The organism is Massilia sp. HP4, from assembly GCF_005222695.1.
Taxonomy (GTDB): domain Bacteria; phylum Pseudomonadota; class Gammaproteobacteria; order Burkholderiales; family Burkholderiaceae_D; genus Telluria.
On the sequence record NZ_STGG01000053.1, the window covers coordinates 1 to 45,967 of the forward strand.

The 45,967-nt window shown below is 67.4% G+C and carries 51 protein-coding genes; 33 read left to right on the forward strand and 18 right to left on the reverse strand.

Going from position 1 to position 45,967, the window contains the following annotated elements; genetic code table 11:
• Nucleotides 1–260: 260 nt before the first annotated feature.
• Nucleotides 261–1,358, reverse strand: coding sequence for an NAD(P)/FAD-dependent oxidoreductase (locus E8M83_RS20315; protein WP_229491702.1), 1,098 nt, complete (start codon nt 1,356–1,358; stop codon nt 261–263).
• A 303-nt stretch (nt 1,359–1,661) separates the two neighbouring features.
• Between E8M83_RS20315 and E8M83_RS20320 the strand changes: the two genes are divergently transcribed.
• From E8M83_RS20320 to E8M83_RS20330, 3 genes are all read left to right on the forward strand, one after another.
• The gene (locus tag E8M83_RS20320; RefSeq protein ID WP_170976874.1) at nt 1,662–3,857 is read left to right on the forward strand and encodes a tetratricopeptide repeat protein; all 2,196 of its coding nucleotides are present in this window, start codon (nt 1,662–1,664) and stop codon (nt 3,855–3,857) included.
• Nucleotides 3,858–4,000: 143 nt separating this feature from the next.
• Nucleotides 4,001–4,864 (forward strand): flagellin, encoded by an 864-nt coding sequence (locus E8M83_RS20325; RefSeq protein WP_137175172.1) that lies wholly within the window; start codon nt 4,001–4,003, stop codon nt 4,862–4,864.
• A 98-nt stretch (nt 4,865–4,962) separates the two neighbouring features.
• Nucleotides 4,963–5,814, forward strand: coding sequence for a hypothetical protein (locus E8M83_RS20330; protein ID WP_137175173.1), 852 nt, complete (start codon nt 4,963–4,965; stop codon nt 5,812–5,814).
• Here the strand turns inward: E8M83_RS20330 and E8M83_RS20335 are convergent.
• The 14 genes from E8M83_RS20335 to E8M83_RS20400 are packed head-to-tail and all read right to left on the reverse strand — an operon-like array spanning nt 5,759 to nt 18,100.
• Entirely contained in the window at nt 5,759–6,841 is a 1,083-nt protein-coding gene (locus tag E8M83_RS20335; RefSeq protein WP_137175174.1) for an aromatic ring-hydroxylating dioxygenase subunit alpha, read from the reverse strand. The genes E8M83_RS20330 and E8M83_RS20335 overlap by 56 nt on opposite strands.
• 1 nt (nt 6,842) lies before the next feature.
• The gene (locus E8M83_RS20340) at nt 6,843–7,481 is read right to left on the reverse strand and encodes a NeuD/PglB/VioB family sugar acetyltransferase (protein WP_137175175.1); all 639 of its coding nucleotides are present in this window, start codon (nt 7,479–7,481) and stop codon (nt 6,843–6,845) included.
• Nucleotides 7,472–8,230 carry an SDR family NAD(P)-dependent oxidoreductase gene (locus E8M83_RS20345; protein ID WP_373995064.1) on the reverse strand — a complete coding sequence of 253 codons (759 nt, stop codon included), beginning with the start codon at nt 8,228–8,230 and terminating at the stop codon, nt 7,472–7,474. Before E8M83_RS20345 ends, E8M83_RS20340 begins: the two co-directional genes overlap by 10 nt.
• 14 nt (nt 8,231–8,244) lie before the next feature.
• Nucleotides 8,245–9,291: a ketoacyl-ACP synthase III gene (locus E8M83_RS20350; protein ID WP_137175177.1), complete on the reverse strand. Its 1,047-nt coding sequence runs from the start codon at nt 9,289–9,291 to the stop codon at nt 8,245–8,247.
• A 2-nt stretch (nt 9,292–9,293) separates the two neighbouring features.
• On the reverse strand, nt 9,294–9,524 hold the full coding sequence (locus E8M83_RS20355; protein WP_137175178.1) for an acyl carrier protein: 231 nt from the start codon (nt 9,522–9,524) through the stop codon (nt 9,294–9,296).
• A 2-nt stretch (nt 9,525–9,526) separates the two neighbouring features.
• Nucleotides 9,527–10,576, reverse strand: a complete 1,050-nt coding sequence (locus tag E8M83_RS20360; RefSeq protein WP_137175179.1) for a ketoacyl-ACP synthase III — start codon at nt 10,574–10,576, stop codon at nt 9,527–9,529.
• On the reverse strand, nt 10,573–11,709 hold the full coding sequence (locus E8M83_RS20365) for a DegT/DnrJ/EryC1/StrS aminotransferase family protein (RefSeq protein WP_137175180.1): 1,137 nt from the start codon (nt 11,707–11,709) through the stop codon (nt 10,573–10,575). The genes E8M83_RS20360 and E8M83_RS20365 overlap by 4 nt, the downstream gene beginning before the upstream one ends.
• Nucleotides 11,710–11,723: 14 nt before the next feature.
• Complete coding sequence (locus E8M83_RS20370) at nt 11,724–13,817, reverse strand: flagellar biosynthesis protein FlhA (protein WP_170976875.1); 2,094 nt, start codon at nt 13,815–13,817, stop codon at nt 11,724–11,726.
• 5 nt (nt 13,818–13,822) lie between these two features.
• On the reverse strand, nt 13,823–14,962 hold the full coding sequence (locus E8M83_RS20375; RefSeq protein ID WP_137175182.1) for a flagellar biosynthesis protein FlhB: 1,140 nt from the start codon (nt 14,960–14,962) through the stop codon (nt 13,823–13,825).
• Nucleotides 14,952–15,737, reverse strand: a complete 786-nt coding sequence (gene fliR / locus E8M83_RS20380; protein WP_137175183.1) for a flagellar biosynthetic protein FliR — start codon at nt 15,735–15,737, stop codon at nt 14,952–14,954. Before fliR ends, E8M83_RS20375 begins: the two co-directional genes overlap by 11 nt.
• A gap of 7 nt (nt 15,738–15,744) precedes the next feature.
• The gene (fliQ, locus tag E8M83_RS20385; protein ID WP_137175184.1) at nt 15,745–16,017 is read right to left on the reverse strand and encodes a flagellar biosynthesis protein FliQ; all 273 of its coding nucleotides are present in this window, start codon (nt 16,015–16,017) and stop codon (nt 15,745–15,747) included.
• A gap of 24 nt (nt 16,018–16,041) precedes the next feature.
• Nucleotides 16,042–16,806 carry a flagellar type III secretion system pore protein FliP gene (gene fliP / locus E8M83_RS20390; RefSeq protein WP_137175185.1) on the reverse strand — a complete coding sequence of 255 codons (765 nt, stop codon included), beginning with the start codon at nt 16,804–16,806 and terminating at the stop codon, nt 16,042–16,044.
• Nucleotides 16,803–17,153, reverse strand: coding sequence for a FliM/FliN family flagellar motor switch protein (locus E8M83_RS20395; RefSeq protein ID WP_206077503.1), 351 nt, complete (start codon nt 17,151–17,153; stop codon nt 16,803–16,805). Before E8M83_RS20395 ends, fliP begins: the two co-directional genes overlap by 4 nt.
• Before the next feature lie 5 nt (nt 17,154–17,158).
• On the reverse strand, nt 17,159–18,100 hold the full coding sequence (locus tag E8M83_RS20400; protein WP_137175187.1) for a FliM/FliN family flagellar motor switch protein: 942 nt from the start codon (nt 18,098–18,100) through the stop codon (nt 17,159–17,161).
• A 330-nt stretch (nt 18,101–18,430) separates the two neighbouring features.
• Here E8M83_RS20400 and E8M83_RS20405 point away from each other — a divergent pair, with 330 nt between their 5' ends.
• From E8M83_RS20405 to flgJ, 17 genes are read left to right on the forward strand one after another with little or no spacing between them, the layout of a single operon-like run.
• Entirely contained in the window at nt 18,431–18,784 is a 354-nt protein-coding gene (locus E8M83_RS20405; RefSeq protein WP_137175188.1) for a flagellar hook-basal body complex protein FliE, read from the forward strand.
• 24 nt (nt 18,785–18,808) lie between these two features.
• On the forward strand, nt 18,809–20,515 hold the full coding sequence (gene fliF / locus E8M83_RS20410; RefSeq protein ID WP_206077504.1) for a flagellar basal-body MS-ring/collar protein FliF: 1,707 nt from the start codon (nt 18,809–18,811) through the stop codon (nt 20,513–20,515).
• On the forward strand, nt 20,499–21,524 hold the full coding sequence (locus E8M83_RS20415; RefSeq protein WP_137175189.1) for a FliG C-terminal domain-containing protein: 1,026 nt from the start codon (nt 20,499–20,501) through the stop codon (nt 21,522–21,524). Before fliF ends, E8M83_RS20415 begins: the two co-directional genes overlap by 17 nt.
• On the forward strand, nt 21,521–22,195 hold the full coding sequence (gene fliH, locus E8M83_RS20420; protein ID WP_137175190.1) for a flagellar assembly protein FliH: 675 nt from the start codon (nt 21,521–21,523) through the stop codon (nt 22,193–22,195). The genes E8M83_RS20415 and fliH overlap by 4 nt, the downstream gene beginning before the upstream one ends.
• Nucleotides 22,192–23,508 carry a flagellar protein export ATPase FliI gene (gene fliI, locus E8M83_RS20425; protein WP_137175191.1) on the forward strand — a complete coding sequence of 439 codons (1,317 nt, stop codon included), beginning with the start codon at nt 22,192–22,194 and terminating at the stop codon, nt 23,506–23,508. The genes fliH and fliI overlap by 4 nt, the downstream gene beginning before the upstream one ends.
• A complete protein-coding gene (locus E8M83_RS20430; RefSeq protein WP_137175192.1) occupies nt 23,505–23,966 on the forward strand; it encodes a flagellar export protein FliJ in 462 nt (153 codons plus the stop codon). The genes fliI and E8M83_RS20430 overlap by 4 nt, the downstream gene beginning before the upstream one ends.
• A 31-nt stretch (nt 23,967–23,997) precedes the next feature.
• Nucleotides 23,998–25,389, forward strand: coding sequence for a flagellar filament capping protein FliD (gene fliD / locus E8M83_RS20435; RefSeq protein WP_137175193.1), 1,392 nt, complete (start codon nt 23,998–24,000; stop codon nt 25,387–25,389).
• Between the two features lie 15 nt (nt 25,390–25,404).
• Nucleotides 25,405–25,794 (forward strand): flagellar export chaperone FliS, encoded by a 390-nt coding sequence (fliS, locus tag E8M83_RS20440; protein ID WP_137175194.1) that lies wholly within the window; start codon nt 25,405–25,407, stop codon nt 25,792–25,794.
• A complete protein-coding gene (locus E8M83_RS20445) occupies nt 25,787–26,104 on the forward strand; it encodes a hypothetical protein (RefSeq protein WP_137175195.1) in 318 nt (105 codons plus the stop codon). The genes fliS and E8M83_RS20445 overlap by 8 nt, the downstream gene beginning before the upstream one ends.
• An 8-nt stretch (nt 26,105–26,112) precedes the next feature.
• Nucleotides 26,113–27,348 carry a flagellar hook-length control protein FliK gene (locus E8M83_RS20450; RefSeq protein WP_137175196.1) on the forward strand — a complete coding sequence of 412 codons (1,236 nt, stop codon included), beginning with the start codon at nt 26,113–26,115 and terminating at the stop codon, nt 27,346–27,348.
• Nucleotides 27,349–27,351: 3 nt separating this feature from the next.
• Complete coding sequence (gene fliL / locus E8M83_RS20455) at nt 27,352–27,801, forward strand: flagellar basal body-associated protein FliL (protein WP_137175197.1); 450 nt, start codon at nt 27,352–27,354, stop codon at nt 27,799–27,801.
• A 31-nt stretch (nt 27,802–27,832) separates the two neighbouring features.
• On the forward strand, nt 27,833–28,564 hold the full coding sequence (locus E8M83_RS20460; RefSeq protein ID WP_137175198.1) for a FliA/WhiG family RNA polymerase sigma factor: 732 nt from the start codon (nt 27,833–27,835) through the stop codon (nt 28,562–28,564).
• Between the two features lie 31 nt (nt 28,565–28,595).
• Entirely contained in the window at nt 28,596–29,507 is a 912-nt protein-coding gene (gene motA / locus E8M83_RS20465) for a flagellar motor stator protein MotA (protein ID WP_137175199.1), read from the forward strand.
• Between the two features lie 3 nt (nt 29,508–29,510).
• Nucleotides 29,511–30,458 (forward strand): flagellar motor protein MotB, encoded by a 948-nt coding sequence (locus E8M83_RS20470; protein WP_137175200.1) that lies wholly within the window; start codon nt 29,511–29,513, stop codon nt 30,456–30,458.
• 29 nt (nt 30,459–30,487) lie between these two features.
• Nucleotides 30,488–30,751 carry a flagellar biosynthesis anti-sigma factor FlgM gene (gene flgM / locus E8M83_RS20475; RefSeq protein WP_137175201.1) on the forward strand — a complete coding sequence of 88 codons (264 nt, stop codon included), beginning with the start codon at nt 30,488–30,490 and terminating at the stop codon, nt 30,749–30,751.
• On the forward strand, nt 30,751–31,179 hold the full coding sequence (gene flgN, locus E8M83_RS20480; RefSeq protein ID WP_137175202.1) for a flagellar export chaperone FlgN: 429 nt from the start codon (nt 30,751–30,753) through the stop codon (nt 31,177–31,179). The genes flgM and flgN overlap by 1 nt, the downstream gene beginning before the upstream one ends.
• A complete protein-coding gene (gene flgJ, locus E8M83_RS20485; RefSeq protein WP_137175203.1) occupies nt 31,166–31,927 on the forward strand; it encodes a flagellar assembly peptidoglycan hydrolase FlgJ in 762 nt (253 codons plus the stop codon). The genes flgN and flgJ overlap by 14 nt, the downstream gene beginning before the upstream one ends.
• A 4-nt stretch (nt 31,928–31,931) precedes the next feature.
• On the opposite strand, the gene flgA is transcribed toward flgJ, so the two are convergent.
• Nucleotides 31,932–32,594, reverse strand: coding sequence for a flagellar basal body P-ring formation chaperone FlgA (flgA, locus tag E8M83_RS20490; protein WP_229491714.1), 663 nt, complete (start codon nt 32,592–32,594; stop codon nt 31,932–31,934).
• A 113-nt stretch (nt 32,595–32,707) separates the two neighbouring features.
• Between flgA and E8M83_RS20495 the strand changes: the two genes are divergently transcribed.
• The 13 genes from E8M83_RS20495 (at nt 32,708) to fliD (E8M83_RS20555) (ending at nt 43,966) form a co-directional block, all read left to right on the forward strand.
• A complete protein-coding gene (locus E8M83_RS20495) occupies nt 32,708–33,067 on the forward strand; it encodes a flagellar basal body protein (protein WP_137175205.1) in 360 nt (119 codons plus the stop codon).
• Nucleotides 33,068–33,077: 10 nt separating this feature from the next.
• Complete coding sequence (gene flgC / locus E8M83_RS20500; RefSeq protein ID WP_137175206.1) at nt 33,078–33,482, forward strand: flagellar basal body rod protein FlgC; 405 nt, start codon at nt 33,078–33,080, stop codon at nt 33,480–33,482.
• Nucleotides 33,483–33,484: 2 nt separating this feature from the next.
• A complete protein-coding gene (locus E8M83_RS20505; RefSeq protein WP_137175207.1) occupies nt 33,485–34,168 on the forward strand; it encodes a flagellar hook capping FlgD N-terminal domain-containing protein in 684 nt (227 codons plus the stop codon).
• A gap of 14 nt (nt 34,169–34,182) precedes the next feature.
• Nucleotides 34,183–35,367, forward strand: a complete 1,185-nt coding sequence (locus E8M83_RS20510) for a flagellar hook protein FlgE (protein WP_137175208.1) — start codon at nt 34,183–34,185, stop codon at nt 35,365–35,367.
• 7 nt (nt 35,368–35,374) lie between these two features.
• A complete protein-coding gene (locus E8M83_RS20515) occupies nt 35,375–36,100 on the forward strand; it encodes a flagellar basal body rod protein FlgF (RefSeq protein WP_137175209.1) in 726 nt (241 codons plus the stop codon).
• A 36-nt stretch (nt 36,101–36,136) separates the two neighbouring features.
• Nucleotides 36,137–36,922 (forward strand): flagellar basal-body rod protein FlgG, encoded by a 786-nt coding sequence (flgG, locus tag E8M83_RS20520; protein ID WP_170976876.1) that lies wholly within the window; start codon nt 36,137–36,139, stop codon nt 36,920–36,922.
• The gene (gene flgH / locus E8M83_RS20525; RefSeq protein ID WP_137175210.1) at nt 36,922–37,587 is read left to right on the forward strand and encodes a flagellar basal body L-ring protein FlgH; all 666 of its coding nucleotides are present in this window, start codon (nt 36,922–36,924) and stop codon (nt 37,585–37,587) included. Before flgG ends, flgH begins: the two co-directional genes overlap by 1 nt.
• Before the next feature lie 8 nt (nt 37,588–37,595).
• On the forward strand, nt 37,596–38,714 hold the full coding sequence (locus E8M83_RS20530; protein ID WP_137175211.1) for a flagellar basal body P-ring protein FlgI: 1,119 nt from the start codon (nt 37,596–37,598) through the stop codon (nt 38,712–38,714).
• The gene (locus tag E8M83_RS20535) at nt 38,714–39,058 is read left to right on the forward strand and encodes a rod-binding protein (protein ID WP_137175212.1); all 345 of its coding nucleotides are present in this window, start codon (nt 38,714–38,716) and stop codon (nt 39,056–39,058) included. Before E8M83_RS20530 ends, E8M83_RS20535 begins: the two co-directional genes overlap by 1 nt.
• A gap of 100 nt (nt 39,059–39,158) precedes the next feature.
• Nucleotides 39,159–40,538, forward strand: coding sequence for a flagellar hook-associated protein FlgK (gene flgK, locus E8M83_RS20540; RefSeq protein WP_137175213.1), 1,380 nt, complete (start codon nt 39,159–39,161; stop codon nt 40,536–40,538).
• Between the two features lie 10 nt (nt 40,539–40,548).
• On the forward strand, nt 40,549–41,448 hold the full coding sequence (gene flgL / locus E8M83_RS20545; RefSeq protein WP_137175214.1) for a flagellar hook-associated protein FlgL: 900 nt from the start codon (nt 40,549–40,551) through the stop codon (nt 41,446–41,448).
• A gap of 5 nt (nt 41,449–41,453) precedes the next feature.
• Nucleotides 41,454–42,500: a hypothetical protein gene (locus E8M83_RS20550; RefSeq protein WP_137175215.1), complete on the forward strand. Its 1,047-nt coding sequence runs from the start codon at nt 41,454–41,456 to the stop codon at nt 42,498–42,500.
• A 137-nt stretch (nt 42,501–42,637) separates the two neighbouring features.
• Nucleotides 42,638–43,966: a flagellar filament capping protein FliD gene (gene fliD, locus E8M83_RS20555; protein WP_137175216.1), complete on the forward strand. Its 1,329-nt coding sequence runs from the start codon at nt 42,638–42,640 to the stop codon at nt 43,964–43,966.
• 28 nt (nt 43,967–43,994) lie between these two features.
• On the opposite strand, the gene E8M83_RS20560 is transcribed toward fliD (E8M83_RS20555), so the two are convergent.
• The gene (locus E8M83_RS20560) at nt 43,995–44,699 is read right to left on the reverse strand and encodes a TrkA family potassium uptake protein (protein WP_137175217.1); all 705 of its coding nucleotides are present in this window, start codon (nt 44,697–44,699) and stop codon (nt 43,995–43,997) included.
• Nucleotides 44,692–45,966: a TrkH family potassium uptake protein gene (locus E8M83_RS20565; RefSeq protein ID WP_229491716.1), complete on the reverse strand. Its 1,275-nt coding sequence runs from the start codon at nt 45,964–45,966 to the stop codon at nt 44,692–44,694. The genes E8M83_RS20560 and E8M83_RS20565 overlap by 8 nt, the downstream gene beginning before the upstream one ends.
• Nucleotide 45,967 lies beyond the last annotated feature (1 nt).

Genomic DNA, 45,967 nt, shown 5'->3' on the forward strand with positions numbered 1-45,967 from the left:
GCGCTCGCAGGAGCAATCCGGGCAGCGGCGACCTGGCGCGCGAATCTCGGCGATGAGGGCGATTACGCGGTCGAGCCCGGCTGCCGGATGCAGGGCGGCGAGCACCTGCAACCGCTGTGGCTGGTTCAAGGACGGCAGTTGCGCGAACAGCTTCATGAACTTGGGCGCTTTCACGATCCCCTCCCATGATGGATACCAGGACTGGGACCGCTGGGCAGCTCAACAGTTCAATACTCATCCATATTTAACGGTGACAGCGCCTAATCGAATACCGGCGTCTCGACCCCGAGCAGCTTGTGGATCTTGGGCGAGGTGGTCGTATACAGCATGTGGGTCTTGCGGTCGGGGAAGACGTAGGCCGCGGCGCCGAAGGCCGCCAGCGCCGCCTCGTGAAAGCCCGACAGGATCAGCTTCTTCTTGCCGGGATAGGTGTTGATGTCGCCCACGGCGAAGATGCCGGGCTCGCTGGTCTCGAATCTCTCGGTATCGCGCACCCGCAACTGGCGCATTTCCATGTCCAGGCCCCAGTCCACGATCGGTCCCAGCATGGGCAGCAGGCCGAAGAACGCCATCACGATATCGGCCGGCACGCGCCGCGTCACGCCGTCGGGCCCCGTCACCTTGACCTCGGACAGCCGGCCGCCGCGCACGTCGAAACCCGTGACCTGGCCCGCAATGAACTGCATCTGCTGCGCCTCGCACAATGCCCTCATCTTCGCGATCGAGGCCGGGGCGGCGCGGAAGCTGTCGCTGCGATGCACCAGCACCACCGATTCGGCCTTGCCCGCGAAGTCCAGCGCCCAGTCGAGCGCCGAATCGCCGCCCCCGCAGATCACCAGTTGCCGGCCATGGAAGCGCTCGGGATGCTTGACCCGGTAGAACAGCTGGCTACCCTCGAAGCGCTCGATGCCGGCGACCTTCAGCTTGCGCGGCTGGAAGGCACCCACGCCGGCCGCAATGATCACGGTTTTGGCGATGAAGCGCGTGCCGAGCGAGGTCTCGACGTCGAAGCGGCGATCGGCCCGCCGCTGCAGGGTCGTCACCTCCTGGCCCAGGTGGAACACCGGTTCGAAGGGCGCGATCTGGCGCAGCAGGTTGTCGGTCAGTTCGCGGCCGGTGAGCACCGGCGCCGCCGGGATGTCGTAGATCGGCTTGTCGGGGTACAGCTCCATGCACTGCCCGCCGACCGCGGCCAGCGAATCGATCACGTGTGCCCGGATGTCGAGGAGGCCCAGTTCGAACACCTGGAACAGGCCGACCGGGCCGGCGCCGACGATCACGGCGTCGGCCTCGATGGCGCCGCCTGCTGCCTGGAATGCGGGTAGAAAGACGCCTGGCGCGTCGTATGGTTTGTTCATGATGCTCTCTCCGAAAATGATCGTGGATCGCCGCGCGGGGCGGAGCATTGCAGGTGCTCCCGGCCGACGGCGCGTCCATGCTGGACAGCTCAACTTATAAATCCTCAAGCTAACTTGATGTCAAGCGCTGCCTGTCTCGTTTCACGGCCTGGACATGGCTTTGGATGCAGGTCGGGACCATCACTCTCCAAATAATCTATGCTCTTCAGCAACAAACAAGGCACATGCCCGACAAGCCGATTTACAATTGATCCTATTTCTCATCGGCAATTCATCGACCGGGTTGCCATTCTGTACTCACTTATGAACAATATGATTCCGCCCGATGCACACGCCGCGATCGCGGAGCGCCGCAAGGCCATCCGCCGCAATCCGCGCGATGCGAACGCCCATGCCCTGCTCGGACTGGCCCTGCTCAAGCAAGTGCAGATCGAGGAAGGCGCCAGTTCGCTGCAGCGCGCGCTGGAACTCAATCCCAAGCTGCGCGGTGTCCATGCGGTACTGGCCAATGCGCTGTTCGACCTGCGCCGCTATGAAGAAGCGGTCCCTTGCTACCGCACCGCCCTGCGCTTCCAGGAAGCGGCGGACCTGCACCAGCACCTGGCCGATTCCTTGCTGCGCCTCGGGCGCCCGGACCAGGCCGAACCCAGCGCACGGCGCGCGGCCGAACTCGCGCCGCAGGATGCCGATGTCCAGCTGACACTGGCCGCCGTGCTCAATGTGCAAGGCCGCGCCGCCGAGGTCGATCTCGTCATGGCAAAAGTCCTGGCGGCCGCGCCCGAGGATACCGAAGAGCGCTTCAAGCTGGGCTGCCTGCTGTACAAGGGCAGCCGCTGGAAGGAAGCCCTGCGGTGCCTTGAAGAGGTGCTGGCGAAGGCTCCCGAGCATATCGGCGCGCTGCACCACGTCGCCCTGTGCCATAGCGAACTGCAGCATGGCGAACAGGCGGTATGGGCATTGAAGCAGGCACTGGCGCTGGCGCCCGCCGATGCAGGGCTGCGCGACGAGCTGCGCTCGATCCTGCAGAAGTTCAAGTACTACGAAGAGGCCATCGCCCTGGCCGACGACATGCTGGCGCGCGACCCCGTGCACGCCGGCGCCCTGTCCACGCTGCTGCATTGCCGCTTCACCCTGGGGCATTTCGAGCAGGCCTTGAGCGCGGCCCGGCGCTTCCTCGAGGTCGAGCCCAGCCCCCAGAACCACAGCATGCTGCTGTTCATCCTGAGCCACTGCTGCAACGACGCGCACGAGCTGACGCGCGAGCATTTTGCCTTCGGCGAACGCTGGGAACCGGCCCTGCGCGAGAGGCGCCGCCCGCACCCGAACGATCGTGATCCTGGACGGGTACTACGTGTCGGCCTTGTGTCCGGCGACCTGTACAACCACGCGGTGGCAAACTTCCTGGCGCCGACCCTGACGGCGCTCAAGACCAGCACCCAGGTCGAGATCTACGCCTACTACAATAACGCCGCCGAAGACAACACGACGCGCGCCCTCAAGAACGATTTCAAGGCCTGGCGCGTGATCTGGGGCGTCGACGACGACGCTGCCGAGCAGATGATCCGCGACGATGCGATCGACATCCTGATCGATCTGTCGGGCCATTCGGCGCTCAATCGCCTGGCCCTGTTCGCGCGCAAGCCCGCGCCGGTGCAGGCGACCTGGATGGGTTATGCCGGGACCACCGGCCTGGAAGCCATGGATTACATCCTGCAGGACCGGTTCATGGTGCCGGGGACGCGCTATGTCGACCAGTTCAGCGAAAAAATCGTCAAGCTGCCGCTCGGCGCGCCCTTCCTTCCTTCGCCCCACAGCCCACCGGTGAATCCCCTGCCGGCGCTCAGCAATGGCTACCTGACCTTCGGCAGCTTCCACCGCGCGAGCAAGCTCGGACGCGAGGTCATCACGCTCTGGTCCTCGCTCCTGCACGCCATCCCGAATTCCAGGATGCTGCTCGGCGCACAAGAGTCCGCCGAAGACAGCGTGATGGTCGACTGGTTTGCCGAAGAAGGCATCGCGCGCGAACGGCTGCTGCTGCGCCGGCGCAGCGGCATCCAGCGCTACCTGGCCCAGCACCACGAAGTCGATATCTGCCTCAGCCCATTCCCGTATAGCGGCTCGACCACCATCGGCCATGCAATGTGGATGGGCGTGCCCACGCTGGGCACGATCGGACCCACCAATCCCAGCCAGGCGGTCGCGCCCTTCATGACCCACATCGGACTGCATACCTTCATCACCCCCAACCCCGAGACCTATGTCAAGCTGGGCGTGCTGCTGTCGCAGGACCTGGCGGCGCTGTCGACCATCCGCAGCACCATGCGCGAGCGCTTCCTGAACTCGGCACTCGGCTATCCTGGCATCGTCGGCGCCGGCGTGGAACTGGCGCTGCGCCGCATGTGGCAAGGGTGGACCCGGGACCAGGCCCCGGCGCCGTTCGAGATCACGATGCAGGCGCTGGCCGAGGCTGGAGCGATGTCGGAAAAGCAATCATCGTAGGCGGATAAAAAAAACTAAAAAAATTTCCATGTGGAATTTAATGGATGAGAAGAAATGGTCGCCTTGTACAGAAGAGAGCGAGTGACGCACTCGAAACGACAACGAACGATCCACCGATTCCACCAGCTTACTAGGAGCTACCCATGCTGAGCCTTCACACCAACAACGCAGCGCTGTCCGCACAGAATTCGATCTCGCGCACCCAGAGCTCGCTGTCGACCTCGATGACCCGCCTGTCGACCGGTTACCGCATCAACTCGGCCATGGACGACGCCGCCGGCCTGCAGATCGCATCGCGCCTGAAAGCCCAGACCTCGGGCATGACTGTTGCAATGCGCAACACCCTGAACTCGACCTCGATGCTCAAGACCGCCGAAGGCGCGCTGGACGAAGTGTCGAACATGCTGGTGCGCATGAAGGATCTGGCGACCCAGGCCGCCGATGCCTCGTCGACCGAGGATGACCAGGACGCCATGCAGCTGGAATACGATGCACTGGGCCTCGAGCTGGCCAACGTGCTGAAAAACACCACCTTCGGCGGCGCCAAGCTGCTCGTGGGCGGCACCGTCGCCGAAGAAATGACCTTCCAGATCGGCGCGTCGGAAGACGAGACCATGGAGATCAACCTGAGCGCCGCGATGAGCACCCTGAACACCAACGTCTCGGCAGTCAGCGTGCAATACTCGACCACCGGCACCACCACCGGTACCGAGCTGACCGCCACCGGCGGCGCCAACGGCAAGATCGGCGACCTGGAAGACGCACTGGAAGCGGTCAACACCGTCCGTTCGAGCCTGGGCGCCGCCGCCAACCGCCTGGAACACGTGTACAACAACCTGGCCAACATCAGCACCAACACCAAGGCTGCAACCGGCCAGATCATGGACGTCGACTTCGCCAGCGAAAGCGCCAACATGACCTCGAACCAGATGCTGCTGCAAGCCTCGACCGCCATGCTGAAGCAGTCGAACAGCATGTCGTCGATGGTCATGTCGCTGCTGCAGTAATCGCCGCATAGCCGGACCGCGCCCGGGCCTCACCCCGGGCAGGATTCCAGGAGGCCAGCCGCGCGGCTGGCCTTTTTCTTTTTCGGACCACCACCGCCATGGCCATTCCGCCCCTGCTGCCTGCCTTGCCTCTCCCCACCGCGCCCGCGCTGCAGGTCGGCGCCGTGGCCGCCGTCGCGCCCGCCGCCCTGCTGGGCGGCCGCGAAGGTCCCTCGCTGCCGTTCTCGCAGCCGCTGCCGGGCGCTGCCGCGGCCGGCGGCCAGGCGGCGCCCGAGGGTGGCGCCGAAGGCGCGGCCATGCGCCCCGACCAGGCGGTGCTGGCGCGCCAGCTCGCCTATCTGCCGCAGGACGCCGCGGCCCTGGCGCGCAGCTGGCGCGCCCAGGTACGCAGCCACGGCAGCCAGCTCACCAGCCGCGCGCTGGCCGCCAGCGCCGGCCAGTTGTCGCCGGCCCTGCTCGCCGCGGCCCAGCAGGGCCAGGTGGCGCGCGCGCCCGAGCAGCAATTGGCCCATCCGGACGCCTGGCGCTTCACCGTGCATGCCGGCGGCCAGGCCGCCCAGCACCTGATGGTGCTGGCCGAGGAGGCCGACAAGCCGCCCGGCCGCCGCCGCCGTCCGCGCGCGGCCCTGCGCCTGGAGCTGGAACTGGCCGACGGCAGCGCGGTCGTGATCCAGGTCGAGCCGCTGCCCCAGGGCGTGGCGATCGAACTCTGCGCGCCGGACGCGCGCGCGCTGACGCGGCTGCGCTGGTTGCAGCCGGAGCTCGAGGAAGTATTGGCGCGCGCCGGCGTGAAGGTCGTGCGCTGGCAGTTGCGCGACCACTTGCCGCCCGGGCGCACCCACGCCATGATCGCGAACGCCGAAGCCGCGGCCCAGGCCTTGACACCCGCCGTGTTCAGGACCGTGGCCGAGCTGGCGCTGCTGCTGCCGGCGGTGCCGGCGCCGGACTAGTGTCCTCGCCGCCCTCGGCCAGCCAGTCGCGGCAAGACTGGCGGAAATGCACGATCTTCTCTTCGGTCGCCGCGGCAAAGGCCAGCGGGGCCGGACTCCAGCTCGACTTCGGCACCAGGCGGCAGACCTGGTGGTCTTCGTCGAACACCTTGCGGTTGATCTCGGCGGTCGAGGCGAACAGCGGCGCCAGCAACTGGGTCGCACGCGGGCTCGCCGCGTGCGCGCCCAGCAGGCGGCTGCTGAAATGGGTGGTCTCGGCGCCGTTCGCGGCCGGCAGGAAGTGCTGCAGCGAATACGAATAGCCGTAGGTCGACGAGATCATGGTGAACGGATACAGGTAGATGCTCATATAGCCGTCGTAGGCGAAGTCGATCGCGAACTGGCGCTTGAGCGACTGCAGCTGCTTGTCCACCCTTGTGTTGCCCAGCGGCGCGCGCCACACCGAATTGCGGCCGTGGTAGAGGTTCTCGCCGGCTTGCAGGTCGAGCGCGCCCAGGGTATCCGGATGGACCATCCCGATATGGTAGGGCTCGAGCGCGTTCTCGACCGCGACCGCCCAGTAGCAGCCGAAGTCGTAGGCGTTCAGGTCGAGCCGGCCGGCGATATTGAATCCGATGTTCTCGAGCAGGCCGGCGGTCTCGCCGAGCTGCTGGTACAGCCCCTGGCGCGGGGCGATCGCCACGAACAGGAAATCGCCGCACCACTCCAGCAGCAGGGTGTTCAGGCGCGCCGTCGACAGGTCGCAGCCGGCGAAGGCGCCGGTATCCGGCACCGTCACCCGCCCGCCGTGGAAGCTCCAGCCGTGGTAGCGGCAGGTCGGCGGCTGGTTGCCGGCCGCGCCGGTATAGATGCGCGCGCCGCGGTGCGGACACAGGTTGTCGAAGGCTACCAGCTCGCCGCCGTCGTTGAAGACGACCAGCTCGCCCAGCGGCGTGGACAGGCGCAGGTAGTCGCCCGCCAGCGGCAGCTCGTTGCGGTGACAGGCCAGGTGCCAGTGTTCGCGGAACAGTCTTGTGTCGAAATCCATGTCAGAGCTTCTTGGCCGGCAGCGCGTACATCACCGCGTTCTCGGGCACGTTGCGCATCACCACCGCGCCGGCGCCGATGCGGGCCCCGGCGCCCACCGTTACCTTGGGCAGCACCCGCGCGCCGCTGCCGAAGAAGCAGCCCTCGCCCACCTTCACCCAGCCGGTCAGGTCGACCTGGCAGCTGAGGGTCGAGCAGGCGCCCAGCACCACGTCGTGGCCGACGCCGCTCAAAGCATTGATGGCGACGAAGTCGCCGATCCTGGCATGGCTCGAGACCAGCGCCTGCGGGCAGATCACCACGCCCTCGCCCAGCACGGCGCTGCGCGCCACGGTAGCGCGCGGGTGGACCAGGCGCGCGAAGCGCGCGCCGCGCGACTTGAGCAGCGCCGCCAGGCGCGCCTTGGCGGCCGGATCGCCGATCGCCATCACCAGGCGGTCGCCTTCGCGCGGAACGAAGTCGTCGATCGCGCCGAGATAGTCGAGCCGGTGGCCGAAGCCGTCCAGCGCGGCGGCGCTGCTGTCGAGGAAGGCGTCGAACGCGCGGCCGTCTTCCAGCGCCCCGTCCAGCGACCAGTCGATGAGTTCACGGGCGAAGGCGCCCGCCCCCACCAGGATCGTGCGTCCATGGTTCAGCGGCATAGATAGCCTCCGTCGACCACCATGGTGGTGCCGGTGACCCAGCGGCTGCCGGGGCCGAGCAGGAAGGCCGCGGCCTGCGCCACGTCGCCTGGCTCCCCGAAGCCCAGCAAGTGCTGGCCTTCGTAGGCCTGCATCGAGGCCTCGGTGCCGGCGCGCGCCAGGCGCTCGTGCATCGGCGTCTGCACCGCGCCGGCGGCGATGGCGTTGACCCGGATCCTGCGCGGCGCGAACTCGCAGGCCAGCGCGCGCACCATGCCATCGATCCCGGCCTTGGCCGCCGAATAGGCGGCCATCCCGGCCTGGCCGGATGAACCGGCGACCGAGGACATGAACACCAGCGAGGCGCCGTCCGGCATGGCGCCACGTGCGGCCAGGGCGCGCGCGATGCCGAGCGCCGCGAACAGCGAGCCGCCCATCACCTCGTTCACCTGCTGCTGGCGCAGCAGGCGCACCGGACGGATGGCTTCGATGCCGGCGCCATGGAACACGCCCTGCAGCGGGCCGTGGGCCTCGACCAGCGACTTGACCCAGTCGGCGGCGCCGTCGGCGTCCTGCAGCGCGGCGCTGGCGGCCAGGTGGCCGCTGCCGGCCAGGCCGGCGACGGTGGCCTCGAGCCGCGCCTGGTCGCGGCCGGCCGCGATCACGCGCGCGCCGCAACGCGACAGCAGTTCGGCGGTGGCGCGGCCGATGCCGGATGAAGCGCCGGTGACGAGATAGGTACCGCCGGCCAGGCTGGTGTCGGAGAAGATCGTCATGGTTCGACTCATGCCTCGATGGTTTCGCAGATCTGGAGCGGGCCCACGTCGAGCGACGCGGAAGCCCAGGAGTAGCCGACCCCGAAGCCGAACATGGCCAGCCGGCGTGCGCCCGAGCGCAGGGAGTCTGCCAGGTCGGTCGTCATCAGGAGCGGGATCGAGGCCGAACTGGTGTTGCCGTAGCGGTCGATATTCAACGGCACCTTCTCTGGCGCCAGCTTCGCCTTCCTGGCCAGGTGCTTCAGCATGAACAGGTTGGCCTGGTGGAACAGGAAGGCGTCGTGCCCGTCGGCCCCGACTCCGGCGTGCTCGAAGGTGCGCGCCACCAGCGGCGGCACCGAACGCAGGGTGAAATTGAAGATCTCGCCGCCATCCATGTACAGGCTGGCCGGGTCGCGCCCGTCCAGGCGCGGATCGGCGCCCGCCACGTGCTCGCGGAATCCGCCCTCGGGCACGATCAGGTTGGCCGCGCCGCGGCCGTCGCTGCCGAGGATGAAATACGCCTCGCCCGCCGGATCGGCCTCGATCGCGGTGACCGTGCCGGCGTCCCCGAACAGCATGGCGGTGGCGCGGTCTTGCGGATCGACGATGCGGCTCACGGTGTCGCCCACTGCCAGCAGCACGCGGCGGGCGGCGCCGCCGGCGACCATGCCCTGGGCCAGCCACAGGCCGTAGGGATAGCCGGAGCAGCCGAGGTTGACGTCGAAGGCGATGCAGCCGGGCGGCAGGCCGAGGTCGGCCTGCAGCGCGCAGGCGGTGGCCGGCAGCCGGTAGTCGGGGGTCTGCGATACGAAGATCACGGCGTCGACCGAGTCCAGCGACCAATCCAGGCCCGCGAGCAGGCGCGCCCCGGCGGCGCGGCACAGGTCGCGCGTGGTGGCGCCCGGCGCCACGCGGCGGCGCGACTGCACGCCGATCATCTTGACCACTTCGTCGACCGCGGACTGGCCGAAGCGCTCGGCGAAGCCGGCGTTGTCCACCTGCTCGCGCGGCAGGCAGGACACCAGGCCCGCGATGCGCGCGCCGGTGACCTTCGCTTCACGTCCCCCGTGCATGGTCAGCCTTTCGCGGCCTGGGCGATGAGCGCTTCGATATCGGCGATCGTCGCGCACGCGGCCAGCGCGCTGCCGTCGAGCATGAGGTTGTAGCAATCGTCGACCAGGGCGATGGTCGACACCAGCGCCAGCGAGTCCCACTGCGCCTCGGCACTGTTCAATTCAAATCCAGGAGTGATGCGGGATGGGTCGACCTCGAAGATCTCGGCCATGCCTTCGTAAAATTTGCTCATTTTTATTCCAGTTCTAGGGTTAACAGGCAGCCGGCCCAGGAGAATCCTACGCCAAAACCAAGCAGCATCAAAGTCTTCGGGGTCGCGAAACACCCCTGCTCGCGCATCGCTTCGAGCGCCAGCGGAATCGTCGACGATACCGTATTGCCGCACTCCTCGAGATGGATCGGGAAGCGCTCCGGGTCGATGCCCATCTTCTTGCGCAGCGATTCGAGCATGAAGCGGTTGGCCTGGTGCAGCACGAAGTAGTCGATCGCCTCGCGCGCGACCTGCGCCTTGTCCAGCAGCGCAGTCGCCGCGCGCGGCACTTCGCGCAGCGAGAACGCCATGATATCGGCGCCGGCCATGTACAGGTGCTCCTGCGAGCGCACATTGCCCGACTCGTCGCCCGTTTCGCGCGCCGTGTCCGCGCTGCGCGGGGTGCGAAAGCCCCCTGCTTCGACAATCAGCTTGCCCGCTCCACGGCCGTCGCTGCCGAACACGAACGGGCCGATCGCGGGATGTGCGCCAGGATGTGCACCCGGATCGGCGTTGTCCGCCACCACCGCGGTGGCGGCCGCGCCGTCGCCGAACAGGGTGCGCACGCTCTTGTCGAGCGGGTGGATGTATTTCGAATAAGTGTCGGCGGTCAGCACCAGCACGCAGCGCGCGGCGCCGCTGTCGACCAGGCCCCTGGCCAGCGACAGGCAGTAGACGAAGCCCGAGCAGCCCAGGTTGACGTCGAGCGCGCCGATGCCGGTGGCCAGGCCAAGCCGATGCTGCAGGATGCAGGCGGTGGTCGGCAGCACGTGGTCGGGCGCCTGGGTGCACAGGATCACGAAGTCGACCTGTTCGCGCTCGATCCTGCCGCGCGCGAACAGCGCTTCGGCGGCGTGGAAGGCCAGGTCGCCCGCCGTCTCGTGCGGCGCGGCGATGCGGCGCTGGCGGATGCCGGTCTTCTCGAAGATCTTGTCCGCGCCCCAGCCTGGATACAGGCGGCCCAGCTCCTCGTTGTCGAGCACCGTGGCAGGCAGGTATCCCGCCAGGTCGGCGATGGTGGCGCGCGGCATCATGCACTCCCCTCGACCAGGTCGATGATGCGGTGCTGGTCGCTGTCGTCCAGGGCCGGATAGATCGGCAGGCACAGCACCTGCTCGGCGGCGCGGGCCGCGACCGGCAGCCGGTCGGGGGACGCGGACGGCAGGTCGCGGTACATCGGGAAGCTCGAGATCAGCGGATAGAAGTAGCGGCGCGCGACGATGTCGTGTTCCTTCAGGCGCGCGAACAGGGCGTCGCGGCCGAGCGGATAGTCGGGCCCTACCAGGATCGGGAAGTACGAATAGTTCGACTCGCGCAGCAAAGGGTCGGACGCGCCTTCTTGCCAGGGCCGCACGCAGCGGATGCCGGGCACGTCGGCCAGCGCCTCGGTATAGGTGCGCGCCAGCCGGGCCCGGGCCGCGATCGCCGCGTCGACACCCTTGAGCTGCAGCAGGCCGAAGGCGGCGTTGATCTCGCTCATCTTGCCATTGATGCCCGGCGCGACCACGGTGGTCTCGTCGACGATGCCGAAGTTCTTGAGGCGGTCGATGCGCTGCTTGGTACGCGCATCGCCGCACACGATGGCGCCGCCCTCGAAGGTGTTGAACACCTTGGTCGCATGGAAGCTCAGCACCGACAGGTCGCCGCTGTTCAATACGCTGGCGCCTTCGTGACGCACGCCGAAGGCGTGGGCGGCGTCATAGATCACCTTCAGGTTGTAGTTGTCGGCGATCGCCGCGATCGCCCGCGTGTCGCACGGCTTGCCGTAGCAGTGCACCGGCATGATCGCGGTCGTCTGCGGCGTGATCGCCGCCTCGATCCGGGCCGGGTCTAGGTTGAGCGTGTCGGGGTCGACGTCGACGAACACCGGCTTGATGCCGTTCCACAGCAGCGAGTGCGAGGTCGCGACGAAGGAATACGGCGTGGTGATCACCTCGCCCGTGACGCGCAGCGCCTGCAGCGCCGTGAGCAGCGCCAGGGTGCCGTTGGCGAACAGGCAGATATGCTCCACCCCGAGGTAGCGGCACAGTTCTTCCTCGAGCTGCTGGTGGAACGGGCCGCCGTTGGTCAGCATCCGGTTTTCCCAGATCTGCTCGAGATAGGGATAGAACTGGTCCAGCGGCGGCATGTCCGGCTGGGTCACATAGATCGGCTTGCGCTGGCTCATGTCCTTCCCCTCTCTCAACCCACCGTCCCGACGATCGACACGTCGCGGTTCTCGGGAATCTCGTTATACGACAACACGTGCAGGCCCGGCGCGAACAGGCGCGCATAGCGGGCCAGCAGCGGGCGCACCTGCGGCAGCACCAGCAGCAGCGGCGGCGTGTGCTGCTGCTTCATCTGCTCGCGCGCCACCGGCATATTAATCTGAAGTTGCGACAGCAGTTGCGGATCGATCGGATAATTGTCCAGCACCACCTTGCCGCCGCCGTTCTGGCGCGCCTGGTTCAGGGAGCCGAGCAGCATGTTCTCGAGTTCGGCCGACAGGTTAAAGGCCGGCATGTCCTTCTTCTTGCCGAACAGGCCCGAGACGATCTGGCGCCGCAGCGCGCAGCGCACCTCGGCCGCCAGCAGGATCGGATCCTTGGTGGTCTCGCTGCTGTCGAGCAGCGTGGTGGCGATCACCACGATGTCCTTGAGCGACACGCCCTCGAGCAGCAGCACGCGGAACACGCGCAGCAGCTGGGTATGGGTCAGCGCCTTGTCCAGCGCCGCCGCCAGCTTGGGCGACAGGGCCGTCAGGCGCTCCATGATGGCCGGCACGTCCTCGTGGCGGAACAGCTCGTGCAGGTATTCGCGCACCACCTTCGAGACGTGGGTCGCGATCGCGCTCGGCACCTCGATCACCTGGTAGCCCAGGCCCAGCGCATGCGCCTTCTGGTCGGGGGCGATCCAGGTGATCGCCATGCCATACGCCGGCTCGATGCCGGGCACGCCATCGAGTTCGCCGTACACGTTCGGCGACGGGATCGCCATCAGGTGCTCGGGCATCACCTCGGCCTCGGCCACCACCGTGCCCGACAGGCTGATCGCATACTGCGTGGGCCGCAGCGCCAGGTCGTCGCGCACGGCGATCGGCGGCAGCAGCATGCCCATCTGCTCCGACAGGCTCTGGCGCACACCCTTGATGCGTTTCTGCAGCGGCTCGCCCTGGGCGCGGTCGAGCATGCCGACCAGCTTGTAGCCGACCGCCAGGGTCACCGGCTGCACCACCGGCAAGGCCTGCCAGTCGAGATCCGGCGCCCGCTCGTCGCGCAGCGCGGCCTCGATCTTGGCTACCCCGGCGATGTCGGGCGCCAGCACCCGCTGGCCGACCTTGTAGCCGGCGAAGGCCAGTACCGCGGCCGCCACCGTGAAGAACAGCCACGGCATGCCTGGCACCACCGCCAGCAGCAGCATGATGCCGGCCGCCGAATACAGCACCCCCGGCTGGGCCAGCACCTGGCTGCCGACCTGCTGTTCCAGGTCGCCCGATTCGCCGATGCGGGTCACCAGGATCGCGGCCGCGGCCGACAGCATCAGCGCCGGGATCTGGGCTACCAGGCCATCACCGATGGTGAGCAGCGCGTACACGTGGAAGGCATCGCCCAGCGCCAGGTCGTACATCAGGGCGCCGATCGCGACGCCGCCCACCAGGTTGATGATCAGGATCAGGATCGACGCGACCGCGTCGCCGCGCACGAATTTCGAGGCGCCATCCATCGCGCCATAGAAGTCGGCTTCGGCGGCGACGTCCTTGCGCCGGATGGTGGCCTGCTCCTGGTTGATCAGGCCCGCATTCAGGTCGGCGTCGATCGCCATCTGCTTGCCGGGCAGCGCGTCGAGCGTGAAGCGCGCCGAGACCTCGGAGATGCGCTCGGCGCCCTTGGTCACGACGATGAAGTTGACGATCATCAGAATGATGAAGATCACCAGGCCGACCACGAAGTTGCCGCCGATGACCACGTTGCCGAAGGCTTCGATCACCTGGCCGGCCGCATGCGTGCCTTCGTGGCCGTGCAGCAGCACCACACGCGTGGAAGCGACATTCAGCGCCAGGCGCATCAGCGTGGCGCCCAGGATCACGGTCGGGAACACCGCGAAGTCGAGCGGCCGCTTGGCCGTCACCGCGACCAGGATCACGATCAGCGACAGCACGATATTGAAGGTGAACAGCACGTCCAGCAGCACTGGCGGCAGCGGCAACATGATCATGCCCAAGAGCGCGATCAGGAATACCGGGGCGGCGAACTTGTGCCGTCGCAGCTCGCCGACAAACGCGTTAAAGGAATTCATGAAGTTCATGCTTTGGCCTCGGAGAGATGAGATGGCACGTCCATCTCGTGGGGGAACCGCGGAGGCGCCTGGCGCCTGCCAGAACGAAACGCGTTCAGTTGCAAGACATAGTTCAGCACCTGCGACACGGCCTGGTAGAGCTGGGCCGGAATCTGCTGCTGCACCTGGCTGGTGTTGTAGATGGCGCGCGCCAGCGGCGGCAGGGTCAACGTCTCGACATTGTTCTCCCTCGCCACCTGGCGGATGTACAGCGCCATCTCATCGACGCCCTTGGCCAGCACGAAGGGCGCTTCGGCGCGGTCGGTATCGTACTTGAGCGCCACCGCGTAGTGCTCGGGATTGACGATCACGACGTCGGCGGTCGGCACCGTACTGCGCACGCTGCGCCGCGCCAGTTGCTGCTGCAGTTGGCGGATGCGCTGCTTGACCTCGGGCCGGCCCTCGCTGGTCTTGTGTTCTTCCTTGATTTCCTGCTTGCTCATGCGCTGGTTGCGCATGAACAGGTAGTGCTGCACCGGCACGTCGATCATGGCGAACACCACGAACACCGCCACCATCGCCATCAGGGCGTCGAAGGCCATGCCGCTGCCGGCCGCCACGGCGTCCAGCAGCGGCATGCGCTGCAATTCGACGTAAGCCTTCATGCCGGCGCGCGAGACCATCCACAGCACCACGCCCAGCATGACGGCCTTGGCAAACGAGGTGATGAAGCCGACCCAGTGCTTCTGGCTGAACAGGTTACCCAGGTTGGTGATGGGGCTGAAGCGGCTGAACTTGGGCATCAGGTTCTTGCTGCTGGCGATGAAGCCGCCCGGCACGGCGCCGGCCGCGATGATCGCGATCGGCACCGCCGCCAGCGGCAGCACCATCTTCACCAGCAGCATGAGGGCGGCGCCGAACACGGTCGACAGCGCGTTTTCCAGGTCGCCGGCCGCACCCATCGGCACGAACACCAGCCGGAACAGGTGGCGCATGTCTTCCAGGTAGGTCGGCGCCATCAGCGCGAACAGCTTCAGGCTGACCAGGATGCCGACCGCCGTCGCCAGGTCGCGCGAGCGCACCACCTGCCCTTCCTGGCGCGCCTTGCGCAGTTTCTGGGCTGTGGGCTTTTCGCTCTTGTCGCCGCCGCTGCCGCTATCCGCCATGGGCCATCCTCATCTGCTCGGTCAGCATCTCCAGCACCTGGTTGGTCATGGAGACATAGTGGTCGGGGATGAAGCGCACCAGCTGGATCAGCATCAGGAGGCCAAAGATCGTCACCAGCGCGAAGCCCAGCGAGAACAGGTTCAGGCTGGGCGCGACCCGGCTCAGGAAGCCGAAGCCCATCTGCACCACCATGGTCGAGAACACGATCGGCAGCGCCAGCAGCACCGCCGCCGCGAACACCCAGCCGAGGTTGAGCGCTACCGCCTCGAGCAGCATGGGCTGGAAGCCGGAACCGACCGGCCAGGCGTGAAAGCTCTGGCCCAGCACGGCGACCAGCACCAGGTGGCCGTCGATGGCGAAGAACACCAGCATCGCCACCAGCGACATCAGGCCCGAGATCACGTCCGACACCTGGCCGTTGATCGGATCGTTCATCTGGGCCATCGAAAAGCCGATCTGGCTCGAGGTCAAGAAGCCCAGCATGGTGACGGCCGCCATCGCGAACTGCAGCGCCAGGCCCAGCACGCCGCCAATCACGGCCTGCTCGAGCATCGCCACCACGCCGCCCAGCGAGAACGGATCCGGCATCGCCATCCCGGCGCGGGTGGTCAGGGGCAGCATCAGGAACGACAGCACCAGCGCCAGCAAGGCGCGCACCGGCATCGGGATCGAATTATCCCCCAGTACCGGGGCGGTAACCATCATCGCCATGATGCGGCAGAACGGCCACCACAGGGCCCCGATCAGCGGCAGCAGGAAGCCGAACAGCTCCATTTCGCGCCTAGCCCCCGACGAGGGTGGCGGCGCGCTGGAACACCGAGACGCAGTAGTCCATCAGCGTGGACGTCATCCAGTGACCGGCCAGGATCACCGCCAGCAGGGTCACCAGGAGGCGCGGCAGGAAGCTCAGGGTCTGCTCGTTGATCTGGGTGGCGGCCTGGAACAGCGCCACCACCAGGCCCATCACCAGGCCCGGGATGACCAGCACCATCACCAGCAGCATCACGATCTGCAGGGCCTCGACCACCAGGTCGACCGCGATATCGGGACTCATGTTCGTCGCTCTCTCACAGGTTCGCTAATAGCCGTGGATGCTGCCCACCAGGGTGCTCACCGTGAGCGTCCAGCCATCGACCAGCACGAACAGCAGCAGCTTGAACGGCAGCGAGATCACCAGCGGCGACAGCATCATCATGCCCATCGCCATCAGCACCGAGGCCACCACCAGGTCGATGATCAGGAACGGAATGAACAGCATGGCCCCGATCTGGAACGCGGTCTTCAGCTCGGACAGCACGAAGGCGGCCAGCTTGACCGGGAAGCTGTGCTGCTGCGGCTGCGCATAGGCCGGTTCGCCCGCCAGGCGCGCGACCTGGGCCAGCGAGGCCTTGTTGGTCTGGGCCAGCATGAAGCGCGACACCGGGCCTTCGGCGATGCGCAGCGCCTGTTCCAGGCCGATCTGGTCCTGGTCGTAGGGCAGGAAGGCTTCTTTCCAGACCTGCTCGCCGATCGGGCGCATCACCAGGATGGTCAGGATCAAGGCGATGCCGGTGATGATCCGGGTCGGCAGGCCCTGCTGCAGGCCGAGGGCCTGGCGCAATAGCGACAGCACGATCACGAAACGGGTGAAGCAGGTCATCATCATGATCATCACGGGCAGCAGCCCGAGCAGGGTCATGATGACCAGGATCTGCGACTTGACGCTCATGCCGGAGCTGGTGGCGTCGGCGCCCGGGATGACGCCGGCCAGCAGGTCCTGGTTCTGGGCCAGCGCCGGCGCCGACAGCAGCAGGCCGCCCAGCAGCAGCGCGGCCGTGGCCGCGCCGCGGGTACCGCGCATCATGGCGCGAGCATGTCCAGGTTCAGGCCGTCCAGGTCGATCACCTTCAGGCCGTACTGCTCGCCCGCGACCACCACTTCGGCACGCCCGATCGGGGTGCCGTTGACCTTGATCACCAGCGGCTCGCCGGCCAGCGAATCGAGCGGCAGCACCGACGACGGCTGGATTTCCATCAGTTCCTGCAGCGAGACGCGGGCCGACCCGACCTCGAGGGTCAGGGTCACCGGGATGCGCCGCATCATCTGCGGCAGCTGGCGGGAGGCGTTGCGGCCGGCCGTGGCGGTCGCCTGTTCGACGCCGTCGAGATCATCGATGATCACGTCGCCGGCCAGTTGCTCGTTGAGGTTCATGTCCATTATTCGGCATCTTCAAATGAGGTTAAACACAGCTTGCCCTTGTGCTCGGCCACCGCGGCCGTGAACAGGCGGGAATCGTCCAGCAGCACGTCGGCGCGGCCGACCGAGACCGGGATCACGTCGCCGACCTTCAGGCCGAACAGCGCGGCCAGGGTCACTTCCTTGCTGACCAGGCGGCCTTCGAGCCTGACCTGCAGATGCGAGGCCAGCGGCTCGCGCGCCATGCGCGGGCCGGCGCCGCGCGCGCCGTTGCGTTCGGCCATCAGGCCCTGCAGCACATGGGCCATCAAACCATGGTCCAGGCCGATCCACAAGCGGCCTTCGGGCGCCGCAAGGCCGGGTTCGTCGGTTTCGCGCCGGCCGTACTGGGCGCGCAGCACGGCGCGGATCACCCAGCCGGACTTGCCCGGCGCGCTGGCCGGCACGATCGACGCGCCTGCCTTTGCAAGCCGCGGCGCGGCCGCTGCGGGAGCCGCCGTCATTGCAGCGGCACCGGCCGCCGCCAGGCCTTCGGCGATCCGTTCGTCGACCAGGGTCGCCACCTGCTGGGCCAGGGTCGCGGCCAGCCGCTCCTCGGTCGCGGTCACGCGTTCGATATGGGGGTCGCGCTGCGGCGCCGCACTCGGGCCCTGGGTGCGGCGCGCATAGCGTCCTTCCAGCAGGCCCAGCAACATGCTGCGCTCGATGGCGACCGCGGCCTGGCCGTAAGAACCGCCAACGCCCAGCCAGCGCAGGCTGCGGTCATCGGGGGCGCGCTCGAATGCCAGGCTTTCCAGGCGGTAGGCGCCCCAGTAGCGGCGGCCGCCGGGCGAAGCCATGGCGGCGCCCAGCGCCTCGGCCAGGCGGGTCGCGAAGGCCGGCAGCAGGTGCACCGGGCGGCCCAGCAGGCAGGGATCGAGCACCTGGAAGTCACGCGAGCGGTCTGGTTGATTAATCGACATGTTTGTTGACTGAAAATTACGTTTCGATGACAGCTTTTCATTCCCCACGGCAACAATTATACAGGGAAGTCACTCGCGGGAACTTTGACATTCTTCTTTGATTTCCAACTTGCCCTACGGTAATATCGTGCTGTCGCACCGCAACAACTCGGCCCTTCTCCTCGATGCTCAGAGGGAGAAACAGTAGCCTGACGGAAGTCAGACGACAAAAACAAACGTTCGTTCGTTGATCGGTTTTCAAGATTTTCTTACTAAAACGCGATGAGCTTGGAAGAATACCGGTAACTTTTTGTCGCTCTCAAACAACAACGTTTTTAAATGGGAACCACGATGGCAACTGAACTTGCCGGCCTGATCCGGGCCGACCTGGCGCAACTGACCAACGACGCTAACCGCCTGGCGATCGCCCCCGCTGCCAATTCCTTCGCCGAGCTCGGCGCCCGCGGCGCCCAACCCGACAGCGCCTTTTCGTTTACCCAGGTGATGAAGACCGCCCTGGACAACGTCAACGCCCAGGACCAGGCCGCCGGCGCCAAGGTGGCCGCAGTCGAAGCGGGCAAGAGCGACGACCTGGTCGGCGCCATGCTGGCCAGCCAGCAAGCGAGCCTGTCGTTCTCGATGCTGATGCAAGTTCGCAACAAAGTCATGACGGCGGTCGACGAGCTGATCAAGCTCCCGGTCTGATTTCCCTAGATAAGCGATTCATCCGTGATCTCCTCCCTCAAATCCGCCGTCGGCGGCAAGCTGGCCCTGCCCTCGCTGCCGCCGCTGCTGCGCAATAACCTGCCGCTGATGCTCGGCCTGGCCGTGGCGCTCACTGCCGCCATCATGATGTACCTGTGGCAGGACCAGTCCAGCTACAAGCCGGTGTTCGGTGCGCGCGAGAAAGTCGCCGCCAGCGACATGATGACGGTGCTCGAAGCCGAACAGATTCCCTACCGCGTCCACCCCGAGAGCGGTCAGGTGATGGTGCCGGCGGCGAGCCTGGGCAAGGTGCGCATGCTGCTGGCCGCCAAGGGCGTGACCGCCCAGTTGCCGGCCGGGCTGGAACTGATGGACCGCAACGATCCGCTGGGCGTGTCGCAGTTCGTGCAGGACGTGCGCTTCCGGCGCGGCCTGGAAGGCGAGCTGGCGCAGAGCATCCTGACCATGGACGCGATCGCTTCTGCCCGGGTCCACCTGGCGATCGCCAAGACCAGTTCCTTCGTGACCGCCAATACCGACGGCAATTCGGCCTCGGTGGTGGTCTCCGTCAAGCCGGGCCGTGCACTGTCCAACGAGCAGGTGGCAGCCATCGTCAACCTGGTCTCGGGCAGCGTGGCCGGCCTCAAGCCGCAGCGCGTGTCGCTGGTCGACCAGGCCGGCAATCTGCTGTCGGCGCGGGTCGACCTCGAGGGGGGATTCGATGGCGCGACCCAGGGCGACGCCGCTTCCAGGCGTTTCACCGACGAGGTACGTGCCAACGTCAACGACCTGCTGGCGCCGATCCTGGGCGTGGACAACTACAAGGTCAGCGTCACTGCCGCGGTCGACAACGACCGCATCGAAGAGACCCAGGAAAAATACGGCGAAGCGCCGAAGGTCACCAGCGAGGCGATGCGCGAAGAGATGGAGAAGAACCGCATGGCGCTGGGCGTGCCCGGCACCCTGTCGAACCGCCCGCCGGCGCAGGCCGATCCCGACGCCGCCGACGGCGAGGCGCCGCCGCCCAATGCCGACGACGGCAGCGCACGCAAGAACGCCACCACCCGCCAGTACGCCTATGACCGCGCGATCACCCAGATCAAGCGCGAGCGCGGCCGCCTCAAGAAGCTGTCGGTGGCGGTGGTGCTGAACAATACCAGCGCCGCCAACGGCCAGGCCTGGACCCCGGCCGAGCTGGCCAATATCAGGACCATCCTGGCCGGCGGCCTGGGCATCGACGCCGCGCGCGGCGACGTGCTGGCCGTCTCGAGCCTGAAATTCCCGGCCGCCCCGGTGGCCCAGGAATGGTGGCAGGAACGCGACAACGTGGTCGACATGACCAGCTACGCCCTGTGGGCGCTGGGCGCGATCCTCGCCTACTTCTTGCTGGCCCGCCCGCTGCTGCGCGCGGTCACCACCCGCCTGGCGCCGCAACCGCCGCTGGTGCCGGCTGCCCCGGCCCTGCCGGGCAGCCCGGGCGTGGCCGCGGGCGCGGGCGCCGGCGAGGCGCTGCCGGCCGGCGTGGCCGCCCTCGGCGCACCGGATGGCGCGGCGACTGCCGCCCGTCCCGGCGCCGTGGTCCCGCTGCTCGAGAACTACGACCTGCCCCCGAGCGGTTCGGCGGTGGACGTCATGGTCGACCACCTGAAAGTCCTGGCCGGCAAGGAGCCCGAGCGCGTTGCCGAAGTCGTCAAACAATGGGTACAGAAAAAACATGGCCGACCAGAATAACTACGAGGACGACGACAGCGTCGCCCTGACCCCGGTCGAACAGGCCGCCATCGTGCTGCTGTCGATCGGCGAAGAACAGGCGGCCGCGGTGCTACGCTGCCTCGAGCGCGATGAGTTGATGGAGCTGACCCAGGTGATGTCGCGCATGAGCGGCATCAAGGTCGACGCCGTGAAATCGGCGCTGCAGTCCTTCTTCGACGACTACCGCCAGCAGAGTGGCCTGCACGGCGCCTCGCGCAGCTACCTCAAGCGCTCGCTCGACCTGGCGCTGGGCAGCGACATCGCCAACAGCGTGCTCAACACGATCTACGGCGATGCGATCCGCCCGATGATGGCGCGCCTGCAGTATGCCTCGCCGCGCTGGCTGGCCGAATTCGTCTCCAGCGAGCACGTGCAGATGCAGGCCGTGTTCCTGGCCTTCCTGCCGCCGGCGCTGGCGTCCCAGATCCTCGAGGCGCTGCCGGTCGAGGGCCGTGAGCTGGTTCTGCTCAACATGGCGCGCCTCGACGAGATCGACCGCGACGTGCTGCACGAACTCGAGGAACTGGTCAACCGCTGCCTGGCCGCGCTCGATACGCAAAGCGCCAGCGTGGAAGGCGTGCGGCAGGTGGCCGACATCCTCAACCGCCTGCAGGATAACCGCGCCGGCATGGTCGAGCTGCTGCGCGCCCACGATCCCGAGGTGGTCTCGCAGATCGAGATGTCGATGTACGACTTCTTCATCCTGTCGCGCCAGACCGAGCAAGTCATTACCCGCCTGCTCGACGACGTGCCGCTCGAGCAGTGGGCGATCGCGCTCAAGGGCGCCGAGGCGCCGCTGCGCGACGCCATCCTGGCCGCCATGCCGCGTCGCCAGGCCCAGAGCTTCGAGGACTTGATGCGCCGTTCGGGCCCGGTCCCGATGTCGCGCATCGAGCAGACCCGGCGCGAGATCATGGCCACCGTCAAGGAACTGGCCGACGCCGGCGAGATCGACATCCAGCTGTTTGCCGAGGCGACCGCGGAATGAAGCAGTTCAGGTCCTTCCACTTCCCGCCCCTGCACCAGGTCAGCAAGGCGCGTCCGAGCGGTTCGGACAGCGTCGGCTCGACCGAGGAATGGCAGAGCGCGCTGGCCGACGGCTACCGCCAGGGACAACGCGAAGGCTATGAGGCCGGCCTCGACCAGGGCCGCGCCGAAGGCTATCCGCGCGGCGAGGCCGAGGGCCGCGAACAGGGACGGGAAGAAGGCCGCGCCGCAGCGCTGGCCCGCTTCGACGAACTGGCGCGCCCGGTCGACGCCATGCTCGAAGGCCTGGCGCAACTCAAATCCGACCTGCGCGCGGCCCAGCGCAACGAAGTCGTGGAACTGGTCGGCAAGATCGCGCGCCAGGTGATCCGCGCCGAACTGGCGCTGCAGCCGGTGCAGTTGCTGGCCCTGGTCGAAGAAGCGCTATCGGTGATGCCGCCCTCGCGCGAGGAAGTCGAAGTCTTCCTCAATCCCGAAGAACTGCGCCGCGTGCAGGAACTCGATCCCAAGCGCGCGCGCGCCTGGACTCTGCTGCCGGATCCGGCGTTGGCGCCGGGCGAGTGCCGCGTGCGCTCGGGCGACAATGAAGTCGACGCAGGCTGCCAGGGCCGCCTGGCGGCGGTGATGGAGCAGGTCCACGAGCAGCTCATGGCCGAGGAACCGGCGGTATGATGGCCCTGGCCGACTCCTTGCGCGCGGTCGACATCGGCGCGGTGCCGGTGGCCACGCCAACCGGACGCCTGGTGGGCGCCCAGGGGCTGCTGCTCGAATCGGTCGGCTGCCGCCTGCATACGGGCCAGCGCTGCCGCATCGAGACCGTCGACGGCCAGTGGCTCGACGCCCAGGTGGTAGGCTTTCGCGAAAAAGTGTCGTACCTGATGCCGTTCAAGAAGGCGGTGGGTCTGTCCACCGGCGCGCGCGTGCTGCCCGCGCCCGAGAAGAGCGACCTGATGATCGGCCCGACCTGGCTGGGCCGCATGGTCAATGGCCTGGGCGAGCCGATCGACGGCCTGGGCCGCCTCGGCGGCGACCAGCCCCTGTCGACCACGCCGCCGCGCGTCAATCCCCTGAAAAAGACCCCGGTCGAGGAACCGCTCGACGTCGGCGTGCGCGCGATCAATGCGATGCTCACCATCGGCAAGGGCCAGCGGGTCGGCCTGATGGCCGGTTCCGGGGTCGGCAAGTCGGTACTGCTGGGCCTGATCACGCGCCAGACCGTGGCCGACGTGATCGTGGTCGGCCTGATCGGCGAACGTAACCGCGAGGTGCGCGAATTCGTCGAGCGCTCGCTCGGCCCGGAAGGCCTGAAGCGCTCTGTGCTAGTCGTGGCGCCGGCCGACGAGAGCCCGCTGATGCGGGTGATGGCGACCGAGATGTGCCATGCGATCGCCGCCCACTTCCGCGACCGCGGCCTGAACGTGCTGCTGCTGTGCGATTCGCTGACCCGCTACGCGATGGCGCTGCGCGAGGTGGCATTGTCGCTGGGCGAGCCGCCGGCCACGCGCGGCTATCCGCCGTCGGTGTTTTCGAATATGCCGCAATTGGTCGAATCTGCCGGCAATGGCGAACACCCGCAAGGCAGCATGAGCGCCATCTATACGGTGCTGGCCGAAGGCGACGACCAGCAGGATCCGGTGGTCGATTCGGCGCGCGCGATCCTCGACGGCCACATCGTGCTGACCCGGGAACTGGCCGAGCGCGGCCACTATCCGGCGATCGACGTCGCCCAGTCGATCTCGCGCTGCATGGCGCAGGTGGTGCCGCAAGAACATGCGCTGGCCGCGCGCAAGCTGAAGGCCGCGATGGCGCGCCATGCGCGCGTGCGCGACCTGATCCCGCTCGGCGCCTATGTGCCGGGCGCCGATCCCGAGACCGACCGCGCGGTGCAGCTGCAGCCGCAGATCGAAGCCTTCCTGTGCCAGGGCACGCGCGAGGAAGCGCCGATGGACGGCTGTGTCGCGGCCCTGACGGAGATGATGGCGTGAAGCGTCAAAACACCATTCGCAGCCTGGACACCCTGGTGCAGTTGCGCTCCACGCAAGTGGACCGCCTGCAGGCCGACCTGGCCAGCCAGGAAGCGACCCGGGCGCGCTACCAGGTCAATCTCGAACGCCTGGCGCTGCTGGCCGAAGGCAGCGGCGCGTCGGGCGCCAAGCTGGCGCTGAACCCGGCGCTGGCCTTGAATTGCGGCGCCTACAAGCAGGGCGTGCTGGCGCTGGCCGACAGCCACCGGGTCGACCTGTCGCTGCACGAAGCGAATATGGCGGTGGCGCAGGGCCGCCTGAAGGATGCCTGGGTGCGGCGCGAGCTGCTGGGCAAGGTGCTGGTGCGCGAGCAGGATGCGCTGGCAGTCGAACAAGAGCGCGCCACCAGAAAGCGCGAAGACGATATCGCCACCCAATCGTGGATGGCCGGAAAAACGGGCGGCCTGGCCGCTGCATGAACGACACACACAACATCACCTAGGAGCATTCATGGCAAACGTTATCACGGCACCAACCTACGATCCAATCCTGACCGCAAACGACCTGGCCGACAAGTACATGCTCGCGCGCCAGGAAATCCTGAAGAGCCAGAAGACGGCCGCGAATGCGATCGACAAGGGCCTGACCGACCTGAGTTCGGCGCTCACGGCATTCCAGACCAGCCTGGCCGCGCTCACCGGCCTGAACAAGACCCTGTACGCGCAATCGGCGGTTTTCGGCGACACGTCGATGGGCAGCGCCACCGCCAGCGCCACCGCGGCCGCCGGCACCTATTCTTTCTACGTCAAGCAGCTGGCCAGCGCCAGCCAGGTCGCGTATGCGGGCCTGGGCAACGCCACCGGCGTGAGCGGGAAGCTGGCGATCCAGATGGGTGGCGCCACCGCCTTCGAAGTCGATCTGGGCAATACCCCGCGCGACCTGACCCCGCGCGAGCTGGCGGCCGCCATCAACAGCGCCGAGGACAATGACGGCAAGGTCGTGGCCTCGGTGGTCAACACCGGCAACGGCACCTCGGAACTGGTGCTGACCGCCAAGGACACCGGCCTGGCCTCGAAGATCACGATCGGCACGGGCGGCCTGAGCGGCTCGATGGGCGCCGATCCGCTCGCCACCAAGCTCGGCAATGCCAACCTGCGCACCCTGGCCGCGGCGTCCGACGCCGAGATCCACGTCGGGGGCGAAGGCGGCACCGCGATCACCCAGGCCAGCAATACCTTTACCGCCATCGACGGCGTCAAGATGACATTCACCAAGGCCCACGCTCCCGGCGCGGCGCCGGTGACCCTGACCGTGAGCGCCGACGACTCGGCCACCGTCGCCAACGTGCAGGCCTTCGTGGACGCGTTCAACAAGCTCAAGGCCTCCCTGAACAAGCTCACCGCCGGCAACGACCCGGCCACCAAGGCCGACGACGGCGCCTTCACCAACGATAGCGGCGTGCGCGCGCTGAAGGACCGCCTGAACGCCCTGCTGCGTCCGGGAAGCGGCGAGTCGCTGGCCGCCTACGGCATCATCGCCACCCGCAGCGGCACCCTCGAGCTGAACACGGATCGCCTGCGCTCCCAGCTGGCGCTCAACCCGAACGGCCTGGATGCGGTGATTGGCTCGGCCTCGGCCTCGAGTCCGACCGGCATTGCCGGCGGCCTCGACAAGTACCTGAAAACGTGGAGCAACGGCGTCGACGGCCAGATCAAGCAGCGCCGCGACGAGAACGTCACCCTGCAAGACCGGCTGGCCGACCGCGAGGCCACGCTCGCGACGCAGCACAGGTCGGCCTATGACCGCTACCTGCGCCAGTTCACGCAACTGCAGACCATGCAGGGCGTGATGAACCATAACGTGACCTTGTTCGACGCCCTGTTCGGCAACGACAAGAACTAGAAAGAGCCCGACACCATGTCCTATCAGGAAGCCTACGGCGGCTACCATGCCGTCAACCTGGACGCGCAGACCTCGCGCGCCTCGCCGGTCGAGCTGGTCCTGCTGCTCACCGACGGCCTGCTCGACGAGCTGGCGCGCGCGCGCGCCCACATCGTCGCGCGCCGCTACGAAGCCAAGGCGGCCAGCCTGGACAAGTGCGTCGAGATCATCAATGGCCTGTCGAGCTCGCTCGACTTCGACAGCGGCGGCGAAACCGTCGCCAACCTGGCGCGCATCTACGACTTTTGCGCCACCCGCCTGTACGGCGCCGGCATCAAGCTCGACCCCACGATGGTGGACGAGGTGATCCAGGTCCTCACCACCATCCGCCAGGGCTGGAAAGGCGTGCAGGAACGCAATGGCTAGGACGCCGACCATCGAGCGCCTGGCGGCAGGCCTGCGTGACGCCAGCGCGCGCGCCGACTGGGACCTGCTCGAGCGCGCCGTGCGCGAGCTCGGGCCCCAGGTCGAGGCGCTGGCCGCGCGCGGCCCCTGGAACGCGGCCGAACGCGCGGCCCTGGCCGGCCTGCGCGCCGCCCACGATGGGGCGGCCCAGGCCTGCGCCGAGGCTGCCGCCAGCGTGCGCGAACAGCTGGGCGACCTGCACGACAACCAGGAAGGCCGCATGGCCTATGCCCTCGCGGGCGAACTCGAACCGGGTAGCACCACACAATGAATTTCTCCATGAATAGCGCGATGAATGCCATGAATGCCGTCGGCAACGCAGTTGGCAACGCAGTTGGCAACCCAGTGTCCAGGATCGCCGCCAACGGCGCGCCGGCCGACCAGGCCCAGGCGCCCGACGGCGTGCTCCTGCCGGGCGCCGGCCAGGCCCTGCCGCAGCCGGCGCTCCAGGTGCTGCCGTTCCAGCACTGGATTGGCGCCGATGGCGCGCTGCCGCCGGTCGATGCCGCCGTGCCGGTCGAGGGCGCCGCGCCCGAGGCCGCCCCGGAAGAGCTGGCGGACGAACAGCCGGACCAGACCCTGGCCGCCGAACAGGCAGTGGCGATCGACGCCGTGCTGGCCGCGATGACGCCGCAAGTCGCGCCGGCCGCGCTGCCGGCCATGATGCTGGCGATGTCGGGCGCCAAGCCGGGCGCCGCCAACGATGGCGTCGGGCCTGCCGCCGCCGCGCTGGCCGCGCTGGCCGCCGTGACCGAGGTGGCCGGCATGGCCGCTGCGCCCGACGGCCAGCCGGCAGTCGCGCCCCGCGCCGCGCCTGACGTTCCTGTCGCGCCGCTGCCGGTGGCTGCGCCGGCCACCCCGCGCACCGACGCCGCCGCCCAGCCGCTGCCGGCCACGCCGGCCGCGGCCCCGACCCCGGCCGCCCCTGCCGCGGCGGCCGGCGCCGCAGTCGATGGCGCAGCGCCCGACGGCGCCGACGGCGCGCCCACCACCGGCGCCACCGGCATCGCCGCCGGCCAGCCGGCCGCCGCGCGCGGCAACGCCAGCGTGGTGCTGGCCGGTCCGCCGACCGCCTGGCGCCAGACCCTGCACGAAGCGCTGGGCGAACGGCTCCAGCTGCAGGTCGGCCGCGGCGTCGAGCAGGCCACGATCCGCCTCGAGCCGCCGATGCTGGGCCGGATCGACATCTCGGTCCGCCATAGCGGCGGCAACCTGGAAGTGCATATCGCCGCCAGCAATACCGACGTGCTGCGCCAGCTGAACACGGTCAGCGACAGCCTGCGCAACGACCTGGCCGGCCGCCAGTACAGCAATGTCTCGGTCAATGTGAGCGAGACCCCGCGCGCACAGGCGAGCGCCCAGGCCGGCAACCAGCCGTCCGGCCAGCCGGGCGCCGACGCCCAGGGCCGCGGCCGCCAGCAAGAACAAGACGACCAGCGCCAGCGCACGCCCGGCCTGGCCCTGAACGATGCCGGCGACGCCGGTTCCCTGTTTTCGATGAACGACCGCGACTAGACCATGAAAGCAAAACTGATCATTGCATTTGCCGGCGTCGCTGTAGCGGCGGCGGCCGCCGCGGGCGGCGCCATGTGGTATATGAAGCCGGCCCCGGCCGACGGCGCCATCGCCCGGCCGGCCCCGGAAAAGAAACCGACCAAGTACGTCACCCTGGACAAGGTGATCGTCATGCTGCGCCGCGCGCCGAACGAGCAGGCCGCGCACTATCTGTCGGTCGACCTGGTGCTGGCCACCACCCCGGCCGAGGAGAAGGAAGCCAAGGAGCAGCTGCCGCTGCTGCGCAGCATCGCCGTGTCGGCGCTGTCGGCGCGCACCCTGGCCGAGGCATCCGCCATGACGGTCGACCAGTACGCGGAAGAACTGAACAAGGTGTTCAACGCCAACTATGAGAAGGAAAACCACGTCAAGCCGTTTTCCGAAGTCATGGTCGGCAAGCTGATCATCGAGTGACGCAGACACTCCCGGTGACCACGTGGCCTATATGACCGACTACCTCGACGTTGGCGCTGCCGCCGAATATGGCGACGCCCAGGCCGCCGCCGGCATGAGCGCGCAGGAAGAGGGGCGCCACCTGCTGGCCTACGCGCCGCTGGTCAAGCGCATCGCGCGCCAGCTCGGCAGCCAGGTCTCGGGAGCGCTGGGGCGCGAGGACATGGAACAGATCGGGCTGATGGGCCTGCTCGAGGCGCTGCGCCGCTACGGCCAGCCCGATACCGGGTTTTCGAGCTATGCGGCGCTGCGGGTGCGCGGCGCCATCCTCGACGAGCTGAGGCGCCAGGACTGGCGCCCGCGCGCCGTGCGCCAGGACAGCCACCGCCAGCGCGACGCCCTGCGCGCGCTCACGCGCAGCCTGGGCCGCGAGCCGAACGAGAAGGAAGCGGCAGCGGCGCTGGGCTTGAGCCCGGAGGAGTATCAACAGTATCTGCTCGACGACAGCGCCGAGGAAATGCTGAGCTTTGACGAAGTGTTGCAGGAAGCGGTCGCCGAAGCCCACCATACCCCCGGCCCCGAAGAACAGTTCATGGTGCGGCGCAGCCTGGAACAGGTGCTGTCCGCCCTCAACGAGAAGGAGCAGCGCGTGATCCAGATGATCTACGAGTTCGAACTGAGCTACAAGGAAATCGCCGCCGTGCTCGACCTGTCCGACGCCCGCGTCTGCCAGCTCAACAAGAGCGCGCTGGCCAAGATGAAGGCCGCGCTGCAGCGCGACTGACCCCATTACAGAGAAAATAAGGCCCTACGTCATGCAGCAATTACTCGGTATCGCCATCGTGCTCGGCGCCATCTTCGGGGGCTTCACCCTGATGGGCGGCACCTTTGCCTCGATCTTCCACCCGGTCGAGATCCTGATCATCGGCGGCGCCGCCTTCGGCGCGCTGGTGCTCGGCAATCCGAAGCACGTGCTGTCCGAGATGGGCCACCAGCTCAAGAAGGTCGCGGCGCGCAAGAAGCACGACTCGGAATTCCAGCGCCAGCTGCTGCTGTTGATGTATGAACTGCTGCAGACCGCCGCCGGCGGCCTGAAGGCGCTCGACGCCCACGTCGAGGCGCCTGCCGAAAGCCCGCTGTTCCAGCGCTATCCGGCGATCCTGGGCGAGCCCAAGCTGCTGGCCTTCATCGTCGACAACTTCCGCCTGATGGCCATGGGCAAGATCAATGCCCACGAACTCGAAGGCGTGCTGGAGCAGGAACTGGAAGCCATCCACGAAGAACTGACCCAGCCGTCGAAGTCGCTGCAGAAGATCGCCGAGGCGATGCCGGGCTTCGGCATCCTGGCCGCGGTGCTGGGCATCGTGATGGCCATGTATTCGGTCTCGGGCGGCGCCGACTCGGGCGAGATCGCCGAGAAAGTGGGCGCGGCCATGGTCGGCACCTTCATCGGCATCTTCTTCTGCTACGGCGTGCTGGAACCGCTGGCCAACCTGATGAAGCAGACGGTCAACTCGGACGCCTCGACCATGGAGACGGTGAAGGTCGTGCTGTGCACCCACGTGGCCGGCAAGCCCGCCCTGCTGGCGATCGACGCCGGCCGGCGCCTGATCCAGCTCAACACCAAGCCCAGCTTCGCCCAGCTCGAACAGTGGATCAATGCCATGGGCGGCGAAGACGAATCGCAGAACAAGCGGCGCCGCGGCAGCGACCGCATGGCGGGGTAACACGTGTCGAAACCGAACGACAAGCACGAATCGACCATCGTCAAGCGCGGCGGCGGCAAGCACCAGCACGACGAGCACGGCGGGGCCTGGAAAGTCGCCTTCGCCGACTTTTGCCTGGCGCTGATGGCCCTGTTCCTGGTGCTGTGGCTGATCGCCGCGCGCGAGCAGCAGAACCTGAAGGCGATCGTGCGCGACGCTACCGACAGCGGCATGCTCGAAGGCCAGGGCCAGAAGCCAGCCATCGCCAGCGAACCGAGCGGCAGCCTGATCGAGCGTTTCGAAGTGCCGCGCACCGGCAATGCCGGCACCAGCAATCCCGGCAGCCCGAGCGCACCGCGCACCGCTTACGAGACCCCGGCCGACCTGGCGGCCCTGTCGAAGGCCCTGACCGAGCTGTCGGTGAATGCCGGCCTGGCCTCCAACCTGTCTACTGTCGTCACGCCCTATGGCTTGCGCGTGATGCTGCACGACACCGACAAGCAGGGCATGTTCATGCGCGGCAGCGCGCTGCCGACCGGCCGCTTCGCGCGCCTGCTACAGAAGATGGGCCCGCTGTTCGCCCAGATGCGCAACCAGATGCTGATCATCGGCCACACCGATTCCAGCCGCTACGCCGGCGTGGACAAGGGCGGCTATTCGAACTGGGCGCTGTCGACCGACCGCGCCATGGCCGCGCGCACCCAGTTGCTCACCGGCGGCATGCAGAGCAGTACCGTGCTGCAGGTGGTCGGCATGGCCGACCGCGGTCCGCTGCACCCGGAAGACCCGCTCGACGGCATGAACCGCCGCATCGAACTCCTGATCCTGACCAGCGCCCAGTCGCGCGCGGTGGCGAATATGTTCGGCGCCCCGAGCGGCCAGGGCACGGCGCTGGGCAGCGGCGCAACGGTCACCATGCCGGATGCGACGGCACTGGAAGAACTGCGCGGCCAACTGCCGAAAACGCCATGACGATCCAAGCAAAATCCCGAGGTAACCGCATGAAAATTACCGGCTCGCCCGTCTCCACCGTCACCCTCGGCGCCCAGGCTGCGCCGGCGCCAGTCCAGGCCGAAGCGCCGGCAGCCCCGGCCGCCGCCCTGCAATCCGAGGTCTTGAAACCGGCCGCCGACGCCTTGCGTGCGCTGCCCGACTTCGACGCCGCCCGCGTGGCCGAGCTGCGCGATGCGCTGGCGCGCGGCGAGCTGCCGTTCGACCCGGGCCGCCTGGCCGGCCTGATCCAGAAATTCCACGGAGGTCGCTGATGGCCACCCTGACCCGCCAGCAGGCCAATGCGCTGCTGCTCGAAGGCGTCCAGCGCGACCTGGCCGAGTCCGCCACTATCCACACCCTGCTGGAAAAGCAGTTCGAAGCCGCGGTGCGCCACCGCAGCGCCGAACTGACCGCGCTGGCCGACGGCCTGGCGCCGCTGCTCGAAGCGATGGAAGCGCGCCGCCAGCAGCGCCTGCAACTGGTGCGCGCCCTGCTCGGCCCGGACGCCACGATGGCGCATTACGGCGCCAGCCTGGACACGGCCGCGCGCGCGGCCTTCGACGCCGCCTGGACCGAGCTGGAAGCCATCGTGCGCGCCTGCAAGGAAGCGACCACGCGCAACAGCCAGTTGCTGGCCGAGCAGTACTCGGTCATGCAGCGCGTGCTGCACGGCGAGGACGAACTCTATGCGCCACGCTGATTACGCCATCGCCCCGACGGCGCCGACCGCAGCCACTGCCGCGACGGGCGCCACCCGCCCGACCGCCGGCCTCGGCGGCGGCGAGGCCAGCTTCGGACGCGTGTTCAACGAGCTGCAGGGCGAAGTGAACGCCTACATCCAGCATGGCGACGCCGACGGCGGCGCCGCCAGCAGCCTCTCGGCCGAAGGCGCGCTGCTGCGCCTGCGCGCCCGCGGCCTGGTCATGGGCGAGGACGACCAGGTCGACGGCGCCGCCGCCAGCGGCGGCGCGGCCGCGAACACGCCCGAGCAGCAGGCCTTTTTGGACAGCATCGCGCCCTGGGCGCGCCAGGCCGCCGATCGCCTGGGCGTGGCCCCGGAATTGGTTCAGGCTCACGCTGCGCTGGAATCGGGCTGGGGCCAGCGTCCGCTGCGCACCGCCGACGGCGCGAGCAGCCACAACCTGTTCGGGATCAAGGCCGGCGCCAGCTGGCAGGGCGCGACCGGCGACTCGACCACCACCGAATACATCAATGGCGCGGCGCTCAAGACGCGCGAACGCTTCCGCGCCTATCCGGACGCGGCCAGCGCCTTCCAGGATTACGCCCGCGTACTGACCGACAATCCGCGCTACCGCGCCGCCCTGAACACCGGCAGCGACGCCCAGGCCTTCGCCCAGGGCCTGGCGCGCGGCGGCTATGCGACCGATCCCGGCTACGCCGCCAAGCTGGCCCGCATCGCGGGCAGCCTGCAGGGAGCGAAGCAGTGATGGCTTACTCGCCCAGCGGCATGTCGATCGGCTGCACGGCGCCGGCGCCCAGCACCCGCATGCGCACGACCTGCCCGCTGGCGTTGTTCTTGACCCGCACCACGGCGCCGCGCGCGCCGGCGTCGAGCGCCTCGCCCGCCATGCTGACCTCGATGCCGTCCTGGCGCGCCGTCATGACCACCGCGTCGCCGCGCTTGACGGCGATCGGCGCCACCAGCTGGCTGGCGCGCAAGACCTCGCCCGTGCGCAGGCTGCGCCGGCTGGACTGGCCGACGGCTTCGTCCAGCATGCCGATCGGATCGCGCACATTGGTGATGTCGCGCCGCTCGAGCGTGACGTCGGATTCGGAAAGTTCGCGGTTGGCCGCCACCGGGGCCGCCGTCACCGCCACCAGCGCCGAGACACGCGCGCGCACCACGAAGTCGTGGCGCCAGCCCTTGCCGTCCGGGCAGCGCGCAACGAAACGCATGCGCGCCGGCTGGCGGGTGTCGATCGCCTCGATGTCCACTTCGCCCTTGCATGCGGGGGCCGGACGGCTGCTGGCCACCGTGAGATCGAATTGCGGATCGCCCAGCCCGACCGCATCGGCGCCTTTTTCAAGCTGCTCGCGCGCGGCTTGTTCTATTTGTACGGAAATAGTTTGCGCCGACCACGCTGTGGTGCACAACAGACAGATTACAATACTTGTTGTTGCCTTACGGAAAGCAATCATCGGACAATACGGGTCAGGCGGAAAGACCCATTCTACCCAAACTAACTGCAGTTCACTGGAGAATCGCCATGTCGATTAATTTCAAGGAAGCACTCGGCGTCAGCGCCGACGCGCTCCAGCTGCGCGCCGAACGCACCCGCGTGCTGGCCGCGAACATTGCCAACGAAAGCACTCCGGGCTATACGGCGCGCGACATCGACTTTGCCAGCGTGATGCAGGACCAGATGGATGCCGAGGATGGTGCCCCGACCCTGTCGGCCGAGGGCCCGCTGTACCGCGTACCCTTCCACCCCAGCGCCGACGGCAATACCGTCGAGATCGGCGTCGAACAAGCCGCCTTTTCGCAGAACGCCTCCGATTTCCAGACTAGCCTGACCTTCATCAATATGAAGCTGCGCGGCCTGAACAAAGCCATCAGCGGCCAATAAGGAGCGCAGAGTGAGTTTCAAGGACATTTCCCAGATCGCAGGGTCGGCCATGGCGGCCCAGACCGTGCGCATGAACACGATCGCCAGCAACCTGGCCAACGCGAATGCCTCGGCCACCACCGAAGCCGAAGGCTATCGCGCCCGCAAGCCCGTATTTGCGGCCATGCTCGACGGCGAAGGCGTGGCCAAGGTGCAGGTGCTGGACGTGGTGCAGTCGAGCGAGCCGCTGCGCCGCATGCACGAGCCGGATAATCCCTTGGCCGACGCCGACGGCATGGTGTATTACGCCAACGTGAACGAAGTGGCCGAGATGGCCGATATGATGGCCGCCTCGCGTGCCTTTGAAACGAACGTCGAGGTCATGGGGCGCATCAAGTCGATGCAGGCGTCCCTGATCCGCATGGGAGAAAGCTGATCATGGTTACATCCACCAATGGCTTCGGCTTCAACAGCAACTACAGCAATACCAGCGACCGCCCGGCCGGCGTGCCGATGAGCGAGAACAAGGACATGTTCACCAAGCTGCTGGTCGCGCAGATCCGCAACCAGGATCCGCTGGCGCCATCCGATCCGGCCACCTTCGTGAACCAGCTGTCGCAGCTGGCGCAGACCGAGGCGATGGAAAACATGACCCAGACCACCGCCGCCAGCGCCACCATGCTGCAAAGCCTGCAGGTGCTGACGATGGGCGGCCAGGTCGGCAGCCTGGTCTCGGTCGAGACCAAGAGCGTGCAACTGGACGATACGCCGATCACCGGCAGCGTGCAGCTGGAAGGCGCCAGCACCCTCACCCATGTGGTGCTGACCGACATCGCCGGCAAGGAGACCACGATCGAACTGCCGCCGCACGGCATCGGCGGCCAGGAATTCACGATCGATCCGGTCAAGCTCGGCCTGCCGCCCGGCAAGTACAGCATCGCCGCCAAGTCCTCGGACGAGACCGCACCGGCGGTCGAGATCAAGGGCCGCCTGAACAATGTGCGCCTCGATTCGAGCGGCGGCATCCTGATGCATGTGGCCGGCGTCGGCGAAGTCGAGCCGGGCTGGATCACCGGTTTCCACGGTAAAGACAAATCCGCCGACCTGGCGTTCACCAACTAAACAAAGGATTCCCCATGAGCTTCAATATCGCCCTGTCGGGCATCCAGGCCATCAACGAGCAGCTGAACACCCTGTCGAACAATATCGCCAACGCCGGCACCTACGGCTTCAAGGGCAGCCGCGCCAACTTCTCGTCGGTGTACGCGGGCGACATGGCCAATGGCGTGCAGGTCGGTTCGCTGACCCAGGACATCGGCAAGAACGGCAGCCTGCAGACCACCGGCCGCGGCCTCGACGCCGCCATCCTCGGCCGCGGCTTCTTCACCAGCCGCGACGCCCAGGGCGTGGTGTCATACTCGCGGGTCGGCATCTTCAGCGCCAATGCCGACGGCTTCCTGGTCGACGCCACCGGCAAGCGCGTGCAAGGCTATGGCCCGACCCTGAATGGCGTGCTGGGTGCCATGGGCGACATCTCGATCCCGACCGGCCAGATCGCGGCCGTGGCCAGCACCCGCGTGGCCTACGAAGGCAATATGTCGCACGAGTGGCCGGTCAAGGACAATGCCGACTTCGACTTCGAGGATTCCAACACCTACAGCATGGTCAAGCAGTCGGTGGTCTACGATTCGCTCGGCACCCAGCACACCGTGTCGCAATATTTCGTCAAGAGCGACGACGACACCGTCACCGTGCACTACAGCGTGAATGGCGCGGCGCCGGCCGGCGCCGGCTACGACCTGGTGTTCGATGAAGACGGCAGGCTGCCGGTCGGCACCAATGGCCCCGACCTGACGATCAACGCCGCGGGCGCGAATCCGCTGGTGTTCGACTTCGACTACACCGGCACCACCAAGCTGGCCGGCGCCGCCACCAACACCACCAACCGCGCGGACGGCTACGCCTCGGGCACCTTCATCGGCGTGGAACTGGCCGAGAACGGCTCGATCGTCGCCAAGTACAGCAACGAGCAGCAACAGGTCGTGGGCACCGTGGCGATCGCCACCTTCCCGGACGAAGGCAGCCTGGCCCCGATCAGCGACACCAGCTGGACCGCCAACGCCAATTCGGGCGCGCCGCTGTACACCACCCCGGGCCTGGGCCTGGCCGGCAAGCTGTCCAAGGGCTCGCTGGAAGGCTCGAACGTCGACATCACCGCGGAACTGGTCGGCCTGATGACCTCGCAGCGCAACTACCAGGCCAACTCGAAGGTGATCACCGCCGAGAACCAGATGATGCAGTCGCTGATGCAGGCGCTGTAAGCGGCATATGGACAAGTTCATCTTCACCGCCGTCAGCGGCGCCCAGCGTACCCTGCAAGCGCAGCAGGTGCGCGCCAACAACCTGGCCAATGCCGATACCCCGGGTTTCCGCGCCAATATCGAACTGGCGTCGGTACAGGCGCTGGCCGGCTACGGCTATGACGACGTGCACCTGTCGCGCACCGAGGCCGACGCCATCTCGACCCGCAACGGCACGGTGCGCGACACCGGCCGCGCGCTGGACGTCGCCGTCAACGGCAACGGCTACCTGGCGGTGGAGTGGAACGAGGGCGAAGCCTATACCCGCGCCGGTGCGATCGCCATCGACGCCAACGGCGCGCTGTCGGTGGCGGGGCGGCCGCTGCTGGGCGAAGGCGGGCCGATCGTGCTGCCGCCGCACACCGCGGTCGACATCGCCAAGGACGGCACGATTTCGATCATGCCCGAAGGCGGCACCATCACCCAGATCATCGACCGCCTGCGCCTGGTCAGTGCCGAAGGCGGCCAGCTGGCCAAGAACGAGGCCGGCCTGATCGTGCCGCGCGACGGCGAACCGCTGGCGGCCGACCCGAACATCACCGTGCGCGGCGGCGCGCTGGAAGGCAGCAATGTCTCGGCGGTGGAAGAAATGGTTGCCGTGATGAGCCTGAACCGCAGCTTCGAGATGCAGATGAAGATGTTCAAGGCCAGCGACAGCATGAACGAGTCGGGCAACCGGCTTATCGGCGGCTGAGGCCGTCCGCACAGCATACATAGATAGGGAGCAAGCATGAATCCAGCAATGTGGATCAGCAAGACCGGCGTGCAGGCGCAAGACGCCAAGCTGCAGGCGATCGCCAACAACCTGGCCAACGTCAACACCGTCGGCTTCAAGCGCGACCGCGTCGTGTTCGAAGACCTGTTCTACCAGGTCGACGCCCAGCCGGGCGCCCAGAACGCGGACAACACCGTCAACGGCGGCGTCCAGCTCGGCAACGGCGTGCGCGTGGTCGGCACCCAGAAAGCCTTCACCAACGGCAGCCTGCAGACCACCAGCCAGCCGCTCGACGTCGCCATCTCGGGCGCCGGCTTCCTGCAGGTGCTGCGTCCGAACGGCGAACCGGCCTATACGCGCGCCGGCCAGCTGAAGGTCGATCCGAACGGCACCCTGACCAATGCCCAGGGCCTGGCCATCGTGCCGCAGATCACGATTCCGCAAAATGCGCAGCGCGTGACCATCGGCGAGAACGGCGTGGTCTCGGTGACCTTCGCCAACCAGCCGAACCCGCAAGAGGTCGGCCAGATCAACCTGACCGGCTTCATCAACCCGACGGGCCTCCTGGCCCTGGGCGACAACCTGTTCCAGGAAACGGCAGCCAGCGGCGCGCCGAATGAAGGCCGTCCGGGCGACGACGCTTTCGGCCAGCTCAAGCAGGGCATGCTGGAAGGCTCGAACGTGCAGGTGGTCGAAGAGATGGTCGACATGATCGCGGCCCAGCGCACCTACGAGATGAACACCAAGGTGCTGTCGGCCGCCGACAATATGCTGCAATACCTGTCGCAGGCAGCGCGCTGATGAAAACCCTCGCCGCCCTGCTGTCGCTGTTGCTCGGCCTTATGGTCCTCGCCGGCTGCGCCTCGCCGATGCAGGTCGCCATGCGCGACGACGATGACGACCACATGCCGCTGCAGCGCATGTCGCGCGGCGGCGTCTCGGGCGGCGTGTTCACCGCCGACACCGTCTCGCTGACCTCGGACAGCCGCGCCTACCGCGTGGGCGACGCCGTCACCGTGATCCTGCAAGAAACCACCCAGGCCAGCAAGCGCGCCGGCACCAGCATTTCCAAGGGGTCGTCGATCGGCATTTCCCCGCTTGCCGCGCTGGGCAAGGTCTACGACAAGGCGGCGGTCGATATCACGGCCGAGCGCGACTTCCAGGGCGATGCCACCAGTACCCAGCAGAACGCCCTGTCCGGTTCGCTCACCGTGATCGTGCAAGAGGTGCTGCCCAACGGCCTGTTGCGCGTGGCCGGCGAAAAGAACCTGATGCTGAACCAGGGCGAGGAATTCGTGCGCCTGAAGGGCTTCGTGCGCTCCGCCGACGTCGACGCCGACAACCGCGTGTCGTCGCTGCGCGTGGCCAATGCCCGCATCGCCTACTCGGCGCGCGGCGCGCTGGCCGACGCCAACCAGCCGGGCTGGCTGACGCGCTTCTTCAACAGCCCCCTGATGCCGTTCTGAGGACAACCATGAACCCGCGCCGCATTGCTCGCATTGCTCCATTCCTGCTCGCCGCCCTGCTCGGCTGCGCCATCCTGCCGGTGCAGGCCGCGCAAGCCCTGCGCAACCTGGTCAGCGTCGAGGGCGTGCGCGAAAACCCGCTGGTCGGCTATGGCCTGGTGGTCGGCCTGAACGGCTCGGGCGACTCGACCCAGGTCAAGTTCGCCAGCCAGTCGGTCATCAATATGCTCAAGCAGTTCGGCGTGCGCCTGCCCGAAGGCGAGGATGCCAAGAACAAGAACGTGGCCGCCGTCATGGTCTCGGCCACCTTCCCGCCCGGCTACCGCCGCGGCCAGGCCATCGACGTCACGGTCTCGTCGCTGGGCGACGCCAAGAGCCTGCGCGGCGGCACCCTGCTGCTGACCCAGCTGCGCGCGGCCGACAACGAGATCTACGCCCTGGCCCAGGGCAATGTGGTGGTCGGCGGCCTGAACGCCACCGGCAAGAGCGGCTCCTCGGTCACCGTCAACACCCCGACCGCCGGCCGGGTGCCGAACGGCGCCCTGATCGAGCGCGAGATCGCGACCGACTTCGCGACCCGCCCGCAAGTGCTGCTGCGCCTGCGCCAGCCGCATTTCGAGACCGCCACCAATGTAGTCAATGCGATCAACAAGCGCTACGGCCCGATCGCCACCACCCTGGACGGCACCAGCGTCGAAGTCATCGCGCCCGAGAATCCGACCGAGCGGGTGGCCTTCGTGGCCGGCCTGAACGCGATCTCGGTCGAAGCCGGAATCGAAGTGCCGAAGGTCGTGTTCAATTCGCGCACCGGCACGGTCGTGATCGCCGACGGCCTGCGCGTGAAGGCGGCGGCCGTGACCCACGGCGCGCTCAAGGTGATCATCTCGGAAAGCTCGCGCGTCAGCCAGCCGGGGCCGTTCTCGCGCGGCCAGACCGCGGTGACGCCGGAGTCGAAGCTGTCGGTCGACCAGGGCTCGGGCCAGATGTTCCGCTGGCCGCCGGGTGCGCGCCTGCAAACCATCATCGACACCGTGAACAGCCTGGGCGCCTCGCCCGACGACATCATGGCGATCCTGCAGGCCCTCGACCAGGCCGGCGCGATCGAAGGCGAACTGGTGGTGATCTGATGCGCATCGATCCCCTTCAGAACGGCCTGCAGGGCGCCGCCAACGACGCACCGGTCGCTCCCGGCGCCGGGCAGCCCGAACACGACCCGGCCTACGTGGCGAAAGCCACCCAGGCCGCGGTCGAGTTCGAACGCTTCTTCATCAGCCACATGCTGCGCACGATGCGCGCCTCGACCCGCGAAATGGCGAGCGAGGACAGCGTCTTCAACAACCGCGTCAACCAGGACATGCAGGACATGGCCGACGACCTGGTGGCCGGCAATATGGCTGGCCAGCGCGCGTTTGGCATCGCCGACGCCATCCTGCGCCAGCTCGTGCCTGGCGCCATCACCGGCAAGCACTGAGCGCCCACCCGGATCGCGACCGATTACATAAAAAACTTAATAAACAGCAATAATTGGTCGCCTTCTCAGGTTAACCCTGTCTCGAGGACGAATCCGCACCATGACGATCATCAATAATGCCCTCTCCGGCGCCCTCGCCGCCCAGATTGCCCTGGCCGCCAGCAGCCACAATATCGCCAACCTGCAGACCAAGGGATTTACCCGCCAGTCGGCGCTCCTGATGTCGCTCGGTCCGGACGCCAGCGGCCGCTCGGCCGGCAACGGCGTGCAGGTGACCTCGCTGCTGCGTTTCTCGGACAACTACAAGACCCAGGCCATGTGGCGCGCCAATTCGGAACTGGGGATGTACTCGCAGTCGCAGCACTACCTGACCCAGCTCGAGAGCGTGATGGGCGACTCGTCGGCCAGCCTGTCGGCCGGCATCGACGATTTCTTCAAGGCGATCAATGCGGTGGCCGGCGATCCGGGCTCGACCCCGCTGCGCCAGCAGGTACTGACCGCCGCCAACCTGATGGCCGAGCGCTTCAATGGCCTGAACAACGTCTACAACACGCAGCTGACCTCGGTGCGCCAGCAGCGCAGCGCCCTGGTCGACTCGGCCAACGTCGACATCGCCACCATCGCCCGCCTGAACAAGCAGATCAGCGAGACCCAGGCCGGCGGCGTGTCGGCCTCGAGCCTGATCGACGCCCGCGACCAGGCCATCGACGACCTGTCGTCCAAGATGGCGCTGGAAGTATCGGACAACGGCGACGGCACCCGTGACGTCTCGCTCAAGAGCGGCCAGGCGCTGGTGATCGGCAGCATGCACGGCACCCTCAAGGCCGCCCCGACCGCCGATTCGCCGCAGGCATTCTCGATCACCTTCGCCAACTCGACCTTCACGCTCGACGCGAGCAAGATGGGAGGCCAGATGGGCGGCCTGACCCAGTTCGAGCAGAACACCCTGCTGCCGCTGCAGAAGGACGTCGAGATCCTGGCGCAAGAGATCGCCACTCGCGTCAACACCCAGCTGCAGCTCGGCTACAATGCGCCGGGCGCTGCGCCGAATGGCGTCCCGCTGTTCGTCTTCACCCCGGGCAATGGCTCGAACATGCTCAAGACGGTCGAGGGTTTCAAGGCCCAGGACCTGGCCTTCTCGAGCGACGGCCTGCCGGGCGACACCGGCAACCTGCAAAAGCTGGCTGCGCTCAAGAGCCAGCCGATCACCGGCCTGAGTATCGGCAACGTGCTGCTGAGCGACGCCGACACCCAGTTGCTGGGCAAGCTGGCCGTGGACAGCAAGATCAACAAAGCGTCGCTGAAGACCACCGACACCGTGCGTGTCCAGTCGATCAACGACTGGCAGTCGACCAGCGGCGTCAGCGAAGACGAGGAGGCGGTCAAGCTGGTGGAGTTCCAGCGCATGTACCAGGCGAATATGCAGGTGATCACGATCGCCAACTCGCTGTTCGACGCCACCCTCGCCATGATGCGTTAAGGAGAACCCCATGCGTATCGCTACCGCCCAATACCAATCGACGATGAACCAGTCGCTCCAGAACAATCAGGAGCGGCTCAGCTACATCATGCGCCAGCTGGACAGCCAGAAGCGCATCCTGCTGCCCTCGGACGACCCGGTCGACAGCGTGCGCCTGTCGCGCCTGGCGCGCGAGGAATCCACCGTCGGCCAGTACCGCAGCAATATCGGCTCGCTCCAGCTGCGCCTGACCAAGTCGGAAGGCTATCTGAGCAATATGGTTACCGAGATGATCTCGGGCCGCGACCTGATGGTATGGGCCCTGGACGGCGGCAATGCCCCGGACGACCTGAAAGCCATGATCGCGCCGCTCGAATCGCTGCGCGACAGCCTGTTCTTCACTGCCAACACGATCGACGAGGAAGGCAACTACCTGTTCTCCGGCACCGCGACCAAGACCGCGCCGATGGTACGCGACGCGGCCGGGCTGTACACCTTTGCAGGCAACACCAATTCGCAGGACGTCGTGGTCGGCAATGGCCTGACCCAACCCGCCAATGAAAACCTGGCCGGCCTGGACAAGTTGCTGAACCAGCTCGAAGCCAGCATCACCGCCCTGAAAACGCCGGGCGCCACGCCGAACGATCCGGCCATCCGCGCCGTGCTGGCCGCCAACCTGACCGGCTTCGACGAGGCCCAGGCCCTGATCTCGGGCAAGGTCGCCAACCTGGGCGGGCGCCAGAACATCATCAAGACCCTGGACGACAACCACGCCAACATCAGCCTGTCGAACAAGATGGCGATCGTCGACATCGGCGCGCTGGACGTCGGCATCGCCGCCACTGAGCTCAACGGTTACACCACCGCCCTGCAGGCAACCTACAAGGCCTATGCCAAGATCGGCAACCTGTCGCTGTTCAACGCGATCTGACAGTCATGGAAGCACTGCTCAGACCAACCAGCGCAACGGCCGCCACCAGCGGCGCCAACGCTAACGGCGCCGTCGTCAGCGGCAATACCGGCGCCCAGAGCACCGCTGCCACCGGTCGCGCCCATGCGGTGCCGCCGGCGGTCTCCGACAGCCGCGCCGTCGGCCGCAGCGCGCCGACCTCCAGCCCGCTGCGGCGCGGCATCGGCATGAACCAGAACCTGCAGAGCGAGGTCGCCCGCGCCCAGCAGGCGATCGACTACCTCGCCCGCATCGCCGGCCAGCTCGAGACGCTCAAGGCCGACCTGAGCGCGCGGCTGTCGGGCCGCGGCGCCGCAGCCTCGCGCGAACTCGAATCGCGCGTGCGCCAGCTCGCCGCCTCGCTCGAGGGCCGCCGCCAGCAGGCCGGCGACGGCGTCGACGCCGCGCTCGACTTCGACGGCGTGGCCGGCGCGCAGCAGCGCTTCCGCATCCAGGGCATGAATATCGCTTCGTTCAAGAGCAGCGGCACCCAGACCATGGGCTTCTCGGTCGGCAGCGCCGGCGGCCCGCAGCTGGCAGCGACGATCGAGCCCGGAATGACGCCGGAGGAAATCGCCCGGCGCCTCGACCGCACCCTGGCCCCGGTCAAGGTACGTGCCGGCCTGGACCAGGAAGGCGAACTGGTGTTCACCACGCGCGAATCGACCTTCGGCGGCATCAAGGACGCGATCGCGGTGACCGGCCGCGGCCGGGTCGACACGGTCGCCGTGCCGCCCGCCCTCGAGCCCAAGAACTGGGAGCTGGGCAATCCCGACGCCCTGCGCCAGAGCCTGCGCGAAGTGGTGCAGGCGCTGGCGCGCGTGCGCCGCTCGCAGGATGCGGCTTCGCTGGCCCTGAGTTCGGCCATGGCGAAGAACGCCCAACCCGCCATCCCGAGCGCCGAACTGGCGATGATCGCCCAGGATTTCACCGCCACTGCGGCCAGCCACGACTACGATTCGCTGCTGGCCATCACCTCGGCCCTGGTTGGCGTCAGCCGCGACCGGGTCACGGCCCTGCTCGGCATGCGCTGACCGGGCCCGGGTGGCCGGGACTTGACCGTTCCGGCTACCGATACAATCGATGACTGTTCACGATCGCATTTTCATGCGATAAAGCAAGGGTAGCAACCTTCGGTTGCACGGCGTTTCCAACCAGGATTATCCAAGCCATGCTGAGAACCACCACCACCGGACTGGCGTCCCAGCCCGCCGCCAGGCAATACGGCGACATGCGCACCAACCTGACGCAATCGCTGCTGGCCCAGAACCCCGGCCTGAAAGTCATCGACGCCCAGGTCAAGCGCGACGAGGCGCGCCTGTCGAACATCGGCAAGATGGCGCTGGCCCTGGACGGCTTCCGCTCGGTCGCGGCCGGCCTCACCGGCGGCAAGCTCGACATGCTCGCCACGGCCAGCGGCAGCGCCCTGGCGGCCAAGCTCGCCGCAGCTTCGGCCACGCCCGGCAAGTATGCCGTCGACGTCCAGCAACTGGCCCAGGGCCACAAGCTCCAAAGCAAACCGGTGGCGGACAAGGACGCGGCGCTGGGCAGCGGCGGCCCCAGCACGATCACGGTCGAGACCGGTTCCGGCGCCAATGCCAAGAAAACCACGATCCGTATCGAGCCGGGCGAGAACAGCCTGGAAGGCATTGCCAAGGCCATGCGCGAAGCCGGCCTGGATGCCGAGGTCAGCAAGGATGGCGACGGCTATTCGCTGAGCCTGACCGGCGAGACCGGCGCCGCCAACGGCATGCGCGTCAGCGTCGCCGGCGACCCGGTCCTGGGCGGCATCTTCTCTTACCAGCCGGGCAAGGAAGGCGGCATGCAGCAAGTGGCCGAGGCCCGGGATGCACGCGTGGTGGTCGACGGCAAGACCGTCACCGCAGCCACCAACTCGCTCACCGAGGCGATTCCCGGCCTGAACCTGACCCTGAAAGAGACCGGCAAGAGCGAGGTCGAGGTGCGCAGCCACCCGGCCGCCATTGCCGGCAATGTGAAGGATTTCGTCAAGGCCTTCAATGACCTGAACACGCAGCTGGGCAAGCTGGAAACGGGCGACGCCCGCTCCGACACCACCCTGCTGCGCATGAAGGCCCAGATCGGCAACATCGTCAACAGCAGCGCCGTGCGCGACCTGGCGGCTTTTGGCATCACGCAAAAGGATGGCGCGCTGGTGCTGGACGAAGACAAGCTCAAGGCAGCGATCGCGGCCGACCCGGCGCGCGCCAATAAGGTGTTCAGCGACAAGGGCGGCCTGGCCGACCGCCTGGTGGCCCAGGTCGACAAGCAGATCGGCACCACCGGCACCCTGGGCGTCGAGGCGGCCAGCGTGCTGCGCGAGCGCGACCGCCTGCTCGACCAGCGCGACAAGGTGATCGACACCGTGACCCGCCAGGCCACGCTCATGGCCCAGCAATACCAGATGGCCGGGTCCGGCAACGGGCTGCTGTTCGGCGGCGGTGCGGGTCGGCCGATGTCCTTGTTCGACTATATGGCCTGACAGCGGGCGCCGCGCCGCAACGGCCAGGCTAGCGCCGCCTGCCCCGCTTCTCGCCTGCGGCGAACAGTTCGATCTTCTTGGTCGGACCTGACACGATCAGCAGGTCGGCCGGCAGGATGCGCGTCTCGGGCAGCGCATGCTGGAAATCCGCATTGGCCCGCTTGACGCCCACCACGGTCACGCCGAAGCGCGAGCGTACATGCGATTCGGCCAGGGTGACGTCGTGCGTTTCCACCGGCGCATGGATCTTGGCGATCGCAAATCCGTCCTCGAATTCGATGAAGTCCATCATGCGCCCGGTGATCAGGTGCGCCACGCGCGCGCCCATGTCGGCTTCCGGATACACCACGTGATGGGCGCCGATGCGCTGGGCGATCTGGCCATGTTCGGGCGTCATCGCCTTCACCCAGATATCCTTGATGCCCAGTTCGGTCAGCACCATCAGCGTCATCAGGCTGGCCGCCAGGTCGGAGCCGATCGCCACGATCGCGTGCGAGAAATCGGCCACGCCCAGCTGCAGCATGACGTTCTCGTTGGTCGAATCGGCCTGCACCGCGTGCGTCAGGCGCTCGCTCCAGAGCTGCACCAGGTCTTCCTTCTCGTCGATGCCCATGACGTCATGGCCGAGGCGCATCAGGGATTGCGACACCGCCCCGCCGAAACGGCCAAGGCCGATGACGACCACGCTGTCGCCCGCCGAAAACGCGAACTGTTCTGTGAAAATTCTACCCAACAATTGGATGGTCCTCCGGATAACGGTATGGCATGCGGCGTTCGCCGAGCACCAGCGAAGTGGCCAGGGTGATCGTTCCCACCCGGCCGATGAACATCAGGGCGGTCAGCACCAGTTGCCCCGCCACCGGCAACTCGGCGGTGATGCCGGTGGACAGGCCGGTGCTGCCGAATGCCGCGACGACCTCGAAGATGACCCGGTCGAGCGGGAAGTGCGAGATCCCGAGCAGCGCCACGGTGCCGAAGGCGACGATCACGCTGCCCAGCACCAGCACCGTCACCGCCTGGCGCTGTGCGGAGACGGCGACCCGGCGCCCAAAGGCCTCGGTATCGGTATGCCCACGCGCTTCGGCGATCACGAGCATGACCAGGATCATGACCGTGCCCACCTTGACGCCGCCGGCAGTGCCGGCGCTGCCGCCGCCGATGAACATCAACAGATAATGCAGCGCCCAGCTCTCGGGCGCAAGCGCGGCGAAGTCGACGGTGTTGAAGCCGGCGGTGCGCGCCGCCACCGAGATGAACATGCCGTTGAGCAGCCTGTCGCCGAACGGCAAGCCACCGAGGGTCGCGCCATTATTCCATTCGAACAGCAGGATCGCGACGAAGCCGCCGGCCAGCAACGCCGCAGTGCCCACCAGGGTGAGCTTGGTATGCAGCGACCAGTGGCGCGGATCGTGCAGGCGATGGCGCAGGTCGTGCAGCACCGGGAAACCGATGCCGCCCACCACGATCGCCACCATGACTGGCACCAGCACCAGCGCGTCGCCCGCGTAGCGCGTCAGGCTGTCGGCGTGCAGCGAGAAGCCGGCGTTGTTGAAAGCCGAGACGGCGTGGAACACGGCGCTCCAGGCCGCTTCGCTCCAGGCCAGGTCGTGGCCGAACACCATCCGCGCCAGCAGGATCGCGGCAATGGCGAGCTGCAGGACCAGCGTGACCACGAACACCACGCGCGCGACGCTGGCGATGTCGCCCATGCCCAGCGAGCGGGTCTCGGTCTGCGTGATCAGTCGCGTGCGCAGGCGCGACGAGCGGTTGACCATCAGGCCCAGCAAGGTGGCGGCGGTCATCATGCCGAAGCCGCCGAGCTGGAACAGCACCATGATCGCGGCCTGGCCGAAGCCCGACCAGTAGCTGCCGGTATCGACCACCACCAGGCCGGTGACGCAGATGGCCGAAACCGATGTGAAGAAAGCCACCATCAACGGCGCCGACTGGCCGTCGGCGCGCGCCGACGGCAGCATCAGCAGGATGGTCCCAGCCAGGATC

Bases quoted from the DNA above. Each gene is read 5' to 3' on its own strand.
- E8M83_RS20315 (WP_229491702.1), bottom strand. From the start codon at position 1,358: ATGAACAAACCATACGACGCGCCAGGCGTCTTTCTACCCGCATTCCAG.
- E8M83_RS20320 (WP_170976874.1), top strand. From the start codon at position 1,662: ATGAACAATATGATTCCGCCCGATGCACACGCCGCGATCGCGGAGCGC.
- E8M83_RS20325 (WP_137175172.1), top strand. From the start codon at position 4,001: ATGCTGAGCCTTCACACCAACAACGCAGCGCTGTCCGCACAGAATTCG.
- E8M83_RS20330 (WP_137175173.1), top strand. From the start codon at position 4,963: ATGGCCATTCCGCCCCTGCTGCCTGCCTTGCCTCTCCCCACCGCGCCC.
- E8M83_RS20335 (WP_137175174.1), bottom strand. From the start codon at position 6,841: ATGGATTTCGACACAAGACTGTTCCGCGAACACTGGCACCTGGCCTGT.
- E8M83_RS20340 (WP_137175175.1), bottom strand. From the start codon at position 7,481: ATGCCGCTGAACCATGGACGCACGATCCTGGTGGGGGCGGGCGCCTTC.
- E8M83_RS20350 (WP_137175177.1), bottom strand. From the start codon at position 9,291: ATGCACGGGGGACGTGAAGCGAAGGTCACCGGCGCGCGCATCGCGGGC.
- E8M83_RS20355 (WP_137175178.1), bottom strand. From the start codon at position 9,524: ATGAGCAAATTTTACGAAGGCATGGCCGAGATCTTCGAGGTCGACCCA.
- E8M83_RS20360 (WP_137175179.1), bottom strand. From the start codon at position 10,576: ATGATGCCGCGCGCCACCATCGCCGACCTGGCGGGATACCTGCCTGCC.
- E8M83_RS20365 (WP_137175180.1), bottom strand. From the start codon at position 11,709: ATGAGCCAGCGCAAGCCGATCTATGTGACCCAGCCGGACATGCCGCCG.
- E8M83_RS20370 (WP_170976875.1), bottom strand. From the start codon at position 13,817: ATGAATTCCTTTAACGCGTTTGTCGGCGAGCTGCGACGGCACAAGTTC.
- E8M83_RS20375 (WP_137175182.1), bottom strand. From the start codon at position 14,962: ATGGCGGATAGCGGCAGCGGCGGCGACAAGAGCGAAAAGCCCACAGCC.
- fliR (WP_137175183.1), bottom strand. From the start codon at position 15,737: ATGGAGCTGTTCGGCTTCCTGCTGCCGCTGATCGGGGCCCTGTGGTGG.
- fliQ (WP_137175184.1), bottom strand. From the start codon at position 16,017: ATGAGTCCCGATATCGCGGTCGACCTGGTGGTCGAGGCCCTGCAGATC.
- fliP (WP_137175185.1), bottom strand. From the start codon at position 16,806: ATGATGCGCGGTACCCGCGGCGCGGCCACGGCCGCGCTGCTGCTGGGC.
- E8M83_RS20395 (WP_206077503.1), bottom strand. From the start codon at position 17,153: ATGAACCTCAACGAGCAACTGGCCGGCGACGTGATCATCGATGATCTC.
- E8M83_RS20400 (WP_137175187.1), bottom strand. From the start codon at position 18,100: ATGTCGATTAATCAACCAGACCGCTCGCGTGACTTCCAGGTGCTCGAT.
- E8M83_RS20405 (WP_137175188.1), top strand. From the start codon at position 18,431: ATGGCAACTGAACTTGCCGGCCTGATCCGGGCCGACCTGGCGCAACTG.
- E8M83_RS20415 (WP_137175189.1), top strand. From the start codon at position 20,499: ATGGCCGACCAGAATAACTACGAGGACGACGACAGCGTCGCCCTGACC.
- fliH (WP_137175190.1), top strand. From the start codon at position 21,521: ATGAAGCAGTTCAGGTCCTTCCACTTCCCGCCCCTGCACCAGGTCAGC.
- fliI (WP_137175191.1), top strand. From the start codon at position 22,192: ATGATGGCCCTGGCCGACTCCTTGCGCGCGGTCGACATCGGCGCGGTG.
- fliD (WP_137175193.1), top strand. From the start codon at position 23,998: ATGGCAAACGTTATCACGGCACCAACCTACGATCCAATCCTGACCGCA.
- fliS (WP_137175194.1), top strand. From the start codon at position 25,405: ATGTCCTATCAGGAAGCCTACGGCGGCTACCATGCCGTCAACCTGGAC.
- E8M83_RS20445 (WP_137175195.1), top strand. From the start codon at position 25,787: ATGGCTAGGACGCCGACCATCGAGCGCCTGGCGGCAGGCCTGCGTGAC.
- E8M83_RS20450 (WP_137175196.1), top strand. From the start codon at position 26,113: ATGAATAGCGCGATGAATGCCATGAATGCCGTCGGCAACGCAGTTGGC.
- fliL (WP_137175197.1), top strand. From the start codon at position 27,352: ATGAAAGCAAAACTGATCATTGCATTTGCCGGCGTCGCTGTAGCGGCG.
- E8M83_RS20460 (WP_137175198.1), top strand. From the start codon at position 27,833: ATGACCGACTACCTCGACGTTGGCGCTGCCGCCGAATATGGCGACGCC.
- motA (WP_137175199.1), top strand. From the start codon at position 28,596: ATGCAGCAATTACTCGGTATCGCCATCGTGCTCGGCGCCATCTTCGGG.
- flgM (WP_137175201.1), top strand. From the start codon at position 30,488: ATGAAAATTACCGGCTCGCCCGTCTCCACCGTCACCCTCGGCGCCCAG.
- flgN (WP_137175202.1), top strand. From the start codon at position 30,751: ATGGCCACCCTGACCCGCCAGCAGGCCAATGCGCTGCTGCTCGAAGGC.
- flgJ (WP_137175203.1), top strand. From the start codon at position 31,166: ATGCGCCACGCTGATTACGCCATCGCCCCGACGGCGCCGACCGCAGCC.
- E8M83_RS20495 (WP_137175205.1), top strand. From the start codon at position 32,708: ATGTCGATTAATTTCAAGGAAGCACTCGGCGTCAGCGCCGACGCGCTC.
- E8M83_RS20505 (WP_137175207.1), top strand. From the start codon at position 33,485: ATGGTTACATCCACCAATGGCTTCGGCTTCAACAGCAACTACAGCAAT.
- E8M83_RS20510 (WP_137175208.1), top strand. From the start codon at position 34,183: ATGAGCTTCAATATCGCCCTGTCGGGCATCCAGGCCATCAACGAGCAG.
- E8M83_RS20515 (WP_137175209.1), top strand. From the start codon at position 35,375: ATGGACAAGTTCATCTTCACCGCCGTCAGCGGCGCCCAGCGTACCCTG.
- flgG (WP_170976876.1), top strand. From the start codon at position 36,137: ATGAATCCAGCAATGTGGATCAGCAAGACCGGCGTGCAGGCGCAAGAC.
- flgH (WP_137175210.1), top strand. From the start codon at position 36,922: ATGAAAACCCTCGCCGCCCTGCTGTCGCTGTTGCTCGGCCTTATGGTC.
- E8M83_RS20530 (WP_137175211.1), top strand. From the start codon at position 37,596: ATGAACCCGCGCCGCATTGCTCGCATTGCTCCATTCCTGCTCGCCGCC.
- E8M83_RS20535 (WP_137175212.1), top strand. From the start codon at position 38,714: ATGCGCATCGATCCCCTTCAGAACGGCCTGCAGGGCGCCGCCAACGAC.
- flgK (WP_137175213.1), top strand. From the start codon at position 39,159: ATGACGATCATCAATAATGCCCTCTCCGGCGCCCTCGCCGCCCAGATT.
- flgL (WP_137175214.1), top strand. From the start codon at position 40,549: ATGCGTATCGCTACCGCCCAATACCAATCGACGATGAACCAGTCGCTC.
- E8M83_RS20550 (WP_137175215.1), top strand. From the start codon at position 41,454: ATGGAAGCACTGCTCAGACCAACCAGCGCAACGGCCGCCACCAGCGGC.
- fliD (WP_137175216.1), top strand. From the start codon at position 42,638: ATGCTGAGAACCACCACCACCGGACTGGCGTCCCAGCCCGCCGCCAGG.